The organism is Psychrobacter sp. D2 (genome assembly GCF_013608135.1).
Lineage (GTDB): Bacteria > Pseudomonadota > Gammaproteobacteria > Pseudomonadales > Moraxellaceae > Psychrobacter > Psychrobacter cryohalolentis.
In genome coordinates this window covers 115,343-167,606 of sequence record NZ_JACDXZ010000007.1, presented here as the reverse complement: position 1 = coordinate 167,606, position 52,264 = coordinate 115,343, and the positions used below count along the sequence as shown (strand labels likewise).

Annotated in this window: 38 protein-coding genes and 1 pseudogene (1 of these 39 only partly in view); 19 read left to right on the top strand and 20 right to left on the bottom strand. The window is 42.7% G+C overall.

The features are described 5' to 3' along the window. Positions 1-41 precede the first annotated feature (41 nt). Positions 42-1,261 (top strand): IS3 family transposase gene (locus H0262_RS10235; protein ID WP_181209883.1). Its coding sequence is split into 2 segments (ribosomal slippage): positions 42-381 and positions 381-1,261, totalling 1,221 coding nucleotides; the frame shifts between segments, so codons are not numbered across the junction. 92 nt (positions 1,262-1,353) lie between these two features. On the opposite strand, the gene H0262_RS10230 is transcribed toward H0262_RS10235, so the two are convergent. From H0262_RS10230 to H0262_RS10210, 5 genes are all read right to left on the bottom strand, one after another. Next, positions 1,354-3,165 carry an aminopeptidase P family protein gene (locus H0262_RS10230; protein WP_181210676.1) on the bottom strand — a complete coding sequence of 604 codons (1,812 nt, stop codon included), beginning with the start codon at positions 3,163-3,165 and terminating at the stop codon, positions 1,354-1,356. 363 nt (positions 3,166-3,528) lie between these two features. Continuing rightward, entirely contained in the window at positions 3,529-5,091 is a 1,563-nt protein-coding gene (locus tag H0262_RS10225) for a peptide MFS transporter (RefSeq protein ID WP_181210675.1), read from the bottom strand. Positions 5,092-5,403: 312 nt separating this feature from the next. Continuing rightward, complete coding sequence (locus H0262_RS10220) at positions 5,404-5,829, bottom strand: hypothetical protein (RefSeq protein ID WP_181210674.1); 426 nt, start codon at positions 5,827-5,829, stop codon at positions 5,404-5,406. A gap of 136 nt (positions 5,830-5,965) precedes the next feature. Then, a complete protein-coding gene (lnt, locus tag H0262_RS10215; RefSeq protein ID WP_181210673.1) occupies positions 5,966-7,540 on the bottom strand; it encodes an apolipoprotein N-acyltransferase in 1,575 nt (524 codons plus the stop codon). Between the two features lie 307 nt (positions 7,541-7,847). Then, positions 7,848-8,747: an HlyC/CorC family transporter gene (locus H0262_RS10210; protein WP_011514586.1), complete on the bottom strand. Its 900-nt coding sequence runs from the start codon at positions 8,745-8,747 to the stop codon at positions 7,848-7,850. 276 nt (positions 8,748-9,023) lie between these two features. On the opposite strand from H0262_RS10210, the gene H0262_RS10205 reads away from it, so the two are divergent. Continuing rightward, on the top strand, positions 9,024-10,367 hold the full coding sequence (locus H0262_RS10205) for a DUF4105 domain-containing protein (RefSeq protein ID WP_181210672.1): 1,344 nt from the start codon (positions 9,024-9,026) through the stop codon (positions 10,365-10,367). A gap of 52 nt (positions 10,368-10,419) precedes the next feature. Here H0262_RS10205 and H0262_RS10200 read toward each other — a convergent pair whose 3' ends face one another. Further along, positions 10,420-10,983 (bottom strand): YcgN family cysteine cluster protein, encoded by a 564-nt coding sequence (locus tag H0262_RS10200; RefSeq protein ID WP_181210671.1) that lies wholly within the window; start codon positions 10,981-10,983, stop codon positions 10,420-10,422. 160 nt (positions 10,984-11,143) lie between these two features. Here H0262_RS10200 and H0262_RS10195 point away from each other — a divergent pair, with 160 nt between their 5' ends. After that, positions 11,144-11,881 carry a dienelactone hydrolase family protein gene (locus H0262_RS10195; RefSeq protein ID WP_181210670.1) on the top strand — a complete coding sequence of 246 codons (738 nt, stop codon included), beginning with the start codon at positions 11,144-11,146 and terminating at the stop codon, positions 11,879-11,881. Between the two features lie 153 nt (positions 11,882-12,034). After that, the gene (locus H0262_RS10190; RefSeq protein WP_181210669.1) at positions 12,035-15,148 is read left to right on the top strand and encodes a DUF2339 domain-containing protein; all 3,114 of its coding nucleotides are present in this window, start codon (positions 12,035-12,037) and stop codon (positions 15,146-15,148) included. On the opposite strand, the gene H0262_RS10185 is transcribed toward H0262_RS10190, so the two are convergent. From H0262_RS10185 to H0262_RS10175, 3 genes are all read right to left on the bottom strand, one after another. Next, positions 15,145-17,877 carry a DEAD/DEAH box helicase gene (locus H0262_RS10185; RefSeq protein ID WP_181210668.1) on the bottom strand — a complete coding sequence of 911 codons (2,733 nt, stop codon included), beginning with the start codon at positions 17,875-17,877 and terminating at the stop codon, positions 15,145-15,147. The genes H0262_RS10190 and H0262_RS10185 overlap by 4 nt on opposite strands. A 5-nt stretch (positions 17,878-17,882) precedes the next feature. Then, the gene (locus H0262_RS10180) at positions 17,883-19,622 is read right to left on the bottom strand and encodes a site-specific DNA-methyltransferase (RefSeq protein WP_181210667.1); all 1,740 of its coding nucleotides are present in this window, start codon (positions 19,620-19,622) and stop codon (positions 17,883-17,885) included. Between the two features lie 75 nt (positions 19,623-19,697). Continuing rightward, positions 19,698-21,518, bottom strand: a complete 1,821-nt coding sequence (locus tag H0262_RS10175) for an AIPR family protein (RefSeq protein ID WP_181210666.1) — start codon at positions 21,516-21,518, stop codon at positions 19,698-19,700. 441 nt (positions 21,519-21,959) lie between these two features. On the opposite strand from H0262_RS10175, the pseudogene H0262_RS10170 reads away from it, so the two are divergent. Beyond that, a pseudogene (locus H0262_RS10170) lies at positions 21,960-22,160 on the top strand (DUF2339 domain-containing protein); the annotation flags it as partial. Between the two features lie 124 nt (positions 22,161-22,284). Next, the gene (gene ylqF, locus H0262_RS10165; protein WP_181210664.1) at positions 22,285-23,241 is read left to right on the top strand and encodes a ribosome biogenesis GTPase YlqF; all 957 of its coding nucleotides are present in this window, start codon (positions 22,285-22,287) and stop codon (positions 23,239-23,241) included. Positions 23,242-23,356: 115 nt separating this feature from the next. Here the strand turns inward: ylqF and H0262_RS10160 are convergent, their stop codons facing one another. Continuing rightward, on the bottom strand, positions 23,357-23,872 hold the full coding sequence (locus H0262_RS10160; RefSeq protein ID WP_181210663.1) for a heme-binding protein: 516 nt from the start codon (positions 23,870-23,872) through the stop codon (positions 23,357-23,359). Between the two features lie 421 nt (positions 23,873-24,293). Between H0262_RS10160 and mutY the strand changes: the two genes are divergently transcribed. Beyond that, the gene (gene mutY / locus H0262_RS10155; protein WP_220432417.1) at positions 24,294-25,577 is read left to right on the top strand and encodes an A/G-specific adenine glycosylase; all 1,284 of its coding nucleotides are present in this window, start codon (positions 24,294-24,296) and stop codon (positions 25,575-25,577) included. Between the two features lie 111 nt (positions 25,578-25,688). Here mutY and H0262_RS10150 read toward each other — a convergent pair whose 3' ends face one another. Together H0262_RS10150 and rapA are read right to left on the bottom strand one after the other, a co-directional pair. After that, positions 25,689-26,591, bottom strand: a complete 903-nt coding sequence (locus H0262_RS10150; protein WP_020444398.1) for an acyl-CoA thioesterase II — start codon at positions 26,589-26,591, stop codon at positions 25,689-25,691. 244 nt (positions 26,592-26,835) lie between these two features. Further along, a complete protein-coding gene (gene rapA / locus H0262_RS10145) occupies positions 26,836-29,724 on the bottom strand; it encodes an RNA polymerase-associated protein RapA (protein WP_181210662.1) in 2,889 nt (962 codons plus the stop codon). Positions 29,725-30,417: 693 nt separating this feature from the next. Here rapA and H0262_RS10140 point away from each other — a divergent pair. The 3 genes from H0262_RS10140 to H0262_RS10130 all read left to right on the top strand — a co-directional run bounded on the left by H0262_RS10140 (position 30,418) and on the right by H0262_RS10130 (position 34,919). Beyond that, on the top strand, positions 30,418-32,730 hold the full coding sequence (locus tag H0262_RS10140) for a sensor histidine kinase (RefSeq protein WP_181210661.1): 2,313 nt from the start codon (positions 30,418-30,420) through the stop codon (positions 32,728-32,730). A gap of 84 nt (positions 32,731-32,814) precedes the next feature. After that, a complete protein-coding gene (locus H0262_RS10135) occupies positions 32,815-33,795 on the top strand; it encodes a response regulator (protein WP_181210660.1) in 981 nt (326 codons plus the stop codon). Between the two features lie 185 nt (positions 33,796-33,980). Continuing rightward, on the top strand, positions 33,981-34,919 hold the full coding sequence (locus tag H0262_RS10130) for a D-2-hydroxyacid dehydrogenase (protein WP_181210659.1): 939 nt from the start codon (positions 33,981-33,983) through the stop codon (positions 34,917-34,919). A 19-nt stretch (positions 34,920-34,938) separates the two neighbouring features. Here H0262_RS10130 and H0262_RS10125 read toward each other — a convergent pair whose 3' ends face one another. Together H0262_RS10125 and H0262_RS10120 are read right to left on the bottom strand one after the other, a co-directional pair. Then, positions 34,939-36,561: an NAD(P)/FAD-dependent oxidoreductase gene (locus H0262_RS10125; RefSeq protein WP_181210658.1), complete on the bottom strand. Its 1,623-nt coding sequence runs from the start codon at positions 36,559-36,561 to the stop codon at positions 34,939-34,941. Positions 36,562-36,696: 135 nt separating this feature from the next. Beyond that, positions 36,697-37,410 carry an RluA family pseudouridine synthase gene (locus H0262_RS10120; protein ID WP_181210657.1) on the bottom strand — a complete coding sequence of 238 codons (714 nt, stop codon included), beginning with the start codon at positions 37,408-37,410 and terminating at the stop codon, positions 36,697-36,699. A 353-nt stretch (positions 37,411-37,763) separates the two neighbouring features. Between H0262_RS10120 and trxA the strand changes: the two genes are divergently transcribed. From trxA to H0262_RS10105, 3 genes are all read left to right on the top strand, one after another. Then, positions 37,764-38,090, top strand: a complete 327-nt coding sequence (gene trxA / locus H0262_RS10115) for a thioredoxin (protein WP_020444406.1) — start codon at positions 37,764-37,766, stop codon at positions 38,088-38,090. A gap of 529 nt (positions 38,091-38,619) precedes the next feature. Beyond that, positions 38,620-39,888, top strand: a complete 1,269-nt coding sequence (gene rho, locus H0262_RS10110) for a transcription termination factor Rho (RefSeq protein ID WP_020444407.1) — start codon at positions 38,620-38,622, stop codon at positions 39,886-39,888. A 341-nt stretch (positions 39,889-40,229) separates the two neighbouring features. Then, positions 40,230-40,469, top strand: a complete 240-nt coding sequence (locus H0262_RS10105) for a hypothetical protein (protein WP_011514602.1) — start codon at positions 40,230-40,232, stop codon at positions 40,467-40,469. Positions 40,470-40,637: 168 nt separating this feature from the next. On the opposite strand, the gene H0262_RS10100 is transcribed toward H0262_RS10105, so the two are convergent. Then, a complete protein-coding gene (locus tag H0262_RS10100) occupies positions 40,638-41,522 on the bottom strand; it encodes a neutral zinc metallopeptidase (protein WP_011514603.1) in 885 nt (294 codons plus the stop codon). Positions 41,523-42,063: 541 nt separating this feature from the next. On the opposite strand from H0262_RS10100, the gene H0262_RS10095 reads away from it, so the two are divergent. Continuing rightward, positions 42,064-42,420: a hypothetical protein gene (locus H0262_RS10095; RefSeq protein WP_020444409.1), complete on the top strand. Its 357-nt coding sequence runs from the start codon at positions 42,064-42,066 to the stop codon at positions 42,418-42,420. A gap of 177 nt (positions 42,421-42,597) precedes the next feature. Here the strand turns inward: H0262_RS10095 and H0262_RS10090 are convergent, their stop codons facing one another. From H0262_RS10090 to rpmI, 5 genes are all read right to left on the bottom strand, one after another. Further along, positions 42,598-42,897, bottom strand: a complete 300-nt coding sequence (locus H0262_RS10090; protein ID WP_011514605.1) for an integration host factor subunit alpha — start codon at positions 42,895-42,897, stop codon at positions 42,598-42,600. A 247-nt stretch (positions 42,898-43,144) separates the two neighbouring features. After that, positions 43,145-45,550, bottom strand: coding sequence for a phenylalanine--tRNA ligase subunit beta (gene pheT / locus H0262_RS10085; protein ID WP_181210656.1), 2,406 nt, complete (start codon positions 45,548-45,550; stop codon positions 43,145-43,147). Between the two features lie 104 nt (positions 45,551-45,654). Beyond that, complete coding sequence (gene pheS / locus H0262_RS10080) at positions 45,655-46,710, bottom strand: phenylalanine--tRNA ligase subunit alpha (protein WP_181210655.1); 1,056 nt, start codon at positions 46,708-46,710, stop codon at positions 45,655-45,657. Between the two features lie 339 nt (positions 46,711-47,049). Then, a complete protein-coding gene (rplT, locus tag H0262_RS10075) occupies positions 47,050-47,406 on the bottom strand; it encodes a 50S ribosomal protein L20 (RefSeq protein ID WP_011281252.1) in 357 nt (118 codons plus the stop codon). Between the two features lie 150 nt (positions 47,407-47,556). After that, positions 47,557-47,754 (bottom strand): 50S ribosomal protein L35, encoded by a 198-nt coding sequence (gene rpmI / locus H0262_RS10070; protein ID WP_011514608.1) that lies wholly within the window; start codon positions 47,752-47,754, stop codon positions 47,557-47,559. A gap of 534 nt (positions 47,755-48,288) precedes the next feature. Between rpmI and hisIE the strand changes: the two genes are divergently transcribed. The 5 genes from hisIE to H0262_RS10045 all read left to right on the top strand — a co-directional run. Further along, positions 48,289-49,137 carry a bifunctional phosphoribosyl-AMP cyclohydrolase/phosphoribosyl-ATP diphosphatase HisIE gene (gene hisIE, locus H0262_RS10065; protein ID WP_181210654.1) on the top strand — a complete coding sequence of 283 codons (849 nt, stop codon included), beginning with the start codon at positions 48,289-48,291 and terminating at the stop codon, positions 49,135-49,137. 189 nt (positions 49,138-49,326) lie between these two features. Then, positions 49,327-49,569 carry a Sec-independent protein translocase subunit TatA gene (gene tatA, locus H0262_RS10060; protein ID WP_011514610.1) on the top strand — a complete coding sequence of 81 codons (243 nt, stop codon included), beginning with the start codon at positions 49,327-49,329 and terminating at the stop codon, positions 49,567-49,569. A gap of 26 nt (positions 49,570-49,595) precedes the next feature. Then, positions 49,596-50,291 carry a Sec-independent protein translocase protein TatB gene (tatB, locus tag H0262_RS10055; RefSeq protein WP_181210653.1) on the top strand — a complete coding sequence of 232 codons (696 nt, stop codon included), beginning with the start codon at positions 49,596-49,598 and terminating at the stop codon, positions 50,289-50,291. Then, positions 50,291-51,175, top strand: coding sequence for a twin-arginine translocase subunit TatC (gene tatC, locus H0262_RS10050; RefSeq protein WP_181210652.1), 885 nt, complete (start codon positions 50,291-50,293; stop codon positions 51,173-51,175). The genes tatB and tatC overlap by 1 nt, the downstream gene beginning before the upstream one ends. A gap of 218 nt (positions 51,176-51,393) precedes the next feature. After that, on the top strand, positions 51,394-52,264 hold the 5' portion of the coding sequence (locus H0262_RS10045; protein ID WP_020444415.1) for a UvrD-helicase domain-containing protein. 629 nt of this gene lie beyond the right edge of the window; only the first 871 of its 1,500 coding nucleotides appear in the window; its start codon is at positions 51,394-51,396; its stop codon lies beyond the right edge, outside the window.

Below are 52,264 nucleotides of genomic sequence, written 5' to 3'. Positions count from 1 at the left end.
TGTCCCGTCCTGAAATAAGTTTACGAAAAAGGAGCTTATTCATGGACAAGTTAGACACTGTAAAGGTTAAGCGCACTCAAAAAGATTACACCTTAGGCTTTAAATTAGCCGTCGTTGACAGTATAGAAAAAGGCGACATGACCTATAAACAAGCGCAAGCAATTTATGGCATACAAGGACGCAGTACCGTTTTGGTGTGGCTGCGAAAGCATGGTAAATTAGACTGGATCCATCCCCTTAAGAGCCAGACTATGCCGCATAAAGAAACCCCTGCCCAAACCATCAAACGTTTAGAGCGTGAACTGGCTGATGCTAAAGCACATAACCTTATTTTAAGTAAAGTAGTCGAAGTATTTGAAAATGACTATGGAGAAAATGCTAGAAAAAAGTCTTCTACGGCATCCTTTGGAAACTCAAAACAGACAAACAAATAAGTTTAGCTCAAGGATGTCGTTTGCTTAGTGTTAGTCCGCAAGCGGTATATCAACATCGTATTCGGCAGCATGACAAAGCAAGCAAGTTTACTGTCATCAAAGACTGGGTGCAAGCGTATCGAATGCTCATGCCTCGCATAGGAGGTCGGAAGTTATATTGGCTCATTAAGCCTAAGCTGATGGCTCATGGCATAAAGATTGGCCGTGATGGCTTCTTTGATTATCTAAGAGCACACCGCTTGTTGGTTAAGCCCAAACGTAGCTATACAAAGACGACCTTTAGTAAGCACTGGATGAAAAAGCATCCCAATCTAACGAAAGATGCCCCTGCGCCTATCAAGCCTGAACAAACCTTGGTGGCTGATATTACTTATGTCACATCCAAACAAGGGACGCACTACCTATCTTTAGTGACGGATGGGTATTCAAGACAGATTATGGGATATCATTTAAGTGAGAGTATGCCAGCGACTGAGGTTGTAAAAGCGCTTAAGATGGCAGCTCAAAGGCGGCGTTATACTCATAAAGCGATTCATCACTCTGATAGAGGTCTACAGTACTGTGCATCAGAGTATCAAGAGGTGCTTAGAGCAAATAACATCACACCGTCTATGACCGATGGCTATGATTGTTATCAAAATGCATTGGCTGAGCGCGTTAATGGGATTTTAAAGAATGAGTTCTTGTTGTATGAGTGCAATACGATGAGTGAGCTTAAACAGCTGATCGATGAGTCTGTTTATGTCTATAACCATATCAGACCGCATTTAAGTTTAAATATGAGAACACCTGCTGAGGTACATGACGGTTATTTATCTCCTGCTTAATACAAAAAAGCCAGATATTCAGGGTATCTGGCTTAGCAAAAACTATCAATATATTTTAGGACGAGACATACCTAAAAATAAGCTACTTCCTCTTATATTGATTGCGTACGCTCCGTTAGCCACTCAAGTGCCGCACCTTCAACACGGTCTTTTAGCTCTGCATAGACTTGGCGATGATAGTCATTCAGCCAATCGACCTCTATTTGACTTAATAATGACGGCTCAATCAAACGCGTATCAATTGGGCAATAAGTAACAGTCTCAAAATTAAGAAAATCACCAAATTCCGTCTCTACTGGATGAGAAACACGTTTATTAACCATCAAGTTTTCGATACGAATACCCCATTTGCCTTCGCGGTATAGACCCGGCTCATTACTGGATATCATGCCTTCTTTCATCGCGCGCTCTTTTGGCGTGCTGGCACTATAAGCAATGACTTGTGGACCTTCATGGACGTTGAGGAAATAACCAACGCCGTGACCTGTACCATGACCATAATCCATCTGCGCTTGCCATAGTGGCGCACGGCAAATCGCATCAATCAGTGGTGAGGCAATACCATCAGGAAAATGTGCTTTTGCTAAAGCAATATGTGCTTTAAGTACGGTGGTAAAGTCGCGTTTGTGTTCCGTGCTTACTTGACCGATGCCAACCACGCGGGTGATATCTGTGGTGCCGTTTTGATATTGAGCACCTGAATCAATCAGTAGCAGTCCGCCTTCGCCTTCATTTACCTCTAAATAGCTGAATTTTTCTGGTGTTGCGCGGTAATGCGGCAAAGCACCGTTTTCATTGAAACCTGCGATAGTCGGGAAACTTGGCGACACATAATGTGGCTGCTGACTACGTACCTCAATCAGCATACTATCAACATCCAGCTCACTTAAACGTTCACCGTCTGCTAAACGCTGCTCAAAGGTGGCAAAAAACTCACATAATGCTGCGCCATCTTGACGCATCGCTTCACGTACATGATCGATGTCAGCGTCAGATTTAACCGATTTTAGCAAAGTACTTGGCGCCATTTGCTCAATAAAACCTACGCCATCGGCCATTTTAGATAGCGTACCCACTGCCACTTTACTCGGGTCTAATAGCAATAAGTCATCGGCTGTGAGCGTACCTAATGCGTCTTGCACTGCCTCATAATCAGCAATTGCGATGCCGCTATCTTTCAAGCTTTGTGCTATCTCGCTACTGACTTTATTATTATCAATAAACAATGTCGCGTCGTTTTCGCTAATGAGCATATGTGCCAAAAACACAGGATTATAATCAACATCAGCGCCGCGTAAGTTGGTCAGCCAAGCAATATCATCTAAGCTCGAGAGCAAATGATGCGTCGCCCCTGCCATACCCGCACGGACTGCGGCAAGTTTGTCGATAGCAGACTGCGCTAAAAACTGTGCATCATGTACATATAAACTGGCTGCTGGCAATGCTGGACGGTCAGTCCATACTTCCGTCAATAGATCACGCTCAGTAATTAAGGTAATATCATTGGCTTCAAAGGCATCAAGCAAGCGATCTTGCTCAGCGATAGACAGTACATTGCCATCGACTGCCACGCTATCACCTTCCGCCAGGTGCGCAGCGAGCCAATCGATATGGTTTGGCTGACCCGGTGCTAGCTTCTCTAAAGTAATACCCGTGCCATCCAATTGCTCAGCTGCATGTACCCAGTAGCGGCTGTCGGTCCACAGACCAGCAAAGTCAGCGGTAACGACTAATGTACCGACCGAACCGGTAAAGCCTGACAACCAAAGCCTCGCCTGCCAATATTCTGGTAAATACTCAGACAGATGCGGATCAGCAGAAGGGACAATAATCGCTGTCAGGTCTTGTGCTGCTAGGGTTTGACGTAAGCTCTCGATACGATCATGAATGGCTTGTTTATTCATTAGGTAATTCCTTATGAGTGTTTAAAAATTAGTATTTAAAAATCAGCGTTTAAAAAATAACGTGAGGCGACTATGGATAGCCGTCTTATTTGAGAAATTGCTTTGGTTCTTCATGTGAATTAAAAAATAACAAAGATTAGGCAAATGATATTAGGCAAAGTCATTTTGCATAGTAATCAGACAAAGTTGATGAAGCGTAAGAGTAAAAATAATACCCTTAGATGTTTGGGCAGACAGTCAGCTTTCAATAGCCTTAGGCAAATATCTTGCCAAGTTAAAAAATAAGACGTGCTACCCATAATGGTAACACGTCTTATCATCAGTCACTGACTTGGACCACTCCTCTAATCAATAACTGGTTATCTAGCTGGCTTGATCCGCATGCTCGCTTTGCTTGAGCATATTATTGATAGGTTTTGCCAATAATAGCAAGATAACTGCCGTTACTACCAAAAAGACAGTCATAGTGGTAAACAATCCGGGTAATCCTTCAATCTTATCTGCTGAGACATGACCACCAAAGAATGCCGCAACTAAGTTGCCAAGTGCAACAGAAGCAAAGAACAGTCCCATCATCTGCCCTTGCATACCTTTTGGCGCAAGCTTCGTCATAGCAGACAACCCAACAGGGCTCAGTGCCAACTCACCAAGCGTCAGTAGTAATAGACTACCAACCAACCATAAAGGTGATGCCAAGCCGCCATCAGCGGTTAAGATGCTTTTTGATGCAAATATCATCAAGGCAAAACCAGCAGCCGCAAGTAACATACCAAGCGCAAACTTCGTCATACTACTTGGCTCAAGACCTCGATTGCCAAGCTTGACCCATAAAATACTAGCTATAGGCGCTAATATTAAGATAAACAACGGATTCAATGATTGAAACCAGATACTGGGTACTTCAAACCCTAAAACATTTAGATCTGTATAGCGATCGGCAAACAAGTTAAAAGACGTTGGTTGCTGCTCAAAACTTGACCAAAATAGCGTCGAGCCAATGATCAAAATAAAGCAAATCAACAAGCGCAGCTTATCTGTTTTATCCAGTCTTGGTGAAATAGCCATTACTGCAAAATATAAGATGACCACTGCAGCAATGACATAAGTCATATATTCTGCGACCATTTCAGGGTTAAATGGCATGATACCAGTGGATACTAAAACCACGATGGCAACTAGCAAAGCTAAGAATCCTACAACCCACTGACCGACGTTTTTAAACAGTCCTGTCGTTTGTTCCCATTCAGGGGTGATGTTTTTGGCACTGGCATAACGATTTAACGTCTTTTTAGCAGAAAAGCGGTAAATGATTAGCGAAGCCAACATACCAAGTCCACCAACGCCAAAACCTATATGCCACATCCCTTTTTCTTTAAATACACCCACAATCAGTGCTGCCAATAGCGCGCCAATATTGATACCCATATAAAATAAAGTAAATCCACCATCGCGGCGCGAATCGCCCTTAGGGTATAAGGCACCAACCATCACTGAGATACAGGTTTTAAACAAGCCTGAACCCAAGACGATACAGATAAGACCCATAAAGAACAGTGTCATACCGAACATAGCAGAAAGCGCGATACACAAATGACCCAAGGCAATAATAATACTGCCCCACCATAGCGCACGCTCTTGACCGAGCCAGTTGTCAGCTAGCCAGCCGCCCGGTACAGCTGCTAAATACAACGAACCGGCAAAAATACCATAAATGGCAGAGGCAGTCACTTCATCAAAGCCAAAACCCCCACTACCGACAGTCGCTACCATAAACAATACCAGTAGCGGACGGATACTATAATAAGAAAAACGCTCCCACATTTCAGTGAAAAATAACGGGCGTAACGGCTTAGGATGTCCCATAAAGCCGTTTTCTAGCGATGCCAATTCGGCAGCACTCACCTCTGATTTTGATTCTATATTCATAAATCTATTCCCTTAAATTCCACTTAGATAATGCCCCAATTCCTAATTCTTTTAGTCAGTGGTTTTATAGGCGCAATATTGTTTCACCTGCTCGGAAGCAAGTAAAGAGAGAATTGGTCAATAATTACACAAACAACCATAAAAAAACCCCGCTCTCCATAATTGAGAACGGGGTTTTTATGGTTGTGCTGAGTCGTAATCATAGCAGCAATGGCAGTGTCACTAATTAGAGACTGAACGCTACATTTAGAGACTTAATTATAGACAGCTTGCTCATCGCTATATTTATGCTAACACTCTAAAACAGCAAAATTACTGTGCAGCAGGCGCTTTTTCAGTAGTTTCCGCTGCTACTCCATCAGCAGGTTCTGCTGTTAAATCAGCATCGGCAACTGCCGCTTGACTTACTGTACCTTCAGCAGTAGCTGTACCTGCTTCTGCACTAACAACGGCACTATCAGCGTCAGTTACTGGAGCCACTGTCGCATCCGCGGGAGTAGCAGTCGCCACTGCGGTATTATCTGCTGCTGGTGCAGTAGCAGTTGCTGCCTCTTCGGTTGCGGTTGCAGGTGCTTCTGCTTCAACTGCTGGCATAGTTTCAGCAGTGATATGCTCTCCCGCTGGGCGCAAGAAACCAGAAATACCGATCAATAAGACGATACCTAAAAATAAGGCGACACCGCCTAAAGTCAACAATAGCTCTTTTTTAGGGTTGTTTTCGACAATATGTTCTGACATACCTTATCCACCTTGCACAAAATATTTAAAATATTGAGCTATTATATCGCAATTTATGTCGATTTGTTAAAACCCTCAACTAATTAAAGGTTTTATTATCGAAAAATATGATAGCCACCGTATATTTACGGTGTAATTACTCAATCGTACGTGTTTGAGGCGTTGATCGTTTGCCAAGATAGCTCAATAACAATAGCAGCGCAATCACGATTAAAATAGGATAATTACCAAAGCGCATAAAAGGAGTATTACCGACACGCGCCTGAACATCGCCACGTAATACGGTACGCTCAAACTGCGGGGCACGTTTAACGATACGCCCTTTGTGGTCAATAATAGCAGTCACACCCGTATTGGTCGCGCGCATAAACCAGCGCCCGTTCTCTAATGCGCGCATCTGTACCATTTGTAGATGTTGCAGCGGACCCGCTGAAGTGCCAAACCATGCATCGTTTGAGATGGTCAATAAAAAGTCAGTATCGATAGCATTTTTGCGCGTGGTATCAGGATAAGCGACTTCATAACATACTGCCGCGCCCAGATTATGCCCACGTACACGCAGCGGTGATTGGCTATCACTACCACGGCTATAGCTCATGATATCTTGGCTACCAGCAAGATTCGGCAAGATATCTAGCATACCCTCAAAAGGAATATATTCACCAAATGGGACCAAACGCTGCTTTTTATACATCCCTTCCGCATCACTACCAAGCGCAATCACACTATTATAAAACGGCGGGTACTTATCCATTTTTGGATCAAAGTCTGCTTGATCTCGATAAGGAATACCTGTGACCCATGTGGTATCGGTTTCTTTTGCCATTTTTACCATTTCATTGATAAAACCAACCGCTTCATCTTGAAACATAGGAATAGAAGATTCCGGCCATACGACAATATCACGTTCCCATTCTGTACTGGTCAAAGTTGCATATATTTTTAGCGTCTCTATTTGGTATTCAGTCAGCCACTTTAAGTCTTGGGGGATATTGCCCTGAATTAACGACACCGACAAATCAGGTGTGCCCTTTGGCTTCGTCCATTGTGGATTGATGAGCCATAAAGAAGTACTAATGATTAATAGCGCAAACGTAGCAATCAGATAACCACCGCGACGGCGAAATTGCTCCACGATACTGGCTGCTAATAATACGGCCACAAACGATACAGCAAACACGCCAGCGACTGGTGCCAATGACGACAGCCAATACTGCTCAGTAAACGCATAACCGACAAACAGCCACGGAAAGCCTGTAAACAGCCAAGTCTTCATCCACTCTTGCAATATCCATAGCGCGGCAAATGATAACGGCTGCTTGCCAACCAGCCGATTAAAAGTCAGCGCCAAAAAGCCATGGAATAACCCCATGCCCAGACCCATTAGCGCAATCATAATCAGCGCAAGCCATACTGGCGTATCACCATACACATGAATGGAAGTATATAACCAAAACGCCCCCACACACCAAAGCCCTGTACCATAAGCCTGACCAATAAAAAATGCTCGCTTACCACTCATCTGTGGCAATAATAACGCGTATAAAATCGCCGGAGAGACCAGAGCCACAGGCCAAAAGCCATAAGGCGCGAGTGCAAAGATAAATATTGCGCCTGCCAGCCACGCAATCAATATCGTCAGCACCAGAGGTAAGCCCTTTGGCTTCTCAGGGTTTAGACGTTTTTGCAAATCAACAGTAGACAGACGCATAGCAGTTATCCAAAACTTTATTATTCAGTAATTTCAAATCTTGATGATTCAATCGACGTTTCATATAAAAACAGGCATATTATGCTCAATACAGCCGTCAAAAATCAAACTTGCTCATAATAGCAGTCTGTCCAAAATAATGGGTAAATTTGCGTGTTTTATCGACCAATTTATCGACCAAAGAGTGATTACAAATGCTAAAAAACAAAAAACACGATCGCAATCGTGTTTTTTGTATGCTTATGACCCTTATTAAGCGTATTGTTAATAGCTTTAATCAATAGGCTCAACTTATTCAACAAAGTGTTTAATGGCTGCCAATTAAGATTTGTTGTTCAGGATTAATTTTAGTCAGCTCAAGATTTTGAATAAAACGCCCTTCGACATCAGTGATAGTGATTTGCCAATCGTCTATGACCACGCTCTCACCTTCTAAATCTCCGACATGACCAAGGGTCTGCATGACCAAGCCACCCATGGTATCGACATCAGTATCATCAAAATGACAACCAAGCTCATCATTACAATCTTCAATCACGGTAGAAGCTTGCACCCGCCAAGTATTGGGCTTTTCAGGGTCAGCGACGATATTATTAATGTCACTGTCTTCATCAAAATCATCATGCTCATCGACGATGTCACCGACGATTTCCTCAAGCAAATCCTCCATCGTGACCACACCACCAAAATTGCCAAATTCATCGACAACAATCGCCATATGAACTTGGGTACGCTGCAATGAGCGCAGCAAAGTATCAGAGCGTGCACTTTCACTGATATAGAGTGGCTGACGCACCAAATCTCTTAAGCGCTTGCTACTGATTTTCTCTTCTTCATCGCGCACCATGTGCACCAACAGAGGAATCAAATCTTTTGCCAACAGAATACCAATGACCGCATCATCATCTTGGCTGTCAAAAACCGGATAGCGCGAATGAGTGGTCTCAAGGATGATGTCCATGACTTCAGCAAGGCTGGCGCTTTCATGTAGCCCAACCACTTGCGGGCGCGGCGTCATGATTTCACGCACTTGTGTTGCAGGCAAATCAAGCACACCTTCTAACATATCCACGGTGTCAGGTTCTAGAAATTGGCGCGAGTCTTGCACCAAACGTATCAGTTCATCTCGGGTTTCGGGGGCGGTCGATAGCCAGCGTTTTAAGCCGCGCATCGACCAACTACTCGGGCTTGGAGCATCTTCAGACATGATGGTGTGAGTTAACCTCTTTAATTAATGTAATGGCAATTAGAATCATAAAAATGATAGATGGGGATAAAAAGGCTAAATAAAACAGTCAGCTTATCATTAAGAGGATATTAAAGCACAAATCATCCATCTTAATCAGGTTTACTTTATCGCAAGGCTTGGCGACATTCAACGTCAAATTCACTCAAATTGTATTGTCAGTGTGTTGCAATTTTTGCTATGGTCAAAGCCTGTTTCTTTCTTAATAAAAGCCAACACAAAGGCAAAATAAACCTTATGTCGCTACGTGCCTTTTTTTCTCGCCTATTTTCGTCGCACTCAACTGGTCATCGTTCAGACAATGGCTTAGGCAATCATCAGTTAAATAATGACAAGGCAAATAGCACATTGAATAAACCATCGAATCGTAAGCCACTAAAAACTAAGCCGACCAAACCCAAGTGGCGATATTATTTGCTGCAATTTTTTATTGCGCTAACGCTGTTACTGTCAGCGGTTTGGCTATTGCTAGCGATTTGGTATCAATTCGGTGGTCAATCAGTTATCACGTGGTTCACAACACTTACTGTCATTGGGCTACTGGCAGCACTGCTTGCTATTCGCTTGCGGATAAGCATGGCTGAGACACTGATAAACAGGCTCACTGGCATAAGGAAAGTGAATAGTAAACGTATTTCTGCAAAGACTGTTGTTAAAAGCCTTATAGCCACTTATATTGCATTTTGGCTAATCGGTCTTGGCTGGTTTTTCTCTATTGAAGCAGAGCAATCACGTGACTGGATGCCAGAAGTTTCTGAAAGAGTCACTTATAGGCGCGATCCTAGCAATCCTAATCTGATTACACTCACCAATGTACGAAATTTTGATTGGCATACCGACACAGAAGCGACAGAGCGCTGGGAGACGCGCACGATTGATATGTCTAAACTATCGGGTATCGATGTGAGTAATTCGTACTGGATGGGACCACTGATTGCTCATACTTTATTGAGCTTTCGGTTTGAAGATGAGCGCCCTCTTGCCTTTTCATTTGAGATTCGTAAAGAGAATGGCGAATCGTTTTCGGCATTGGCAGGGTTTTTTAGACGTTTTGAATTGAGCCTGATTGCCGCTGAAGAGCGCGATATTATCTACACACGTACTAACGCGCGCGGTGAGCAGGTGTATCTGTTTCCCATTAGCCATCTGCAGCAGCATGAAGTCAAAGCATTGTTTGAGTCGTATTTGACAGCCGCTGATGAGCTTAATGCCAAGCCTGCGTGGTACAACACTTTAACCAGCAACTGTACCAATATTATCTTTTATATGGCGCGTCTGGTCAGTGATGATCGTCTGCCATGGGACTACAGGATTTGGGTCTCTGGTTGGTTGCCCAATTATCTTTATGATGCCGGTATGTTAGACGCCAATCCCGAAAATAGAGGACAACCTTGGTCGATGGATACGTGGTATGAGCGCACCCATATCAATCCAAAGGTTAAAGGATTTCAGAATAGCAGCGATATTCATGGCAGCGAATTTTCACGGCAAATTCGACAAAGCATTCCTATTCCGCCATTGGCTGATTCGCAAAATATTGCCGAAGCAAATGCTAAATCTGCCGCTCAAGCTTCACATTGATATCACTGCTACAAGAGATTAAAGATTTCAACAATAAAAAGATCAGAGCTTATTAAGGCGTTACCCAATTTACCACGCGCGTTTCCATCTCTTCATCATCCATACCGATCTCAGTCACGCAGCGCCCTGCTACGCCGACATTGGCAGCGCGCATTTGTTGCTGAGTTGCCACTGCATCTTGAGTCAATAATAAATGCCAATTTGGCAAGCTTTGCCCTTTATATAAACGTTTATAGGCACAGTGCGACGGTAGCCACATCATATTCGGTAGATTATCAATCGTCAGCTGAATGCAATCTGGCACATGCTCTTGGCGTGTCGCATAATGCCTGCAATAGCCAGTCGCACAGTCCATTAGCTGGCAGGTTACATCAGTATATTCCACCAAATCTTCATCAACATTACCCTGCTCGTCCTCATCAATATATTTAATCAAGCAGCAACTGCCGCAGCCATCACACAAGGCTTCCCATTCGCTAGGGTTTAATTCTGCTAGCGTATAGCGTGACCAAAACTGCGGGCGCAGTGATTCAGTTGAGCCACCTTCAAATAATAAAGGCGTGTCCGTAGCAGCTCTTAAGTGGGATTTATCGTTATTTAACAAGTTTAGGGTCATAAAACTGCCGTATCATTTTGACAAAGAGCGTTACAGTATTATAGCTGTTTTTGACTAAGTTGGGCGTTATGGTAGTAAAGGTCAGCAAATAGATCACTCAAAAAATACAGATATCTGATACTTATGACGTAAATTTCATTACCTAAAGAAGGACAACACTATGTCAATTAAGACGTTTGAATTAATCAGTACCACTGAAAATGGCGTGCAATTGATTAGCTATGTCGCATTACCAGAAAATGCGACAGATGATAATCCTGTCGCTGGCATTTTGGTCGCGCCCGAATGGTGGGGCGTAGTCGAGCATCCAAAGAATGTCACTGAACGCTTAGCAAAAGCAGGCTATGCCGCGGTCGCTATGGACGTATACGGCGAAGGCAAACTGACTACCGATGCTGCACAAGCAAATATGTGGATGGAGCAAGTATTAGCTGATCAAGAGATGCTCATGGCACGCTGCCAGCTGATTCTTAATGACTTTAGCGATCAGCTAGCCGTTGATAGCGATAAGTTAGGTGCAATTGGCTATTGCTTTGGTGGTAAAATCGTCCTTGATATGGCGCGCGAAGGTATGCCATTAAAAGCAGTCGCTACCTTCCACGGCAACCCATCACCGAAGCAGCCTGCCGATGAGCAGTTCACTGCTAAAGTATTGGTTGCTCATGGTCGTGATGACTCTATGGTATCTATGGATGCGATAGAAGGTCTTAAGTCAGAGCTAGATGCGGCGAACGTTGATTACACTATTGATGTTTATGATGGTGCTAAGCATGGCTTTACCAACCCACATGCCGATGAGCGTGCAGCGAAAAATGATGTTGATCTTGGTTACAACGAGACGGCGGCTAAACAGAGCTGGGACAATATGCTAGAGTTTATGAAAGACAATTTGGCATAATAGCTTTTTATACTACTTTGACATTCAATAAGCTTATTTAAGCCCTTTAAATTTCTTTGAATAAGCTCATTTGTGGCGTGTTGGCCGCGTCACTCTTGTGCTTACAATCAAATAGCGTCATTATCACTCAATGGATAGACAGATTGAGTGGGAATGATGCTATATTTTTTGATGGGTTCTTTAGGCTGGCTGGTTGTAATTACTTTAATAGTAATTATGATTGCCCTTTATATTAGGCTGCATCAGCAATTGGCACAACTGCGTCAAGACATGACGCAGCTAAAGAGCGAGCTTGAGCAGCAAAAGAATACTACCACTGCTATAGAAGATGCTGCTGTAAAAAGTATCTTTGACATCGAATTATCTGGGGATGATGCATTGTCATCAACAGAAAAATCAATGCCGCCCCCATTACCACTTAGTGCTTTATCCTCTAATCCTCTATCAAATAACTTTGTATCAACATCTGCAAAACAATCATCAGTTTCCAATAGCCAGCTTTTGATCGATAAAGCCGCTAATGCGCCGATAGAACCTGACGAGCGCTCATTTCCTATTGTTACCTCACTTCTTTATTCGATTCAAAACTGGTTTTTGGGTGGCAATTTAGTGGTGCGTGTTGGAGTATTGGTTTTACTAATCGGCGTGGTTTTACTTCTGCGCTTATTAAGTGACTTAATCCAAGTGCCTATTGGCGTCAAGCTAACAGTCATTATTATCATAGGATTAGGGCTGGCAGGATTAGGCTTAAAGCTGGCGGCAAAACGCTTTGCCTATGGTATCAGCTTGCAAGGTACTGGCTTAGCTATCGCTTATCTGACCACATTTTTTGCCTATAGCGTCTATCAGGTGATTGGTAGTCTGCCAAGCTTTATAGCGCTTGGCATATTATCAGCAGTCACGGTCGCTTTAGCGGTACGCCAAAACGCTTTTCCTTTGGCATTATTAGCATTATCCGGTGGATTCTTTGCACCGATTTTGACCAGTCAAGATACTGGCAGCTTAACGATACTCTTTAGCTATTACTTGTTATTAAATATTACCATTGCCATTATTGCCCATTATCGCCCATGGAAGGTGCTCAATTTATTTGGCGCGAGCGTCACATTTGGCTTGGCATATTATTGGGGGCTGACTGAAACCTTAACAGCCATGATTGATAATCAGCGCTGGGCATTGGTCTTACTCGTCGCGCTACATGTACTGCTGTATTTATTCGTCGTCATTCGCTATGCACAGCACATCATTGCTTATAACGATAACATCTCTTATAACGATAGTGATGCCGCTACCGTTACGGCTACTGATACCGACCAGACTGCTGATATGAAGAGTCAGCATGCCAGCTATGTGTTTCCCATTGATATTGGGCTACTGTTCTCTGTACCGCTAATGGCATTTGGTTTATTTTCAGCGTTACTGTACGATATCAATCACGCTTTAACCCTAACTAGCACAGTTTTAGCAGTTGTATACTTAGGGCTTGGCTGGACGTTTATTCAGCGCAGTCAGCGTTATGCATTGATTACGGAAGGGATGCTGGCATTAGGCTTTGGCTTTTTAGCATTAGTGATTCCGCTGGCATTAAATGCAGAATGGATTGCCTTCGGCTGGTCGGTGCAGGGCTTAGCGCTGGTATGGTTTGGCAGGCGTTCTCTTCGTGCATGGTCAGTATTACTGGGTTTAGTATTGCAACTAATTAGCATTGGTATGTTATCAAATACCTTTGTCATTACCCTTGATTACTATCCGACGCTCGCATTAACGATTTCTGCCATCAGTGCAATTGCCAGCGTCTTTATCTTACGTGCCAGTAATTCGCCTATTTCATTACCTATTTCATCGCCTATGACAGCGACGCAAGGCTCAATGCCATCTGTCCACGATTCTGAAAATCAGCTTAACGCCAATAATACGCTGTCCGAATACGGCAAAGCGTTAGGCCTTAGCGAGACAGCAACTCAGCAATGGTTTGAAAGTGTCAACAACCAAAGTATCGCGTTTAAAATCATTTGGCAACGTCCTTCTTTGATATGGCTGTTAATGCTCACTGCGGTGGGTTGGCTGCTGTATGTGTTAGTCCTCGATTTTGACCAATGGCTTGCCAACTGGCAATTGGCAACATCGACGCTTATTGCCTTAGCAAGTGTCGTTAGCATGATTATTTATTATTTTATCAATCAATATCGTTCATGGCGAGAAATCAGACAATTTAGCCATGGTTTGCTGCTGTTATTTTATGCCATGCTGATATTACAATTGCCACAAGAGTATGAATTTGACTATCAATGGACAGCCTTTTATTGGCCGATATTTACAACGTTGTTCATTGGCTGGCTGATTCTTGGTCAATTATGGCTAAAGACGTGGCATAACAGTGCTAATAACGACGACAATAACGGTGCAGAATTAAGAGGTTACGATAGCGCAAGCTGGCTTGGTACTGGAATCATCATTTTGGCAGAAGCAGTACATTATGGATTGCCCGATTCAAAAGGCGTGATGACCATCCTTGTGCCGGTTGCGCTTATGCTAGCCGGACTCTGGTTGACGCATCGTCAGCAAAATAACAATCAGATGAAAAATCTAATTTCACCGCTCTCTATGTATTGGTTTGACTGGCAACGTGCGCTGTTAGGTTGCGCCAAAATATTTGTGCCATTAACATTGTGCTGGGTCATTTTTACCAATTTCACCTATGATGGCGTGATTTGGGGACTGCCCTATTTGCCCCTGCTTAACTTGTATGATGTGACGTTGTGGCTGGTGTTGTTTTATGGATTGGGCGTTTATTTATTGCGTCAACGTAGCGAGCACTTGCAAAATCTATTTAGCGCCATTCGTAAGAGTGACACGTTGTTGATCGTACTAGCGCTGATTAGCTTTTGGATACTCTCTAGTATGCTGGTCAGAACGCTGCACGCTCTTATTCATACACCGCTGTGGATAGCGGAATTATATGATCATACTGGCGGCGCATGGGATAGTGAGCAAGTGCAAACGGGTCTGACGATCTTATGGACGCTACTGGCATTGGTCGCCACCATTATCGCCAGTCGCTATTGGCAGCGCGCGCTATGGTTTATGGGCATTGGCTTATTGGGTATTGTGGTCTTAAAATTGGTCTTAGTTGATTTGTCACAGACTGAGGCAATTTGGCGAGTGATTTCTTTCATTGGTGCGGGTAGCCTGATTTTACTGATTGGTTATTTGGCACCGTTGCCTCCTGAACAAGCTCAGGAAGTTGATAAAAATCATAGAGGCTAATATTCGTAATTTTGAATAAAATATTCTATAGAATTTGACTCTTTAACAGTATTATGTGGTATGAGTAAATATTTCCAAGGCTTACCTGCATGTTGAACCAAATAATCAGTCGTATGTTGACACCATTTAACACCGCTTCGAGCTTTTTCCGTTACTTCTTCATTCCAGCTACCATCTTGATTTTGATGTTGCGTACTTTTGGTTTCAATCATCAAAACATAGTTGGCAGTTTCAACCACAAAATCTGGAACATATTCTGAGTGTTCACTACCACGTTTGTAGTATATATTGAACTGACCTCTAGCTGGCTTAAACCACTTCTCACTTTCACGCTCCAAAATTACTGCAAATCGACGTTCAGTATCCGAATCAAACTTTTGTAACGGATATAAACAACGGCTAAACTCACCAAAAAGCATTTGCTTAATTCGGCCTAAATCACGCACTGTATCACGATAATTTTGCACTGGCTGATCTTGCGCAACGGTGTAGCTACACTCGCGTAAAGTGCTAAAACCACTGCGTACATCTACAACATATTCTGTTGCTTCCTCAAAAAAGTGGTTATTCAGTTGAGCATGGATCAAACTGACAATATTATCACTTTGGCTTTGCAAAATATTTTCAACCACCTCGTCATTATTTTCCGCTTTGAGGGTGTCCAAGGCTTGTGTTGCTAAGTCATAGAGCAATTCAGCTTGATCGTCGTAAGGAATATCGTCGTAGTCGAAAAGTTTTTTGAGAATATAGTTTTGTTTGACTGGTTCACAGTTGCCAGAGTCGCCTTCACCACGAATAGTTTGGTGATTATCATGCAAGCTTTGTTGTATTAGCGTTCGGTCGATTGGCTTTAAGCCTTTAATAACGTCAACGTCCAAATCAAATGGATAATAGCCTGTACGCACTTCACCTGAAGGCGATACGATGATCCGCGGTATATCAATAGTGTTATCTACAGTAAGCTTTGTGACTTGTTCAACAACAGCGGCGATGTCTATCGATTCTTTAATAAATAATTCGCGCTGCTCTTGAGTTAACTGAGCTTTTACTTGCTCAGTGATCTTAGCTTTTACCTCTGCTGTCAATAGCGCTTTGCTGGTTGGTGCATCTGTTGGCTGTGTTTGGTACTGCTTAATTACATCCAGTGCGGCGCAGGCAACCGTCTGCTGATTCTGCGTGGTATAAGTAGATTTTGGTTCTTGTACTTCACTGTTACCACTGGCGCCCGTTGCTGTGACACCTGCACCTGTTATCTGCTGCTCAAGGTTGGATTTAACCTGTACATTTAGTTTAGTTACGTCGTCTTCTGGGCGACCTAATTCTCGCTGTTTTAAACGTAGCGGGTTACTAGGGTCATTAGCTTCATCAACAATTTCTTGGAATTTATCGTGAGCAATAATGCTCAAAGTATCTACCGCCTCAACGCCGGTACGTTTACCATAAGGCAAACGTAAACCGCGACCAATCGACTGCTCAATCAAGGTTCTGGCATTAGCAGCACGAAGCGGCACTATGGTATAAAGGTTAGTCACATCCCAACCTTCTTTAAGCATATTGACGTGAATGACAATCTCGGTGGGCTCATCGACATTTTCTACATTGAGTAGTGCTTGTATGGTTTCTTCTTCTTTTTTACTGCTATCAACCTGAATCACTTTGCCACGGTAACGGCTCTCAAACACACTTTCGAGTTTGGATAAAAGCTCTGCGGCATGTGTGGTATCGCGGGCGATCACCAACATAAAGGGCTTAACTAGCTTGGTATCATTTTCATACGCATAGGTAGTTAAATCAACCTTGGTTTGCTCATGTATACGAATACCATCCATTAACTTAATTGTTTCTAGCTCTTCTTTATCGTACTGAGTAGCATCAAAATTACGCTGGGTGACTACTGCAGGCTCCTTAACAAAACCATCATCTATGGCGCAGGCCAGTGGGTAATCAATCACCACATTCTTAAAGTAAACAGGCCCGCGGCTTGATTCTGTAAATGGTGTAGCCGTTAGCTCTAATGCGAATAGCGGATTAAGCTCATTGAGCGCGCGCATACCAGCATCGGCACGGTAGCGGTGCGATTCATCCATCAACAACACTAAATCGGGTAAGTTTGAAAGGTATTCAAAGTAACTCTCGCCCAAAGTTTCGGCTAAGCGTTTGATACGCGGCGCTTTACCACCACGCACTTCGGTATTAATTTTGGCAATGTTAAACACATTGATTCGAACCGAACCGAATAGGTCATTTTGCATCTGTGCACCACGGCTTTCGTAGTTGTCACCGGTGATCACTTCTGGCGGTGACAATACAAAATCAGTAATGCCTTTAAATACATACTTAGGCGAGGCTGGCGAAAAATCGCTGATCAATTTTTCATAAATGGTCAGATTAGGCGCCAATACAAAGTAGTTGCGAATGCCATGCATCTGATACAAATACGTAATAAACGCACCCATCAACCGAGTTTTGCCCACACCAGTTGCCAAGGCAAAACACAGCGATGGGAAATCACGTTCAAAGTCGCTAAGCTTTGGAAACTGGAGTTTCAAGGTTTCTAATAACTCAGGTAAGTCACGTTTCGGGTCGAGTATTTTATGCTCCGAGGCAGCTATAGCTACTGCCAAAGCATGCAGCGAATCTTGCTGCGGCTTGCGTAAACTTAAACGGCCAATTACATTATTAATAGCATATGACTGTTCAGGTTTTAAGCTTGATATATCTATGGTCATTATAATTATCCTTTTAACAGTTGCTCTTGCACTTGGTTGTCATCATCCATGAGATTGACAACATTTAACGAATAATCATCTTGACCAAACTGGCACTTATCTAAAATAGCTTTCGGTAGTTTTTTCATGGTCAAGTTGGCAAAGCGGCCTGCTTCACAGCGAAATGCTCCACACATTACTAATAAAGTACGATCATTACCAACTTCTTCAGAAAGTGCTTCTAATTTCTCCATCGATAAGCTCTGCGTGGTCACGTATATATGATCTGTTTCAGTGGAATAACCTTGATCCCACCAATCCACTTTTGATGGTGCATAAGTAAAACCTTCCAACTTACATACGGCTTCAGCTAGCATTTCTGGCTTATAGTCTTTATTGATCACCTCTAAGCCAAATTTGTCTTTTATAATTAGTGATGGGGCAAGTTTGTAATAGCGGAAGCCTCCGCCTCCTTTCCAACCATATTTACTCGTAACTCCAGCCGGATCTAATCCATCTATTACACGCTTCATTCGCGGAATTATATGGCTGTCACACTGCGTTCCACGTTCAACTGAAATCCATCTTCTATTCATCTTATGAGCCACAGCAGCGGTAGTACCAGAACCTGCAAAAGAATCCAATACTATATCGCCTGGCTCAGTTGCCATTTTTATAATTCTTTCTACCAATGCTTCAGGTTTTTTGCCATTTTTGAAACTAACTTGCCCTTCGGCCTCAAGACCAGTAGTTCTTATATCTGTCCACAGATCACCAGGATGAACGGTTAGATTATCTTCAGCGAATATTAATTGAACTCTTGGCTTTTTGGACTCAGACGAATAGTTCCCTCTGACAAAATAGATCATCCCTCTCTTGGACTTTACAAAAAACAACTCTTGCTGAATCTTTTCTCTTTTTTCATTCGCAAGATTTAACACAGAGGCAGATGTGGCACATTGACAAATGCGATAAGAGTTTTCAAATAACCAGCTGTCTTTTTCTTTCCCTTTCAACCCCAAGTCTTTACAAACTTCAGCCACTGACTTAAGAATTATTTTTTTAGCAATATTATCAAGAATGGTTAAACTGTCCTCGCCAATCTCATCTTCCGTTTGGCAAAACTTATCTATTTCTTCTTTATCTTCTTTTGTAAAACAATCCAGAAATATATTGTATTCAGTGTCCCATTTTTCTTTAGGCACAGGTTCTAGCTTAATGCCTTTTACACCATTTTTTTTGGCAAGAATTATATATTCCTTAAGTTTTGGTACGCTACCATACTTTTTAACAGAACCCATCTTTAGACCACTAGCCTCACTCATTTTGACAATTATTGTTTTTAAGTTTCTTTCTTCACAAATCTCGACCATTAATAGATAAAGTCGCGCGAATTGTTTATCATCTATTTGAACAGCTATATATCCATCACTTTTTAGTAAAGACCAAAGTATTTCTAACCTTTGTTTCATCAGGTTTAACCAAATAGAGTTTTCAAGCCCATCATCATAATGTTCAAAAGCCTGCCCTGTGTTATAAGGCGGATCAATATAAATACATTTAATTTGACCAATATATTCTTGCTCTAAAGCTTTTAATACCAACAGGTTGTCACCAAAAATCAGTTTATTATCAAAAATATCGTTTTCAGTGACTTTTTGGCTGGCAAGATATGACTTACTCATGTCTTCCAATAAAATTCGCGGTTCGAGCTTTTTACGCTCGTTTTTGCCAATCCATGTGAGTTCTAATTTTGTCTTGCTCATGGTTACCCTTCTCTCATCTCTTGTTTTTTTACTTAGCTTTTTATGACATCTAACTAGCGCTTGCGAGGCAGGTAGTTACCGATTGGCTGGCTGAGCAGTTTGTCCTTGTTGACGTTGTGTCTGCCCTGCTAAGTAACGAAATAAATCTTGATTATATGGGTCGTCAGCCGTTAGGCTTGCTTGCTTAGCAATCACTGCTTGGTCTTGTGTCAAGTTTAAGTAATCAATCCATACTCTTTGCATTAGCGGCGCGGTATCACCCAAGCGTTTAAAGTAAGCATGTGGCGCGCTGCCTGATGCCATCGCCGTAAAGCTATCAAAAAACTGCTGGCGTAATACGTCAAAGGGCTGACTAATCAATGTTTTAAATTCTGCTTTTTGTTTAATATGGGGTATAGCAATAGCGCTTTTAAATTGTGCCATCAGTAGCGTAGCAATACAGTAGGTAAAATGACGGTACACTAGTTTTTCAGAGCCTGGACTACTACGCTCTGCAGCTGTGCATAAATCTTGAATGGCCAAATAACAATTAACTGCATTAATTGCCTTTGCTCCTTGTAGATCAAGGCTGAAAATGACCTGATATTCATCGCTTTCTTGATTAGTAAACTTACTCGGCTCTGCTTTTAGTTGGTAAGGCACTCGAATATCTGTATGCATACAAGCTAAGGCTTTTGCTAAGGTATCGATATTAATACTGCGAATACCTGTTCCTGCCGTTTGTTGTGGCCGATAGAGGTATTCCACTCCAAACATTTTCATTTCTTGGCGTAGTCGCTCTTGAGTATCGTCTAGAGCGGCAAAACTAGCTAAATCGACAGGGTTTTGTAAGTTACGCGCTTTAGTTACTTGCTTATGAAAAGCATCATTACCAGTGTTGATAATGGTCACCATCACCTGTGCTTGGCTAATATCCACCTCTGGGTTTTCATCCATAAACTGCGCCGCACTGGCGATAGTTTGCGCACCGTTAACCACGGATAGGCCAAGTACCTGAATGTTTCGAGGGCCACCTTTATTTTGCAGCCGTTTAGCCTCCACATGGTTACCTACCATAGTAATACCATTGTTTAAAAAGAAAAAATCTTGTGGACTAGTGAGTAATGTTCGTTTAATAGCACTGTTCACTCCTCGTCGACCTGCACCAATAAAGTAGCGAATATTTTTTTCATAAAGCTCTTTACCATGCTTGTTATGTAAACTCACTAAATCACTCACCTTAGCTACGCCAAACACAGCACTGCGAGGTTCATTGTTGGTAGTACATTTATAAACAGCTACTTTTTCATTTATAGCTAATATGGCCTGCTCTCTTCTTAAGGCATCTTCGACGTCTTGTGCGTTAAATTCATCAACGTTCAACTGTAATTGAGCTTCACCGCGTTCAACCAGTGAGTCGAGTTTACGTTGCATTTCATTATTTGCTGTACTTGCGATACCACTACCAGTGTAAGCAATCAGCACTTGAATGCTTTCGCATTCATCAAGCGCATTTTCAATATAGTCACAGCAGTTATTAAAGTTTTGGTTAAATGCTTCGAAGTTTTTATCGAGTAGCAACTCAATGCCTGTCATTAAGGATTGTGCTTCAGGTAATAGAAATTGCTCACGAGACTTAAATTTTGACTGTATGATAAATAATTTGCGAGTAGTTTCATCGAAGTATATTGCATCGATACCCTGATCATTATAATCGTCTAATACAGATTGAGCGGCCAATTTAGCATCTATGCCAAAACGTGTTTGTATTACATAGGCACTAAAAGCTCGTGCAATCTGTTTTTCTGGTAAATCTTCTCGTCCACCTTGCCCAAGTAGTGGCGGTAAATGCGGTACAAAACGCTGCTGAAGCAGTTCTTTTAATGGGGCAAGAAATTGTGGTTGTAATGCTGCCAAGTGAATTGTCCTTGTGTTAGTTTCCAATGAATCGTAAATAACGTCTCTATCCGCGTTTTCTTATCGAGCTTCCCTCTAAGACTTTTAATCAAACTCTCACGTCGATTATCTACTTCATTCTATTTATTAAACAAGTCTCGACAGCTTTTATTACAAAAGCTTTCAAATTGTCGTTATTGCTTCTGTAAACTTAGTTTCTATTCCAGAATTGGTACGATTTTCGCATCACAGCGTACTGTTTGATTTTCTTATCCAACTTATTAAATTTTTGTTCAGAAAAGATAAAATTTTGATTATATGCCTATTTTCAACAGTGAGGTGCTCTTGCTGCAATGCTTGCGATAAGGCGCTTTAATAACTTCAATACTGACTAATTAAATACTCCTTATGTATTTTATCACGTACGATATCACTAAGCTGCATCAGTTTTTTTCAACTTCGCTATGGTTTATGGGCATTGGCTTATTGGGTATTATAGTTATAAAATTGGTCTTAGTTGATTTGTCACAGACTGAGGCAATTTGGCGAGTAATTTCTTTCCTTGGTGCGGGTAGCTTGATTTTATTGATTGGTTATTTGGCACCGTTGCCGCCCGCCCGCCTGCCCGTCCGCGATGAAACAGAAGCTCAGGCTCAAAAATAGTTGCACGGCTAGGCAGGTGAAATTGTCCCGTGAGCACGGCGGTTCTGTAGTAAACTGAACACCATAAAAAGTAAATGACGATCGTCTTACTTTGAGCATTTTTTATAAAAGGTTATAAAAGCAGATGGATAAGAGAGTAAGTATTCAGTGGTTCCCTGGGCATATGAACAAAGCCCGCAATGAAATCAAAGAAATTATGCCGCAGATGGATGTGGTTATCGAAGTGATTGATGCGCGTATTCCTTATAGCAGCGAAAACCCGATGGTTGCAGCATTACGTGGCGAAAAACCTGTCATCAAAATTCTTAACAAAGCCGACCTTGCTGATCCTGAGCTGACCCAAGCGTGGATGGATTATCTTGAGCAGCAAAACGGTGTTAAAGCCATTGCTTGCGATACTGATAAAGCCAATGATGTCAAACGTATCATTGCTATCTGTAAACAACTCGTTCCCAATAAAGTTGGTACCGGTCGCCAAATCAAAGCCATGATTATGGGTATTCCAAACGTCGGTAAATCGACTTTGATCAACACTTTGGCTGGACGCGCCGTGGCTAGAACAGGTGATGAGCCGGCAGTTACCAAGTCGCAGCAATTGATTAAACTTGACGACGATATCATGCTTTATGACACGCCCGGTATGCTGTGGCCAAAAGTTGAAAACGAAAACTCTGGCTATCGCTTGGCAGCAACAGGCGGCATTCGTGATACGGCGTTTGATTTTGCGGATGTTGCCGGTTATACCGCTGAGTATTTACTAACCGCCTATCCTGAGCTGCTAAAAACCCGCTATAAAATTGAAGAACTGCCTAAGACCGATTGGGAGTTCTTTGAAATAGCGGGGCGTAATCGTGGCTGCGTGCGCGCGGGCAATAAAGTCGATACCTACCGGATGTCTGAAATCCTAGTGAATGAGCTGCGTAGCGGTAAGATTGGGCGTATCACTTTGGAGACGCCTGCTATGACTGAGGCTGAAGAAGTTGTCGTCGCTGAGCAACGTATCGCGTCAGAAGAAAAAAGAGTCGCTAAAGAAGAAGAGAAACGCTTGCGTCGCCTTAAAACGCGGAAGAATCGGAAGTAAATCGATAACCCTTTTTGTCTATAATGCTAGCTGCATAAAATCATTCTAGAGCTCATGCAAAAAAGCCCCTAAGGGCTTTTTTTATGTCTACTGCTAGCGATATCTAAGCCATTGACTACTTCTGCTTAGGCATGACTTTTTCGATAGCTTTCAACGCACAACTTTCATCTTGTACTGCACCGCCTGCGCCGCCCGCTGCAATAGCGCCGATCACATCATTGCCAAATTTTAATGGCACACCACCGCCGATCAGCAGTAAATCATTTACCGTATTCAAGTTATTTGAGTCTGGATTAGCGCGAGCATTATCCGCCAAAGTACGTGAAGGCGTTTTGGTAGATAATGCCGTAAATGCCTTGCGAACAGCAGCATCAGTATTGTGCGGACCAACGTTATCATCACGCTGTAGCGCGATTAAATTACCAGCACGATCAACAACCGCGACAACGGCAGATTTGCCCTCTGCATGACAGGCTGCCATGGTGGCATCGATTAATTGATTCGCTAACTCTAAAGAAACATTGGGCTGTTGTAATACTAGATTTGGTTTGGCGGCCAAAACGTTGGCTGAACAGCCGATGACTGCTAACGCCAATAGTGCTTTAGATAAGTAGTTCGAAATTAACTTCATAAAGAGTCCTAAATATTACTCATACATGTGAGCGTTTGTTTGAAATGATGCTTAGTGAGCTTTGATAAGCTTGTTTGATGAAACCAGACAATGAGTTATCGTTAACTCAAAGGTACTCTTGCAACCCTAGCGAGAATAAGAGTCATAATCTTGCAAAAAGCACAATAATGATAAGTTAATTTATCTACAAAATTCACTTAATTTTGTAAGATTTACTTTATAAATTTGCAACTCTACATTAAGTTTTCTGTTACATACTCTGTTTTTTAACACTCATACTCAAAAGACGCTTACATCATGGTAATCTCAAACAGCGCACAACAGCGCACAACAGCGCACAACAGCGCACAACAGCGATATCAACTCACTTCTCTCAAAAATCGGTTATAATTCATACACTAATATGCCAAAAATTGATGATATGACTCAGCTTACCCCCACTGCAAACCTCACAACGATAGAAAATACTTTTACTCAATACTCTACTTCTCTCGATTCATTCGCCCCGCGCCTACTCGATTGGTTCGCCGAAAACGGTCGCCATGACCTACCTTGGCAGCAGCACCAAACCGACGCGCCCAATCCTTATATCGTCTGGCTATCCGAAGTCATGCTCCAGCAAACGCAAGTAACGACGGTACTGCCCTACTTTGCCCGTTTTATGGCATCGTTTCCAACGGTACAAGATTTAGCAGCCGCAGAATGGGATACGGTTGCGGAGCATTGGGCAGGACTTGGTTATTATGCGCGCGCGCGTAATTTGCATAAAGGCGCGAAACAACTGGTCGAAGTCATTGATGAGACGGGCGACTTTCCGCAGACGCTAGCAGGGTGGGAAGCCATATCTGGCGTCGGGCCATCGACCGCTGGGGCGATTATGTCTATGGGCTTGCATCGTTATGGCGTCATTTGTGACGGTAATGTCAAACGGGTACTGACACGCTGGGCAGCAATTGATGGTGACATCACTAAGTCCGCGACGACTAAAGAGCTGTGGGGATTGGCAGAGCGTTTAACGCCTAGAGAACAATCAGGATTGTTTGCGCAAGCGATGATGGATATGGGTGCAACTTTATGCACGCGTAGTAAGCCTGCTTGTCTACTATGTCCACTACAAGATGATTGCTTAGCGCATGCGCAAGGTCGTGAAAAGGAATATCCAGTGAAGGCTAAGAAACAGCCTAAACCGAGTAAATTTAGTAATGCACTGCTTATTGAAAACGAAAATGGCGAGATACTTTGGTTACAGCGCCCTGACAATGGTATTTGGGGCGGACTGTGGAGTTTGCCGCTAGCATTTATAGAAAAAATTAGCGGAGAAGTTGCTGTGAAGGATGCTGACAAGAATAAAAATAAGGAACCAATTGCAGCGAATGATAATCAGTTTTTAGAAGTAGCTAGTAATGAAAAAATATACGAGACAGAATTTACTACTGCTGAGCAAATTATTAATGAGTGGCTGAACAAGAATCAATTGAGCGCAAAATCAGTTAGCAACACATTACTCGATGATTCGCCTATCAAACATTCATTGACCCATTTTCATTGGTATTTAACCCCGCAATCGGTAACTTTAAACGATAAACAGGTGACTGAGATAACCAAGGCATTACAAGCAGCTGAAATTAATATTAACTGGTTAAACGCTGATGATGCGCAAGCAAAGCTAGGATTACCAAGAGCGATGGTAAAGATTTTAGAATAATAAATGATCCATTTATTTAAGCTAACTCTATAAAAGAGCAATTCATGAGCCACAAAAAAAGCGACTCAGAAGAATCCTGAGTCGCTTTTTTATTTATAGCAATATAAAAACTTAAGACTTTGGCACTCGCAAACGCATCAAGCCTTCTTGCTGTACGGTCGCCACCAGCTTACCATCTTGCCAAAATTGACCGTGATTGAGTCCCATCGCATTAGATGTCGTATCACTCCACATGTCGTATAGCAGCCAATCATTTAAGTCAAAGTGACGATGAAAATGCATCGAATGGTCGATACTAGCAGCTTGCAAGCCGCTGGTCATAAAGCTAATACCATGTGACATCAGCCCCGTGCCAACCAAATAAAAATCAGAGGAGAATGCCAGTAATGCTTGCTGAATCGCGACGGGTTGATTGCCAAGCTCGCGGATACGCAGCCAGTTCGCTTGCTTAGGCTTCATTGGTTCCGGATGGATCGGGTCACGCGGTTTCACCGGTTTAATCTCGATATGACGACGGCGCATAAAACGAGATTTTAATGCCTCTGGGACTTTACCAACATAGTCTTCTTTTAGATCCTGCTCCGCAAGTAAGTCTTCAGGCGGTGGATAGACAGGCATATCTTCTTGATACTCTAAGCCCTCTTCCATCGGTGAAAAAGAGGCAATCATTGAAAATATCACTTGCTCAACCGGCGGCTTACCACGTACTTGCTTATACTGAATCGCCGTTACCTCGCGCGCGGACAAACTACGCCCATCGCGTAAGCGGCGCACTTGATAAATCACCGGCTGGTTGATATCACCGCCGCGCAAAAAATACCCATGCAAGGAGTGACAAGGCTTGTCTTCATCAAGCGTATGCGCTGCTGCCATAATCGCTTGTGCGAGCACTTGCCCACCAAAGATACGGGCACCGACATAGTCATGGCTTTTACCTTCAAATACATCAGGGCTGACTTCGATGAGCGCGACGGTAGCCAATAGCTCATCTATTAGTTGTGAATAATCAGACATGACGATTACTTTCCTTATTTTTATCAATAACGCCAAGCATCTAGATATAAGCGCCAAAGAATATCAAGACGATATGGCTTGAGCCGATAGGGCGTTTTAATTTAAATAATATGAAATCAATAGCAGTAATATACAAGATAAATCTTTAGATGAGCAATAAATGGACTATCGAAAACTCATGATAAAAAGTCATAAATAAAAACGAGATGCTTAAATACACCTCGTTTTTACTATTGTATTAAATTTATGGTTTTACTGCCACCAATACACGGATAGAATCTGGCACCAATGACAAGCCCGCCAATGCTTGCTCGCCTTGCATTTTTAGCTGCTCTAAACGCTCAATCTCTGCTGGACGCACGTTTGGATTGATGGTTTGTAGATGCTTAAGACGTTTGATCTCACGCGACCACTGCTGGCTAAAGCGGGCACTTGCTTGCTCACCAATCTCAGCCAACTGCTGACGGGCAATATCTTCCGCTTCATAATAACGCTGCTCGATGACATCGCCGCGTACTTTAATCACTTGGCGGGCGCGGTTTTTATCTAGGCGCTCAATGTGCGGCATGATCATATCGGCACTGATACGCGCTGACAAATCGCTGCCCTGCTCACTGATAAAGACGCGGATATTTTGCGTGCTCAAGGTTGCAGGCAAGTTAAGCAGTTTTGGCGCAATGGCTTCTACACGGAAATTCACTTCTAACATCACCATGCCCTGTGGTACCGCAGCGCTTTTTAGCATTGCCACCGTGGTATTACCAAAGGTGCTGGTACTTGCTAGCTCATAAATCGCCTGCATCAATGGATGTTCATGCGTGATAAAAGCAATATCCTCACGTTGCAGCGCTTGCTCACGTTCAAAAGTCAACGTCATACCATCTTCATCACCGAGTGGCAGACCGTCGATATAATCGCTAATCTCAGTGCTATCAATCGGTGAAATCACCCACGAGCCATCGCGTTGGATATTATGCTCGATATTGGCTGAGGCAAAAAAGCGCTCGATAAACTGCGGCAATAGATTATGCCCATCAAAATCGCGCATGGCATCAGCGATACGTCCAGCGACGCGCGGACGGCATGAGTTGTATTCTAATAAACGATCACGACCAGCTTGCAACTGTGTTTCAAGTCCCTGTCGTGTCTGTGCTGCTTCTGCGATAATATCTGCCAATATTGCACGATTGACGTCGTTATCGGCACCCTCAAGCATCGGTTTTAGCTCTTGGATATACTGCTCTTGTACGCTCTGCGCTGTTGGTGAAATCTGATTAAACATATTTAGCGCATTGTTATACCACTGATACAGACGCTCTTGCGCGGTACCTTGCACATAAGGTACATGTAGCATGATTTGCTGCGTTTGCCCAATACGATCTAGACGACCGATACGCTGCTCCAAAGTATCTGGATTGGCGGGTAAATCCCATAATATCAGCTGACTTGCAAACTGAAAATTACGACCTTCCGACCCAATCTCTGAGCATAATAATATCTGCGCGCCTTCACTATCAGCAAAGAACGCCGCGGCTTGGTCACGCTCAAGCAAGGTCATCTGCTCGGTAAAGATAGCAGTCTTAATACCCGCATGTAGACGCAATACCGCTTCCAAGCTCTCAACGGTCGCACCACTACGGGCAATTAACAGTACTTTTTTGTGCTTAAGCGCACCCTTTAAGATATCAATCAGCCAAGACACACGTGGGTCATCTTCCAACCAGCCACCATCAGGTTGATTTTCTTCGCCCCATAGCTGTTCACGCAATTTACCATTGGTTTGATAGCTGTCGACCCATGCTTCAGGTAATGGCAGTGGATAAGGCTGGCTACTACGACCATAAAAACCTTTCACACTCTCACGGGTATTACGGAATAAAATACGTCCCGTACCATGGCGATCTAGCAATTCATTTAGGGCATAAGTACGGAGTTTTTCGTCTTCGTTAATCGTTGCTAATTCATCGATACTAATCGTCAGTAAACTACTCAGTGCGGAAATTTGTCCATCACTTAAAGGTTTATCTTCTATTAATAGGCTGGCAACGGCTGCCGTTTCTGCAAAGGCATCTTGACCATCGATAAACTCATCTAAGTCATCAAAGCGATCTGGGTCTAATAGACGCAAACGGGCAAAGTGACTTTGCGCCCCAAGCTGCTCAGGTGTCGCCGTCAATAGCATGACTCCTGCCGTCTCTTCAGCAAAATCTGCAATGAGGTCGTACTTATCATTGCCGCCTTGCGCTTCATCCCAGTGCAAATGGTGCGCTTCATCGACGACCAATAAATCAAACCCTGCTTCCATCGCCTGATCATACAAGTCAGGATGGTCAAGGAGTAAGTCCATACCAGCGATGACACATTGCTCAGTCATAAAGACATTTTGCTCAGGGTCGTGCTCTTTAATCGCTGCGGTACGCACCAAATCAAACAAGGCAAAGTTGAGATTAAAGCGGCGGCGCAGCTCAATCATCCACTGGTATTGCAGACTGTCTGGTACAAGAATCAATACACGCTCAGCTTTACCCGTCAGCAGCTGCTGATGAATAATCAAACCTGCCTCGATGGTTTTACCCAAACCGACTTCATCAGCCAGCAAAACTCGCGGCGCAATACGTTTGCCGACTTCATGAGCGATATATAACTGATGCTCAATGATATCGACGCGCGCGCCCATCAAGCCTTTAAGCGGATGACCTGCAAGCGCTGATTGCATACGCAAAATATCTTGACGCAAATCGTACCAATCACTGCGCTCAATACGACCTGCTAGCAGACGCTCAAGTGGTTTCGCCAAAGTAATATTAGCAGCCAAACGGGTTTCCATAATGGCTTTTTCATGCTCATTTACACTGTACTTGAGCACGCCCATCACTTCTTCAACAGCATTTACTGTATAGCTCTTACCTGCCTGATCAGAGATACTATCGCCGACTTTAAACACCACACGAGATAACGGCGCAGAGTTTTTTGCATAAACGCGTGTCTCTTCACTTTGCGGAAATAAAATGTGCACACATCGGTCGTCTACATCGATGACCACACCTAAGCCCAGCTCGGACTCCGTATCAGATAAATAGCGTTGACCAACGGCGAATTCGGTGCTGTGCAATGAAGCGATAGAGATAGTCATAGGGCGATGTCTTTTTGTACTCAGATGATAAGAAAATAGGTAGTTTACGATGCAAGCCATGCTTGCTGGCTCAGTCAAATGGACGAACTGATAATTATTGGATATACGGTCATTCAGTATATTGTCACGAGATATATCAGGCACATCAGCTTGTAAGCCAAATCCGTCGGTAAAACAGATCATTATATAACGTTAGCGCTTAGATGAGTGCGTTAAGTTCACTTTTCAAGAGCAGATTTCTGCAAGATAAAGTCAAGGCTAAGCATAAGTTGGGCTTATAAACCAATAAGATAACGACTCGTAAGTAAACAAAAAATATTGTTATCGTAAAATTGTTACTGTATTGTTAAAAAATGCAATAGAACATCTCTCTTAATACCAAAGCTATTCAATTTAACTAAGTCATTAGACTTTTAGCTAACTACTACTTATATAAAAAATAGCATAGACCTCATAACCGTTATCGATGCTTTATCAGCGATTATGAGTATGCTATTGCCTGTAATAGTCCATTAAGTTATAAGTTAAGTTTATTATCATAATTTTAAGTTATGTTAACACTATTTTCAGTTGACGTTTATGACTAGTGTTAACAAGCTATTTTGATGAAAATTAACCATATATTTCGTTGTAGCCAATCCATCCCATTGGCAATTCTTTTTGTGCTCCCTACTCCCAAGGACAAATTCCGTCATGAGTGCCTCTAAAAAAGTTGGCTTTTTTAATCAAGTCAGTACCCAAGTTACCACTATTTTGTTCATTGCTTTTGCGGTCGTACTTGCGGTCGTTGTTTATGTGGTTGATAAAGAAGGCCATGATAAAATCCGTCTTGAGTCAGCAAAGCTGGTCGCTGAACGTGGTAATACCGCGGTTAATAGTATCTCAGCCGACATCAATCGTGTCATGCGTAGTGCCTTGCTGTTACAGCAAAGCGCGCAAACGCTGCCACCGCAAGAGAATATTTTGCAAGTCAGTACCGCCAATGCATTCGATAAACGCGACTATAACTTATTGGGTAGTGGCGGCATTTGGCCAGAAAAAGGCGCTCTTGGTGCCAATACTGCAACCCATCCGTTTTTGATGGTACGCCAAAACGGTGATTATCAAGCGGTACTAAGCGATCCAAACCCAACCAATCCTTATTATCAAGAAGATTGGTTTAGCGTCTTAAAACTACTCAAACCTGACAGCTGTATCTGGAACCATGTTCGCGCCAGCCAAACCAAAGGCGAGCTTGCCATGAGCTGCGGTGTCGCCATTGAGCGTGACAATCAGTTTTGGGGTGCCAGTACGGTCAACTTTACCCTAAACCAGTTGCAAGAGAACATCGTCAAGTTGAGTGAGAGCTCTGGTTCAGGCTATATTTTATTATTAGATAACAGTGATAAGGTTATCGCCTCGTCTAACCCTGAACGCTTAAGCTATATTGATGAAGCAACCGGTACGCCACTTGATATTAAACAAGTTATTAACTCAGATCCAGCTTGGGAGCCGGTGTTAGGTTTCTTAGAAACTCAGCGTAATGAGATTATCGAGCAAGTTGCTGCCAATGTATCGCCGCAGGTTCAGCAAGTACTGAATACGATTGATAAAGCAGAAACAGGTGATTCCAAAGGTTATTACTTAGTCAACTACGCCGCTTATTTAAATAACGGTGAAAACAAGCAAAACGCCATGGATAGCCGTTTGCTACAAAGCTTTGAGCTAACCAACGATAACTTCTATAATGGTAGCCAAGCGTATGTCTTTGAGATTCCTGAAACGTATTGGAAGCTGATTGTCGTACAGCCTGATGCTGAGATTAACGCCATTGCCGATAACTTGAGTGAAAACTTAATTAACTGGATTGCATTAGCGCTACTCATCACCGCTGCTATTATCTATTTTATGCTGACATTCTTAGCCTTTAAACCACTAAAAGAAACCAGTGATAAAATTTCTCTGGCAGAAAATATCATTAATAACAAGCAATATAACAAGCTAAGCTCAGTTAAATTCAAGGAAGGTCGCAACGAGATTGGACTGGTGAACGGCTCTATTAATGACCTATTAGATCGAATCCAATCTAACGAAGGTAAGCTTGCTAATATCAATCAACAGCTAGAGATTAAAGTAGAAGAGCGTACCGCTGAGCTGCAAGATACGTTAAAAGAATTGAAAAATTCACAATTGCAGCTGATTCGTTCAGAAAAAATGGCAACCTTGGGACAAATGGTGGCTGGTGTCGCGCATGAAGTGAATACACCATTGTCTTATGTACAGAATAACCTCGAGATTATCGGTCAGTTGACTGAGCAATACGAAGAGCTGATTGAACTGGTACAAGGTTTAAAAGGCGTTAAAACTGACGCGGCTTCCGATGGCAAAATTGATAAGTTATTAGCAGATATCGTCCGTGCTTCCGATGAAATTCAAGAAGATGATTTGTCCGCTGAGCTAAAAGAGCTGATTAAAGACTCGCTATTTGGCGTCGAGCAAATCACCGAGATGGTATTAAACCTACGTAACTTTGCCCGTCTTGATGAGTCAAAAGTGAAGACCATTGATGTGCGCGAATGTATCGAAGCATCATTGAAAATCGCTGGTAACTCTATCAGACATCAAGAGATTGTCACTGATTTTGCACCGACACCTGAGATCAAATGCTCACCGTCGCAAATCAACCAAGTCTTGGTCAATCTGCTTAATAACGCCGCGCAAGCCATGGGCGAAAAATCTGATGGCAAAATCGAAGTGCGTACCCACGCCGATGACAGCAATGTCTATGTTGATGTCAGTGATAACGGTAAAGGCATGAGCTCAGAAGTGCTAAGCCAAATCTTTGAGCCGTTTTTTACCACTAAAGGCGCAGGCGAAGGTACGGGGCTTGGTATGGCAATCAGTCAGCAGATTATGGAGCAGCATAATGGCGACATTAAAGCCGTATCGACTGTAGGCGTTGGCACCACCTTTACCTTAACGCTACCGATTAATAATGATCTGACAGAAAAAAGCCTAGCGGCATAATCGCTAGGTTCTGTTGTTATTTTAATTACTATTTTAATGATTATATAAAGCTATATCACTGTTATTCATCATAAGGATACCATCATGAATGAATTAGAAAATGACACCAGTAATGACACCAGTAATAACATCAGTACCGCTGAGTTAGGGGTTGAAGCGAAACCGAAATTGGCGTTCATTGACGATGAACAACGTATTTTACGTTCGATGAAACTATTGTTTCGTAAAACGCATGACGTTTTTATTACTACTGACCCGACTGAATACATCGACTATATCAAAAACAACCATGTACACGTTGCAGTCAGTGACCAACGTATGCCTGAGCGGGTTGGCGTTGATATCTTGCGCGAAGTAAAAGACGTATCACCTTCTACCATGCGTATATTATTAACCGGCTATGCTGATTTAAACGCGATTATTGGCTCTATTAATGATGGTGAAATTTACCGTTATTTAACCAAGCCGTGTAAATCTGAAGAACTGCTCGCTGTCGTCGGACGCGCCACTGAAATCGCTTTGACTTATAACCCAGACGAAGACGCCGAGCAGTTCGATAGTTCAGGCAATAAGCAGACTTTATTGGTCATTGATGAGACCAATGAGTTGATTGAGCAAATACGTAAGCAATTCTCTAATAACTATAAAGTGCTGCACGCCCAAGGTTTAGAGGAAGCTTATGATTATTTGGCGAATGAAGATATCGGTGTTTGTATTACCGACATCAATGTCAGTGGCGAGAATATTGCGCCGATTATCTTTACCCTAAAGCAAGATGCGCCGCATTTAGTCGTATTGGTACAGACCGAATTCCAAGATGCAGGACTGCTGATTGATTTGATTAATAAAGGTCAGGTCTATCGCTGCCTACCGAAGCCAATGCGCGCAAGCCTCCTTGAAATTAGTGTCAATCGTGCATTCCAGCACCATGCAAAACTAAAAGCCAGCCCTGAATTGGTCAAACGTTATGAAGTAGAGCACGATCCTGAAAACGATGTGCGCATTGACTTGAGCAGTCGTGTACGTAGTCTGATCGGTAAATTGCGTAAGCGTTTTTCTTTATAAGCGCAAAAAAATAAGTAAGCGCAAGAAACTAGTGTCTCAATAAATAAAACCTCTATTTCAGCTTGAAGTAGAGGTTTTTTGCTTTGTGCTTTTTGACATGTTTTTTGACTATATGCAGCAACGTGCTACATTAAGCCGATAATAAACCAAACCCATTTACGATAACAACGAGATAAGGAATCATCATGCAAGCGGTTTTTTTAGATAAAGGGACTTTTTCTGATAACGTCGACTTGCCAGCACCCGCTGGCGTTACTGATTACATTACTTACGATGATACGCCTCAAGCGCTGATTATTGAGCGCTGCAAAGACGCCGATATTATTTTTACTAATAAAGTGCAAATCAATGCCGAAGCGATTGCTAAGCTGCCAAAGCTAAAACTTATTCAACTGACCGCTACGGGTATGAATAACGTTGACCAAGATGCTTGTGTTGAGCGTAATATCGCGCTCTATAACGTCGCCGGTTACGCGGTGAAAAGCGTGCCTGAGCATACCTTTATGCTGATGCTAAATGCCATGCGTGCCAGTCTGCATTATCATAATAAAGTCACCGATGGCACGTGGGCAGATAATGGGAATTTTTGCCTACTTGATATCCCGCTTATAGATTTGGAAAATAAAACGCTGGGTATTATTGGCATTGGTACCATTGGCAAACGCGTCACTGATATTGCGCGTGCTTTTGGCATGACAGTATTGTGGGCTGAGCACCAAGGGCGTATGCCGCGTAATGATGACTATACAGCGTTTGAAGACGTGCTGGCGCAGTCCGATGTACTGAGCTTGCATTGCCCGTTAAATGAGAAAACTCAGCACCTTATCAATGCAGACACCTTGGCCAAAATGACTAAAAAACCTCTACTTGTCAACGTTGCTCGTGGTGGTATTGTGGATAGCCAAGCGCTTGCTGATGCCATTAATAATGAGCAAATTTTAGGGTATGGCAGCGACGTTTTTGAGCAAGAACCCATAGCTGCCAATGATCCTTTACTGGCTCTTGGCGAGCATCCGCGCGTAATATTTAGTCCGCACAATGCGTGGGGCAGCAAAAGCGCGCAAGAAACCTTGTGGCAGATGCTTAGTAAACAAGTCAGTGATTTTATCAATCAAGCTCAGTAAGATTAATAATTAGCAAATTCTAACGACTAAACTGTAGCCACTCATCTTTGATTTTACGGTATTTGAGCATGATGCGATCGGTGACATAGTTATTGTTCACCCGCCAAGGATAGCGATCACCTTGTTTTGGCAGCTCATCCTTGGCACGGCTGACATACCCTGCCGATAGTGCCCCAAGCACCGTATCTGCCTGCATTTTCACTTGTTCGTGCTCAGTCTCAGCCTGCGCACATACTGTTTTGTATCCTTCTTTATTCATATAACTCAGTAAGCGCAGCACATACTGACAAGCTAAATCAATCTTCAATGTCCAAGACGCATTGGTATAGCCAAACATGATTGCCATATTTGGTACATTCTCAAGCATCACTGCTTTGTAGGTCATTCGTGCGCCCACATCGATCGGCTCCCCGTCGACATATAAAGCTGCACCGCCTAGCATCTGTAATTTTAGACCCGTCGCAGTAACGATGATATCTGCGTCCAAATGCTTGCCTGATGCTAATGCAATACCAGTTGAGGTAAACTGGCTGATGCTATCGGTTACCACTTCAGCGCGCTTGCTATGCAAAGCTTGAAACAAATCGCTATCAGGTACCGCACACAAACGCTCTTCCCAAGGATTATAAGCCGGCTTAAAATGGTCAACATCCACGCCACTACCTTTAAGCTCTTTTTTGACTTTATGGTTTAATAGCGCTTTCATCACTTTTGGCGCATAAATCGCCACCCGATAAATACCTTGTTGAAACATCACATTGCGCGTACGCAACAAGGTGTACGCCTGTGATTTTGATAAAGGTGAGAATTTACCTGATAGCAAGTCAAGCGCATGATCATCGCCCGGTACGCTTGCAACATACGTCGGTGAGCGTTGCAGCATGGTGACATGACGGGCACATTGTTTACTACTTTCATCGACCAATGCCGGTATCAGTGTCATCGCCGTCGCGCCACTACCGATGACGACGACCTTTTTATCGTCGTATTGTGTATTTTGCCAATGCTGCGGGTGGACTATTTCACCTTTGAAATTTTCTTCATTTTTAAAATGTGGTCTATAACCAGTTTCATAGTCATAATAACCGGTCGCCCCAACGACAAAGTTTGCCGTTAAGCTCAATACTTCACCGGTAGCATGATTTTTAATCATCGCCGTCCATTGCTGACTGTCGCTTGACCATGATAACTGCTGTACTTCATGCTGATAGCGAATATGCTCTACCACCTTAAACTCGCGTGCTGTATCAGCAATATAGCTTTTAATGTCTGCACCTTTTGCAAGCATCTTATGATCCAGCCACGGACGGAAACTATAGCCAAAAGTCAGCGCATCCGAGTCAGAACGAATACCAGGATAGGTAAACAAATCCCACGTACCGCCCAAATCCTCACGTTTTTCTACGATTAAAAATCGTTGGCTATTAAGTTTGAGGCGTTTTTTCTGCTTAACGCTTTTACTATCAAAAAGACTTCGATGACTTTTTTGCGAGCTCTGCTGCTGCAAATGGCAAGCCATGCTGATGCCTGCGATACCCGCACCAATAATCAGTACCTCATAATCTGCAGGAGCATCTGATGAATAAGGTTTAGCTTTAAAGCGCTTTTTAAGCGCCTGCTTGGCAGTAGTCATATTAAGCATAATACAATCCTTGTTTTGCAAGTTGGCTTACCTATCAGAGCGCAGGATGCCTTACTAATTTTCCATAGCAGCTTTACCTAGCAACTTTATCTAGTAATTTGCAACAATACTAGATTTTAGTTTATTTTAAAAATACTAAAAAGGCGTTGGACTTTCCCAGTCCATCCACGCTCCAAGCGTTGGATGTTTTAGGCGCAGTTGCTGCGCATGTAGATTTAGTCTTGGCGCAATATCCAATGCAATACCTTCTGCATAAATCGGGTCACCAATCATCACATGTCCGACATGTACCATATGGACCCGCAGCTGATGACTGCGACCAGTGACTGGTTTTAATAGTACGCGAGTTACTACTTGCCCATCACATTCTTCATGCGCCAATACTTCATATAAAGTCAGCGCATGTTTTGACCAGTTAGGATCGACGATATGACGCGGTTTGGTTGCAGGCTCATAACGTACTGGCACTGATATCTCACCTTTGGCACCGACGCTGTCCCATTGACCAAACACTCGTGCTTGATAACTTTTTTGCGGTAGTCGGTCGATGAACTGCTTACTAATATTGGTTTGTGCCGCTGCATTTTTGGCGAAAATAAGCAGGCCAGAGGTATCCATATCGAGGCGATGAATCAGTTTGACGGCAGGATTGGCACGTTCAAGGCGAGCTAGCAAGCTTACTTTTAAGCTCTTACCCTCGACACTCAACAGTCCTGCTGGCTTATCGACTACCCAGATATCTTCATCTTCATAGACGGTAACTTTTTTTGCAAATGTTTGAAAAAACTCAGGCGAACGGGTCTTTTCTTCAGCATTAAGGGCATCGATTTTTTCATCTGTAAAGGGCATAAATGTGGGCTACTTATATGAATGGACTTATATTAATCAGTTCGGATATAAAAATCAGAATCCGTTATAGAATCAAGATGCAAGTAATCTTAACGAGCAGTTAAAAGCAGAAATAAATACAGTAGGTAACAGATAAAAGCCAACCCTGTATCCTTATGTGTCGATTTATTGTGCTAATCGTAATTGTTAAACAATTTAACCAGTCTACGTCTGTCAACTTTAGGCAAACATGTTAATATAATGGCAGATTTATACACATTCTTAACATTCGTTAGCTGGTCATCATTTTGGTATGACATTTATTGTTTTATCGATAAATGGTGATACATATAATAAAACAAGAGAGAAAAATTATGTCAGACCTTATTGTTAATACCACTGATGCCAACTTTGACCAAGACGTCTTACAATCTGACGTGCCAGTATTAGTTGATTTTTGGGCAACATGGTGTGGTCCTTGTAAAGCAATCGCACCTATTTTAGAAGATTTAGCGACTGAGTACCAAGGTAAAGTTAAAATCGTTAAAGTTGACGTTGATAACAACCCACAAGCGGCAAGCCGTTTTGGTATCCGCAACATTCCTACCCTATTCGTATTTAAAGGTGGCGAAAAAGTGGATTCAGTCATGGGCTTACAGCCAAAAGCTGAATTGGCAAAAGTATTAGATAAGCATCTATAAATTAACGCATGCTTGCTTTGGTCATTCTTAGTAAAAGCGCTGAAAGCATCGTAAACATCAAAGCCATTATCTGATACAGATAGTGGCTTTTTTGTTGATTTTATGAGCAAAAAGCTAGATTACTTTACTTTTTTGGCAAAAATTATTGACAATACTATCTTTAAGCCCGTATAGTCTGCTGATAAGAGAACACTAATGGCTCTCCTAAATATCTTGTCGCTATTCTCCTCGTGTTTATCAACAAAAACACCATCGTCATTATTAAATACCACTACTGACCGAATGACTAAACACAATGACTGATATTGAGTTTTTGACGCAGACTCTTATGTAGATTTCTTTATCTTCACCTTTTATAACTTGTCTGCCTCTCTTGCGACAAGCTCATAAACTGACACATAAAATCAAAACTACATAAATTTTAACTCTGTATATATACCCTCTATCGCCCTAATAACATTGTTTTAATCACTGTCGTGATTTGTGAATAATGGCATCTCTCATCTTATCAACTGCTAACGACCTATCTATGAATCTTACTGAATTAAAGAAAAAATCAATCGCTGAGCTACTGGCCATCGCTAAAGAGATGGGTCTTGATAATATGGCACGTAGCCGTAAACAAGACATTATCTTTGCCATTCTAAAAACTCATGCCCGTAACGGTGAGGCCATCTATGGTGATGGTGTGCTTGAAGTGCTCCCTGACGGTTTTGGTTTTTTGCGCTCATCTGAAGGCTCTTATTTAGCAGGTCCTGATGATATCTATGTCAGCCCAAGCCAAATTCGCCGTTTCAGTCTAAAAACTGGTGACAGTATCGCAGGCACGATTCGTCCACCAAAAGACTCTGAGCGTTATTTTGCACTATTAAAAGTCGGTGAAATCAACTTTGATACGCCAGACCGCTCACGTCATAAGCTTATCTTTGAAAACTTGACGCCATTATTTCCAACTGAGCAGCTAAAGCTTGAGCTAGGTAACGGTACGACTGAAGATTTGACTGGTCGTATTATCGACCTGATCGCACCGATTGGTAAAGGTCAGCGCTCTATTATTGTGGCACCGCCCAAAGCGGGTAAAACGATGCTGCTACAGTCAATAGCACAATCGATCACTCGTAATAATCCTGAATGCTACCTCATTGTACTGCTGATTGATGAGCGTCCAGAAGAAGTCACCGAGATGGAACGTACTGTACGCGGTGAAGTGGTTGCCTCAACTTTCGATGAGCCGCCACAGCGCCATGTACAAGTGGCTGAAATGGTCATTGAAAAAGCCAAGCGCTTGGTTGAGCATAAGCAAGATGTGGTCATTTTGCTTGACTCGATTACCCGTCTTGCCCGCGCCTATAACACCGTTATTCCTTCATCAGGTAAAGTGTTGACCGGTGGTTTGGATGCCAATGCGTTAGAGCGCCCAAAACGCTTCTTTGGTGCTGCTCGTAATATTGAAGAAGGCGGCAGCTTGACCATTATCGCCAGTGCCCTTATTGATACTGGTAGTAAAATGGACAGCGTTATCTTTGAAGAATTCAAAGGTACCGGTAATCAAGAGATTACCCTTGAGCGTGATCTGGCAGAAAAGCGTGTCTTCCCTGCCATTAATATCAAAAAATCGGGTACACGCCGTGAAGAACGTCTGCTTGATGAAGATAAGCTTCGTAAAGTTTGGATCCTGCGTAAATTGCTACAGCCGATGGATGGTGTACAAGCAACTGAGTTCTTATTGGACCGCTTAAAAGAAGCCAAAACCAATGATGAATTTTTTGAGCAAATGAAGCGTAAATCACAAAATTGATTTTAAATCTTTTACGACAATAAAGTTATATAAATAATTGACGTTTTACTCATAAAGGCTGCCTATAAGGCGGTCTTTTTGTTTTTATTACTATTGGCTCTATCATTAGGAATAATTCGCGTCGAGAACAGTTAGCTTACTATCAGGATAAATACAATAACCCTAAGCAAAGGCACTACCAATGACACAGTGAGGCAACATAATTTACAGCTTACTTGCAAAGCTTAGCGTTTTTACTACGACCAGATTTATATATAAGGGCTACTATAAGGGTTAAGAACATACTGAAATATATACTGTATACTTAGTATTTTAAACTTGACGATTTAATAGGTGATATTATGAAACTTGCTAAAACTATCGCAATGACGGCTCTAACTAGCTCTGCTCTTATCATGGGTGGCTGTGCTACTAACGGATATAGCACTGGTCTAAGTAATACAGCTAAAGCTGCCACTGCTGGCGCTGCTGCCGGTGCACTGATCAAAAGTAAAGGCGATAGCAAAGATATCGCTCGTGGTGCAATCGCTGGTGCTGCTATTGGCGGCGCTGGTGGTTATATCTATGATCAAACCAGATAATCAGTTTTAAGCAGCTCTTTTGGCACATATATTTTATGAAAGATATTACCTAGCCAACTAGCTGACAAAAAAAGCCTGCAATCAATTGCAGGCTTTTTTGTGTCTAATGATTACTATATTAACTATTAATCATACCAATCAATATAACTGGTTTTATAATAGTCAGTGTTATAAAGCACCGCTAAACGTATCACAAGTTTGCACATTACCGCTCTCTAGACCGCGCGTAAACCACTCTACACGCTGTTGGCTAGTACCATGAGTAAAGTTATCAGGTACTACCGCCCCGCCTCCTGCACGTGCTAAGCGATCATCACCAATCTGACCAGCAGCATTGATAGCTTCGTCGATATCACCTGCTTCTAAAAACTGTACGCGCTCTTGATTGCGCTGCGCCCAAACACCAGCAAAGCAATCAGCTTGTAGCTCTTGTAGTACAGACAATTTATTTGCTTGTGCACGAGTCACTTGACGGCTGGCTTCATTTACTTGTTGAGTAATACCAAGCAAAGTCTGTACATGGTGACCTACTTCATGGGAGATCACATAGGCTTGGGCAAAATCGCCAGCTTTGTTCTGATTGTCACTATCCCCTGAGTTTTGGATATCACCAGAGATACCAAGCTTTTGACGCATCTCTACGAAAAACGACGTATCTAAATAGACCGTTTGATCACCTGGGCAATAAAAAGGACCAGTCGCTGAGCTGGCACTACCACAAGCAGAACTGACTTGTCCATTAAACAAAATCAGTGACGGCTCTTTATATGTACTACCACCCTCATTGAATATTTGATGCCAAACCTCTTCAGTGTCCGCCAAGACAACTTTGACAAACTGTGTATCCCGATCGTCACTGGTAGCTGGTTCAGTAGATGTATTACCACCGCCTGCGACTTCTTGACCTGTCTGCAATGCGGTCATGGGATTTACTCCAAATACTAGCCATAAAATACCAGCAATAATGATACCGCCGATACCGCCGCCCATTAGCTTACCGCCACCACTACTAGTACGCACATTAGTACTGCCACGTCTGCCTTGCCATTTCATAATCCTTCTCCCAAAAAATACGATATCTTATGCCACTCATATCGATCATGATTCATGTTATATAGTTTTTAGCTCAATCCTTTGATGTCATATCTTGATAACCTTTGCTAATTTCATCTGCCAGAGACTACAAACTGCTTTAAAACACTTAGCGCTTTTTTATATTTACAGCCAGTTATTGCGACTACCATTTAGCATTACTTATGTATCCGCTATCTTCTTTATTATGCTGTCATAAATAGCGCAAACAGATACAAAGTACCAGACATAAGAAATTTCTCTGCAATAAGCAGATGTCGTTGATTATACGTCGATTAATTTGACTTTTTGTATGGATAATTATGTAAAATAAGTAAAATAAAACCCTATTTACAATTTTATTGTAACTTAATTGTACAACCTCTTTCTATGCAGAAAGAAATCATATAGAATGCGTGAAAGCTGAGTAGCTGTGACTAAGACTAGTTGAATATCTGAGACATCTCGGATGTTCAACCTTTTTTGCTGCTACTGCTCATTTAATTATCCCGGAGAAAACCTTATGAACTTAAAATTACTTGCTCTAGCTGGTATCATGACTGCAACTATGGGCTTAACTGCCTGTGATAGCAACAAAGAAAACGCTGCTGAAGATTTATCTGACGCTCAAGAAGAAGTAACTGATGCTTCTGAGCAATTAGACGAAGCTGCTGCTGCTGGCGAAGCTGTTCCTGCTGAAGCAGAAGCTGCTGTTGCTGGCGCTGAAGCTGATATCGCTGATGCACAACTTGCTACTGCTACTGACGAAATCGATGCTGAAGTACCTGTAGACGGTACTACTACTAGCGTTGACGTAGCTAGCGAAACTCCAGCTGTAGACGCAGCTGACGAAGTTGTAGTTGAGCAACCAGCTCAGTAATTTTTATTTTTATAAATAAAAATACTGTACTAAAAAAAGAGAGCTTATGCTCTCTTTTTTTATGCCTGCAATTTGTGTTTTATATAACTGAGACAATGTCGCATAAAAAAATGATAGCTATAACAGTCGATTTAATAGACAACTGCGAACCATCACTTTTAATCTTACCCACTACTATTATTGGTCAAATAGGCGCTCATCGACCTGTTGACGAAATTTTTGTCCTGTTTTAAAGGTCACAACGCGGCGCGCTGATACCGCGACGGGCTCCCCTGTCTTAGGGTTGCGTCCTGGGCGACTATTTTTATCTTTAAGCTCAAAGTTGCCAAAGCCTGAAAGCTTGACCTCTTTGCCATCAATCAAACTCTCTGACAGTTCGTCAAAAAAATTCTCTACCAAACAGCGACCTTCTTGGCGCGTTAGGTTTAGATGATTCATCAAATGCTCGATCATGTCAGATTTGGTTAAGGTGCTCACAGTACGACTCCTATGCTATGTCGTGATGTCGAATATCATGGTTTAGCGGTATGAGAATTAGTGTTAGCTATTATAAAGGTTTTTGTGCGTCTTTTTAATAAAGTCTGCATTAAAATCCTTTATTAATAACCACTTAACTTACTCTATGAATAAAATCTTCTATCAGTTAATAATTTTTATAAATAGCAAAAATCCATAGCCTCATTTATATTGAGGCTATAGAGTATTTGTCTTTTTCGATTAGAGGTTAGCTGTCACGTAGCTGTGCTGAATGCTCAACCGTTAATGCTTGTACCACTTTATCAGTGGCCGTTTTTACAGCGTCATCCGATAAGGTTTGCGTTTTATCTTGCCATATCAAGGCAAATGCTAATGAACGTTGACCTGCTGGCACTTTTTCGCCTTGGTATACATCAAACAACCAAAGATCAGTCAACAGTGCACCTGATGCCTTACGTATAGTTGACTCTAGTGTTTGAAGGCTGATATCGCTGTCTACTAATATAGCAATATCGCGGCGTACTTGCGGGAACTTACTTGGAGTAGTAATGGCATGCTGTTCACGAGCAAGCGTTAGTAATGGTGCCAATGACAACTGCGCAACCCACGTAGCTGGCAGATCCAACTGTTTAGCGGTATTAGGATGCAATTGCCCCAACCAGCCAACATACTGATCGTCAATATAAAGCTTGGCACTTTGACCCGGATGCAAGAAAGCTAGCTCACTACGCTCATAGCGGATACGCGCACCATCCACTTGCGCAGGTAATAATTGCTCAATATCATGCTTAAGATCATAAAAGTCTAACGCACGGTTTTGATACGCTTGCTCGTCCCAAACATCTCCGACTGCTACTAATGCAATACTTGGCGTTTGTACTAACTCGCTAATACTTTGACCAACAAAGCTAAGCCCAGTTTCAAAGAAACGAACGCGCGGCTGCTGACGATTAAGATTGTACTGCACGCAAGGCAATAAGCTTGATAGCAAAGTACGGCGCATCACGGCTAAGTCACTAGAGATAGGATTGGCCAGTGCCAGTACTTCTCCTAGGGCTTTATCATCGAGCAAGGCTTCTATTTTTGCGTCACTAAAGCTAAAGCTGATCGCTTCCATATAGCCATTATCGACCAGTGCCAGCTTCATCTCATGCGTCAAATCTGCGGTATCGTCATAATCCATGCTGACTTGCAGGTGCGGCAAGATGCTCGGGATATTGTCATAGCCATAGATACGAGCAACCTCTTCGATCAAATCTTCTTTAATGCTCATATCAAAGCGATATGATGGCGGCATGCAAATCAGGCTATCTGCTTGCTGCTCTACCTTAAAGCCCAATTGGGTTAAGATACGCACCATAACTGCTGGCTCAATCTCAATACCGATAACATCACGGACTTTAGAAATTGGCAAGGTAATTGGCGCACGTGCCGGTAGGTGCTCGCTACTTTCGACTGTGATTATTTGCCTCGCTTGAGAATTCGTGACACTGGTAATCAAATCAACAGCACGCGCTAACGCAAGCGCTGGCAATTCAAAGTCTACCCCACGCTCAAAGCGTTGTGAGGCATCAGTATGCAGACCAAAACGGCGTGCGCGTGCAGCGATTGCCAATGGATTAAAGAAGGCACTCTCTAACACAATATTGGTGGTACTATCAGTCACACTACTACGCTGACCGCCCATGATTCCGGCAAGTGCAAGTGCGCCTTTATCATCAGCAATGACCAATTCATCACCGGTTAAGGTAATGGTTTGCTCATTTAGTAAGGTAATGGTTTCTTCAGGCTGTGCCAAACGCACAATGATATCGCCCTCGATAGTATCAGCATCAAAAGCATGTAGCGGCTGACCCAATTCCATCAAGACATAGTTGGTCACATCAACCAAAAAGTTGTGCGAGCGTAGTCCTGACTGAACCAGCGCATCTTGCATCCATTTTGGCGTATCGATACTACGATCGATATTGCTTATCGACTGTAAAAGGTAGCGTGGACAAGCTTCTACAGCACTGACTGTTACAGCTGGCATCACTTCGTTTTGAGTGAAATCGATATTATCAGGGATATTTGGCATTTGTAACGGCAAATCGTTAATGACGGATATCTCACGCGCAATACCACGTACGCTAAAACAATCACCGCGATTTGGCGTAATAGAGATATCCAATATTTGATTGTCTAAGCCTAGATATTCACGGATATCCATACCGATTGGCGCATCAGCTGGCAGCTCAAGTAAACCATCGATGCTGTTGGTTAAATCAATCTCAGACGCACCGCAGAGCATACCGTTAGAATCGACACCACGTAGGTTACCGTTTTTAATTGTGAAGCCTTTTTTGTCATCACTTGGCAAAACGGCTCCAACAGTCGCAACAGGCACTTTCATACCAACAGTCACATTGGGTGCACCGCAAACGATTTGTAACCGCTCAGCTGCACCAATATTGACCTGTGTGACGCGTAGCTTATCAGCGTCTGGATGCTGCTCGACGCTGATAACTTCACCAACGACCACACCACTAAAGGCACGAGCGACTGCAAAGCGATCATCAATCTCTAGCCCTGCCATCGTGAGTTGTTCAGCCAATTGCTCACTGCTATTATTGGGGTTTACCCATTGACGTAGCCACTGTTCGCTAATTTTCATAAGTATCTCGGATCAGAATTTTATAATAAATATTTTGAAGTAAAGGTTGGCACATTAACTTGTTATATTAACAAGGAGCACTTTTTATATAAACAAAGAGCACTCTAGCCAAACTGCTTTAAAAAGCGTACGTCATTTTGGAAAAACAGGCGCAAATCATCGATGCCGTAATATAACATCGCAAAGCGCTCAATCCCCATCCCAAAAGCAAAGCCAGTATATTTTTCGGCATCAATACCGCAGTTGGTCAGCACTTGTGGATGTACCATACCGCAGCCCATGACCTCAAGCCATTTACCATTATCATCGAGGATATCAACTTCAGCTGACGGCTCGGTAAATGGGAAAAATGACGGGCGGAAACGTACGGTTAGCTCTTTGGCAAAAAACGCTTCCAAGAACTCACTAATCAAGCCTTTTAGCTCAGCAAAGGTACTCGACTCGGTAACCATTAAACCTTCTAGCTGATGGAACATCGGCGAATGGGTTTGGTCCGAGTCATTACGATAGACGCGACCGGGACAAATAATACGAATCGGCGGCTCATTTTTTTCCATGGTGCGAATTTGCACGGGGCTGGTATGCGTACGCAGTAGGTAATGCGCATCAAAATAGAAGGTATCGTGCATCGCCCGTGCTGGATGATGCGACGGAATATTGAGCGCTTCAAAGTTATAGTAATCGCTCTCAACTTCAGGACCAGTAGCAACGTTGAAACCCGCTTGTATAAAATACTGCTGCATACGTTGGGTAATCATGGTCACGGGATGCAAATGACCTTTTTGCCCACCGCGAGCAGGCAAGGTGATATCAATGCTTTCATTTGCAAGCTTAGCATTTAGTGCAGCAACTTCTAGCTGCTGCTGCTGCTCTGTCAACGCATCTTGAATACGGCTACGAACTTCATGCAACCAGCCGCCGTAGGTTTTTTTATCGTCGCTGCTGAGTTTACCCATTTGCTTTGACCAGCCAGTTAAGGAACTCTTTTTACCGGTCAATTGCACCCGCAAATCTTGCAACGCACGCACATCAGTTACTTGTAGAATCAAGGCTTCAGCGGCACTGGCCAACTCATTTAGCTGAGCTTCATTAAGCTCGCTTAGCTCTGTGGACAAGGTCGGTAGCGCCGACAAATCGGTGGTAGCAGCAGGGGTAGTCATAAGACGCATTCTTCCTGATTTAAACGGACTATTAATAATAGTGATAGGTAATTGTAGGGATTTGACCAAATATTGCAAACCATTTACCCATTCATGTGACGATAATTTCAATGATATGAATGGCTTGAATATTTAGACGATGATAAACGCTATCCTATAACAGCGTATGTGATTCTGGTACTAAAAGTAGGCAGTCAGACAATGTGATATAAAAAAAGCCACCGACCAGCGGTAGCTTTTATTAATATCAACCTATTAATCAATATTATTCCTATCCATGTAGATAACTACTTATCAATAATGATTTAAAAAGCAGCCTACCTAAAGGAAGGTTAATATTTATGCCAGTTCCGCTTTAGCTTTTTCGACCAACGCTGTGAAAGTCGCTGCATCATGCATAGCGATGTCAGCAAGTACGCGACGATCGATTGCAATGTTAGCTTTTTTCATGCCATTGATAAAGCGGCTATAGCTTAAGCCGTTTAAGCGTGCACCAGCATTGATACGTGCAATCCAAAGACGACGGAAAGTACGTTTTTTGTTGCGACGGTCACGATAAGCATATTGACCAGCTTTGGTCACTGCCTGTACCGCTACGCGGTAAACACGTGAACGGGCACCGTAGTAGCCTTTTGCACGCTTTAAGATTTTTTTGTGACGACGATTCGCCTGTACACCACGTTTTACACGGGCCATAAATTACTCCAAGATATTTTTAATCATTATTAAACGAATCACGATGTCATCAGATAATAGACATCGTTATCAAATTGCAAAGTCATATACTTTTAATTCAGTAGCTATTCATTAAACAGCGCTTAATTAAAGATAAATGACGATAGCCTATTAAATGTATGGGCACATACGACGAACTGCTGCTTCGTCAGACTTGTGCACCAACTTAAGACCACGCAACTGGCGAATACGCTTAGGTGATTTCTTGGTCAAAATATGGCTTTTGAATGCTTGCTTACGCTTAAAGCCGTTCGCTGTTTTTTTGAAGCGTTTAGCTGCACCGCTTCTGGTTTTCATCTTATTTTTCATGATGATTTGCCTCTTTTTCTGTTTTAGAACCTGGTCGTCAAATAGTCAATAATGATTAGTGGCTGTAAAAACAGGCACCAAACCTCTATTTGCCTCGAGGTGGGAGGCGATATTTTAACAGATCGTACGCTGTTTTGCCAAGGAAAGTTTTAACGCTGTTTAGCGTATGTTGTTCTTTCTAATCACAAATACCTTGCTGCTTATTTTCGTCTTCCAAAACTTGATTATTAGCCACTTAAAGCACACGCTTAGCAGCAAAAAATGAGCAGCCACAAGCGATAGCTAGCTGAAAACAAACTAGGCGAATTAAAAACACTGTTAATTTGCAATTCTTGCTGTATCAAAATTCAGCTCGAGTATAATTGTGCTGTATTTACTGATTTAACATATTGAATGTCAGCTTAAGCTGTGTTTAAGTAGAGACTGCGTATTGATAAAGCGCTCACATGAAGGACAGATAGGCTGAATAACTATTATTTAGCGAATACTTAGCGACTTTTTATTATTTTCTACCTATAAGATGGCAACAAGATTATGACTTCACCTGCTTGGCTGGCTGCCGTAAATTTTAATGCAGATGGTTTAATTCCTGCAATTGCACAAGATTATGTGTCAGGGCGTATTTTGATGATGGCGTGGATGAATGCCGAAGCACTACAATTGACCGCGCAAACGCAGACAGCGGTTTATTTTTCGCGCTCACGTGCTAAATTATGGCATAAAGGCGAGTCATCAGGTCATACTCAGACCGTACATGATATTCGTTTGGATTGCGACGCCGATGTGATTGTACTTAGCGTCACTCAAGTCGGTGGTATTGCTTGTCATACTGGCCGCGAGTCTTGTTTTTATCAGCGTTTGGATTTATCAGGGCAAACGCCTGAGTGGCAAACGGTTGATAAAGTATTAAAGGATCCTGCTGATATTTATTATTCAAATACAGCAACACAAGCCACGCCTGAAATTAATGAAGCGGCGGCGGAAAATATAGTCGATTCAGATACCAATCAGAATGACCACAGCCCCATCACTCGCTCCATTTTGCAGCAGCTTGATAAAGTATTAGCAGAACGCAAACAAGCGGATGCCGATAGCTCATATGTAGCAAGCTTATACGCCAAGGGTTTGAATAAAATCTTAGAAAAAGTCGGTGAAGAAAGTACAGAGAGCATTATCGCTGCTAAAGACTTTGCCAATTGCAATGAAAGCACTGATAAAACCCAATATGACGAAGCTCGTCATGAGCTCATCTATGAGGTGGCCGATGTCTGGTTCCATACCTTAGTAGGTTTGGCTTGGTTCGATATCGAATCAGAGGCGGTATTAAATGAGCTAGGTCGACGCTTTGGTCTCTCAGGTATCGATGAAAAGGCGGCGCGATAGCGTTTTATAAGCTTGGCCATTACCCTGTTTGATTATTGTTGCTTTCACCTTTTTGTCATAACAGCAGGTTATAATATAGTGACGTGTTACTTCGCATAAGCGGTCGATAGCTTTTGTGTACGATCACAATATTCTATATACTCAACGTATTCCTATAAAGACTGAAAACCAAGACATAAGGATAGCATTATGGGCAGTTTTTCCATTACGCATTGGCTGATTTTATTGGTGGTGGTGGTTGTCGTATTTGGCACCTCCAAACTGAGAAATGCTGGTAAAGATTTGGGCGGCGCGGTCAAAGGTTTTAAAGAAGCCGTCAAAGATGAAAATACTGAACATGCCAAAAAGCAAGTGGTGCTCGACCATGATGGCAACGCACACACTGAAGAGCGCCCAACAACCACTAAGGTTGATGACACGCATAATGTATAGCATCTAGACAGTGACATCGAAACATTATGTTTGATATTGGGTTTTCTGAATTACTGCTTTTTGGCGTCATTGCCTTAATCGTCTTGGGACCAGAAAAGCTGCCCCAAGCGGCGCGTACCGCTGGGCAATGGTATGCCAAAATTCGCCGCACGGTTTCTACTTTGCAATCTGAAATCGAAGCGGAACTTGACTTAGCTGAGACGCGCCAGCAAATGCAAAAAGAGCTGGCCAAAATTCGCCAGACTGAAGCAGAAATGCGCCGTGAAATGGCAGAAATGCGCGGCAGTATGCAAGAGTTTGAATCCTCGAAAAACCAGCATTTAAAGGCATCGCGTGATCTAGTCGATGACGCTAAGCCCAGGCAAAGTAGCCAAGCCAGTAGTGAGAATGATGATAATCGACCAGTGAGCCCAAAATCCTTTGACTATGCCTACGATAGTAATAGACAGGCTGAGAAACCAGAAAGCTCTGAGCAGCCATCGGCACAAGGTGATAACGACAGTCTAAAAACTGATTTTAATGATAACGCCAATCCAGTGATTCAAACCATCACAACTAGACCGTGGGAAAACATGTGGTTTCGTCTTGGTGCTTATGATAAAGCGCGTCGTTTGCCGCAACCGCCTTACTTGCCAAACTATAAAGCCGATATCTTACTAAACAGCCATCTAGACAGTCCTTTACCCGAACAGACTTCTGTTAATAAGCAGGAGAGTAATTAGTGGGCTTATTTAAACGTAAAAAAAGCCGTCAAGAAAAAGTCGCGGATTCAGATATCGAGACCTCAACAGCTCCCATTGATGGTAATGTCGACAGCAATACTGATGACTCTGGCGATATCCTAAGCTCACTTGGCGATATGCCGATTACCGAGCATTTGATTGAGCTGCGCCGTCATCTGATTAAGATATGTGTTGCCGTACTGATAATATTCTTAGCCTTGGTCGGATTTTCACGTGAGCTCTATGATTTTTTGTCCGACCCATTGGTTGCTCAGTTGCCTGCCAACTCAACGATGATCGCGACGGATATTACCTCCAACTTTATGGCACCGATACGTCTGACTGTTTTCGTCGCTGCATTCTTTGCAATGCCCTATATTCTTTATCAAATCTGGTCGTTTGTCGCACCCGGTTTATATAAAAAAGAGAAAAAAATCGCGATTCCCGTTTTGATGTCCTCTATATTTTTATTTTATGCGGGTGTGGCTTTCTCTTATTTTATTGTCCTTAAAGGGGTTCTAAAATTCTTTATTATGTTCGCGCCGCAGAACGTCTTGCCGATGACAGACATCGACAGTTATTTAAGTTTTGCACTTAAACTCTTTATGGTATTTGGTTTAACCTTTGAGATTCCAGTCGTCACCTTGCTATTGATATTGACTGGTGTCGTCTCCATTCAGAGCTTAGAAGATAAACGCCGTTATATTATTGTCGGCTGTTTCGCCGTTGCTGCGGTCGTGACACCGCCTGATGGGGTGTCGATGTTGATGCTCGCCATTCCGATGTGGCTACTATTTGAGCTAGGATTATTTTTAGCGAAAATATTAATTAAAGAAGAGCACAGTCCTGCCTTAGCAAGCGATACAGGGTTAAATAAAGAATAACATCACTTGCCAGACACTTATTCCAAAAACAGCCAACGCGCTAATCTGTTAATATAACCTGCTTATTTCCATCTTTATTTTCTATGAGTTTTTGTATTATTGTCATGTGCGCTTGCAAGTATTTTGCAATTTCATATGACGAGTCAGCCATTGTCTATGCAGTGGCTTTTTTTACCCCCGTCATTTTTGATCCGTTTTACTCTTTTAGGTAATTTTTTATGTCCGCATCTATGCCAGCTTATATGAGCGATCCCACTGATGAGCAGCTGAGCGCGCTTAACATGGCGATGGATCACAAGTCATTTAAAGTGGTGGCTTATGCGGGTGCTGGTAAGACGACGACCTTAAAACTGATTGGTGAGCGTTTGCGTGGACGTGGCTTATATTTAGCTTTTAACAAGACGATTGCCAATGATGCTCGCTCAAAGTTTCCACCTCATGTGGAATGTCGCACCTTTCATTCGCTTGCTTATCGGCATGTCGCCCGTGATATCACTGCCAAACTATCCTTGCCGCGTTTTTCACCCAAGCGTCTGGGTGATGATTTGGGTTTGCAGCCCGTCCAAGTACGTCGGCAAATGGATGGTATAAACAAATATATTACCCTCACCCCAGCCCGACTGTCGCGATTCGTCAGCGATGCTGTCAGCAATTTTTGTAGTACACATGCCAGCTACCCTGCACCAAGGCATATTGAATTTCCAAGTTGGCTCGATGAGTCAGATGCCGAACAGTTACGTGAGATGCTCTACCCTGCCGTAGAGCAACGTTGGCTACAGTCGATTGATGCGCGCCATCCAGCTGGTATCGGGCATGATATTTATCTTAAATTGTGGGCATTATCGAAGCCAAGCATTCCAGCGGATTTTATCTTATTTGATGAAGCGCAAGATGCCGATCCATTGATGATGGGAATCTTGACCCAGCAGCCACGGCAAGTAATTTATGTGGGTGACGCTCATCAGCAGATTTATGAATGGCGCGGCGCAGTCAATGCAATGAAAAAATTGCCATTGCCACAAACCTTATTGACCCAGTCTTTTCGCTTTGGCGAACCGATTGCTGAGATTGCCAATACTTTGCTCAAAG

Excerpts from the sequence above, each read along its gene's own strand:
- H0262_RS10230 (WP_181210676.1), bottom strand. The coding sequence starts at position 3,165 with ATGAATAAACAAGCCATTCATGATCGTATCGAGAGCTTACGTCAAACC.
- H0262_RS10225 (WP_181210675.1), bottom strand. The coding sequence starts at position 5,091 with ATGAATATAGAATCAAAATCAGAGGTGAGTGCTGCCGAATTGGCATCG.
- H0262_RS10220 (WP_181210674.1), bottom strand. The coding sequence starts at position 5,829 with ATGTCAGAACATATTGTCGAAAACAACCCTAAAAAAGAGCTATTGTTG.
- lnt (WP_181210673.1), bottom strand. The coding sequence starts at position 7,540 with ATGCGTCTGTCTACTGTTGATTTGCAAAAACGTCTAAACCCTGAGAAG.
- H0262_RS10210 (WP_011514586.1), bottom strand. The coding sequence starts at position 8,747 with ATGTCTGAAGATGCTCCAAGCCCGAGTAGTTGGTCGATGCGCGGCTTA.
- H0262_RS10205 (WP_181210672.1), top strand. The coding sequence starts at position 9,024 with ATGTCGCTACGTGCCTTTTTTTCTCGCCTATTTTCGTCGCACTCAACT.
- H0262_RS10200 (WP_181210671.1), bottom strand. The coding sequence starts at position 10,983 with ATGACCCTAAACTTGTTAAATAACGATAAATCCCACTTAAGAGCTGCT.
- H0262_RS10195 (WP_181210670.1), top strand. The coding sequence starts at position 11,144 with ATGTCAATTAAGACGTTTGAATTAATCAGTACCACTGAAAATGGCGTG.
- H0262_RS10190 (WP_181210669.1), top strand. The coding sequence starts at position 12,035 with ATGATGCTATATTTTTTGATGGGTTCTTTAGGCTGGCTGGTTGTAATT.
- H0262_RS10185 (WP_181210668.1), bottom strand. The coding sequence starts at position 17,877 with ATGACCATAGATATATCAAGCTTAAAACCTGAACAGTCATATGCTATT.
- H0262_RS10180 (WP_181210667.1), bottom strand. The coding sequence starts at position 19,622 with ATGAGCAAGACAAAATTAGAACTCACATGGATTGGCAAAAACGAGCGT.
- ylqF (WP_181210664.1), top strand. The coding sequence starts at position 22,285 with ATGGATAAGAGAGTAAGTATTCAGTGGTTCCCTGGGCATATGAACAAA.
- H0262_RS10160 (WP_181210663.1), bottom strand. The coding sequence starts at position 23,872 with ATGAAGTTAATTTCGAACTACTTATCTAAAGCACTATTGGCGTTAGCA.
- mutY (WP_220432417.1), top strand. The coding sequence starts at position 24,294 with ATGACTCAGCTTACCCCCACTGCAAACCTCACAACGATAGAAAATACT.
- H0262_RS10150 (WP_020444398.1), bottom strand. The coding sequence starts at position 26,591 with ATGTCTGATTATTCACAACTAATAGATGAGCTATTGGCTACCGTCGCG.
- rapA (WP_181210662.1), bottom strand. The coding sequence starts at position 29,724 with ATGACTATCTCTATCGCTTCATTGCACAGCACCGAATTCGCCGTTGGT.
- H0262_RS10140 (WP_181210661.1), top strand. The coding sequence starts at position 30,418 with ATGAGTGCCTCTAAAAAAGTTGGCTTTTTTAATCAAGTCAGTACCCAA.
- H0262_RS10135 (WP_181210660.1), top strand. The coding sequence starts at position 32,815 with ATGAATGAATTAGAAAATGACACCAGTAATGACACCAGTAATAACATC.
- H0262_RS10130 (WP_181210659.1), top strand. The coding sequence starts at position 33,981 with ATGCAAGCGGTTTTTTTAGATAAAGGGACTTTTTCTGATAACGTCGAC.
- H0262_RS10125 (WP_181210658.1), bottom strand. The coding sequence starts at position 36,561 with ATGCTTAATATGACTACTGCCAAGCAGGCGCTTAAAAAGCGCTTTAAA.
- H0262_RS10120 (WP_181210657.1), bottom strand. The coding sequence starts at position 37,410 with ATGCCCTTTACAGATGAAAAAATCGATGCCCTTAATGCTGAAGAAAAG.
- trxA (WP_020444406.1), top strand. The coding sequence starts at position 37,764 with ATGTCAGACCTTATTGTTAATACCACTGATGCCAACTTTGACCAAGAC.
- rho (WP_020444407.1), top strand. The coding sequence starts at position 38,620 with ATGAATCTTACTGAATTAAAGAAAAAATCAATCGCTGAGCTACTGGCC.
- H0262_RS10105 (WP_011514602.1), top strand. The coding sequence starts at position 40,230 with ATGAAACTTGCTAAAACTATCGCAATGACGGCTCTAACTAGCTCTGCT.
- H0262_RS10100 (WP_011514603.1), bottom strand. The coding sequence starts at position 41,522 with ATGAAATGGCAAGGCAGACGTGGCAGTACTAATGTGCGTACTAGTAGT.
- H0262_RS10095 (WP_020444409.1), top strand. The coding sequence starts at position 42,064 with ATGAACTTAAAATTACTTGCTCTAGCTGGTATCATGACTGCAACTATG.
- pheT (WP_181210656.1), bottom strand. The coding sequence starts at position 45,550 with ATGAAAATTAGCGAACAGTGGCTACGTCAATGGGTAAACCCCAATAAT.
- pheS (WP_181210655.1), bottom strand. The coding sequence starts at position 46,710 with ATGACTACCCCTGCTGCTACCACCGATTTGTCGGCGCTACCGACCTTG.
- rplT (WP_011281252.1), bottom strand. The coding sequence starts at position 47,406 with ATGGCCCGTGTAAAACGTGGTGTACAGGCGAATCGTCGTCACAAAAAA.
- rpmI (WP_011514608.1), bottom strand. The coding sequence starts at position 47,754 with ATGAAAAATAAGATGAAAACCAGAAGCGGTGCAGCTAAACGCTTCAAA.
- hisIE (WP_181210654.1), top strand. The coding sequence starts at position 48,289 with ATGACTTCACCTGCTTGGCTGGCTGCCGTAAATTTTAATGCAGATGGT.
- tatA (WP_011514610.1), top strand. The coding sequence starts at position 49,327 with ATGGGCAGTTTTTCCATTACGCATTGGCTGATTTTATTGGTGGTGGTG.
- tatB (WP_181210653.1), top strand. The coding sequence starts at position 49,596 with ATGTTTGATATTGGGTTTTCTGAATTACTGCTTTTTGGCGTCATTGCC.